The sequence below is a fragment of the Variovorax sp. J31P207 genome, from assembly GCF_030316965.1.
GTDB classification, from domain to species: Bacteria; Pseudomonadota; Gammaproteobacteria; order Burkholderiales; family Burkholderiaceae_C; genus Variovorax; species Variovorax ginsengisoli_B.
Genome location: NZ_JASZYN010000006.1, coordinates 386,791 through 441,735 on the forward strand (window position 1 = coordinate 386,791; position 54,945 = coordinate 441,735).

The window sequence follows — 54,945 nt, forward strand, 5'->3', positions numbered from 1 at the left end:
GCTCGACCGCGTGCGCTTCGTCGCCGCACTGGGCGGGGTGTTCGAGCACTCGCCCTGGGTCGCGACCCAGGCCTGGGCCGAGCGGCCGTTCGCGAGCATCGACGATCTGCATCGCGCGATGATCGGCGTGGTGCGCGCGACGTCCCGCGAGGTGCGCATCGACTTCCTGCGCATGCACCCGGAGCTGGCCGGCAAGGAGGCCCAGGCCGGCACCATGACCGGCCACTCGACCGCCGAGCAGGCCGGCCTCAATGCCCTGACCCGCAACGAGTTGCAGACGCTTCGGCGGCTCAACGCGGGATACGCCGCGAAGCACGGCTTCCCTTTCATCATCGCGGTGCTCAAGAACACGCGCTCGCAGATCTTCGAAGCGCTGCGCACGCGCACCGAGCGCGACACCGACACCGAGCTCGATGCCGCCATCGAGCAGATCTCGATCATCACGCGCCTGCGCCTGGGCAGGCTGCTGGCCCATTGAACGGAGCAACCGCGCCATGACCTCGCCCACCCTCACCCGCCGCGCCTTCCTGCCCGCAGGTCTCGCACTCGGCAGCCTTGCGGCCGGCGCTGCGACAGCACAGAACGCGCCGACCGCGCTGACGACCGCGCCGGTGTCGCAGATCGACCTGAGCCCGCGCCTCACGATGCATGCGATCGACACGCACAACGGTTCGCCGGGTGCCGGCATGAAGGTGCAGCTCTCCAAGTACGAAGGCGACGACTTGCACGTACTGCGCCGCGTCGAGACCAACAAGGGCGGCCGCACCGACGAGCCCCTGCTGCTCGATGCGACCTACCAGCCCGGACGCTACGAGCTGCTGCTGCAGTTTGAGGACTACTTCGCCGCACGCGGCACGCCGCTGCCGAAGCCGAACTTCCTTTCGCAGGTGCCGGTGCGCTTCCGGATCACGAACCCGACGGAGCGCATCCACCTCGCGATCCTGTTCACCCCCTGGGGCTACTCGTACTACCGCGGCAGCTGATCCGCCGATCGACAAGGAGACAAGCACATGGCAGGCATTTCCACGCATGTCCTGAACAGCGGCACGGGCCGCCCCGGCGCCGGCATGCGCATCGATTTCTCGGTGCGCGACGGCGACGGCTGGAAGCTGGTGAAGACCCTCACCACCAACGCCGACGGCCGCACCGATCAGCCCGTGCTCGCGCCCGACGCGGCGCGCACCGGACAGTACGAGCTGCTCTTTCACGTCGGCGACTTCTTCCGACGCCAGCCTGGCGCCGGGAACGACATGCCCTTTCTCGACACCGTGCCGGTGCGCTTTGCGATCTTCGACACGCAGCAGCACTATCACGTGCCGATGCTGTGCACGCCGTGGAGCTGCTCGACGTATCGGGGCAGCTGAAGCCGCTGTTGGCAAAGCCGCTGGCTTCACGCATCGCGAAGAGGGAGAGCGACCCGGAGTCTGCGGCCAATGCCCTCCGCCGCGGTGCGGAGCGAAGGCAGACAGGTAGCAACGATCTGATCCTCTTGCATGAGGGCTGGAACCCAGACAACGGCCAAAGCGGCCACCACGGCGTTCCTCTGGAAAATAGGCACGGCAAGTGCGCCAAACTGCTCTGGAGAGTGTGGGCTGAGATGACCCGCATACCGTGTGGCATAGCGCTGCTGGCGAACCTGGACGATCATGCGATCCAGTTCATCGGCGCGTAGGCCGGCGTGATCTTCTTCGGCGCGCGAGCGTGCCAATGCGCGCAGGATGCTCTCGCGCTCGTCGTCCGCGCAGAAGGCCAGATAGCAGCGACCCACGGAAGATCGCAACATGGCGGGCCGTGAACCCAGTACCCCGAAGTTGGCACTCAGGCCGTGGCCCTGGTACGGGCCGTCGATGCTCAGCATGGATCGGCCATCGCGCACGCACAGATCCGTAGGCCATGGAATCTGCCGCTGCAGGCGCGCACGATACGGCGCGGCCACGTCGGACAGTTTCCGATGCCATGCGATCCGGTGGGGAGATGCGGTCGCGTCTGGCCTGGCGGAGTAGCGTCCACTCCGCTCGTGCCGATGGATCCAGCCTTCCAGCTCGAGTGTCTTGAGCATGCGGCCCAGCGTTGCCTTCGACAGGCCGGTCTCGTGCAAAAGCTCCGTGAAGGTCGCAGCCGGCGACGCGATCACCGTCCGCAGCACAGCCAGGCCACGCTGCAATGCGGCGACCGTCTTGAGGCCGTTGTCGCTGTCTGGTTCGTCGAAGCGCATCGCGTGATTCTCACTCAGTGAGACAACATCTGGACTCCGACGACGGGATTTCTAGACTGCCCGCACATCCTCGAAAGCAGGCAGGCAGGAATGACAGTTTTGATCACGGGCGCAGGCCTTATCGGCCGCGAGACGGCACGGCAACTGCGCGCGCAGGGCATGAAGGTCGTCCTGGCGGATTGGCGTGGCCTCGATGCCGACACGGAGCTCGCTGTGCGGGCGGAACAAGTCGACGTCACGGACCTGGACGCGCTGAGTGCACTCGTGCATCGGCATGGCATCGAAGCGGTGGTGCACACCGCCGCGGTGTTGACGCCCGGCTTCGCACACGATCCGTTGCAAGGTATCCGCGTCAACGCCATGGGCGCAGCACACGCCCTGGAGTTGGGTCGCCGCTTCGCGATGCGCCGCGTGGTGCTGGCAGGTTCGGCCACGGTCGCCTATTCGGCCTTCGGCTCGCTGCCGGCCACACCCATTCCCGAAGATTTTTCAATCCGCGTTCTCGGCGAACGTCCGGGCAGCTTGTACGCCTGCACCAAGCTCTTCATGGAACATCTGGCCTTGGCCTATGCGAATCAGCACGGCGTGGATGCCGTCGTGCTGCGCTTCGGCGCCGTGCTTGGCCCCGAGAGGGGCCGTGCCACCAGCGTACCGGGGCGGATGCTCGAGACCCTGCTCGACGCTGCGCGATCCGGACGGCCTGCATCGTTCGACGACACACGATTGCTTTGGGGTGGACGCGAGGAGTTCGTGGATGTGCGCGATTGCGCGCGCGCCGTGATCGCGGCACTCGAAGCGCCGAAGCCTTCCCAGCGCATCTACAGCATTGCTTCGGGCGAGTGGCATTCGTTTCCCGAGGTTGTCGCCATCGTGCGCGAGAGCTTTCCCTCCTTGCCGTTCGAAGAGATCGCGCTCCCATCCACCGGCATTTCGGGTTTTCCGTTTCAGCGACCCGCGCCCACCTGCATCGACTCTGCGCGCGACGAACTGGGGTTCATTCCCCGGTACGGCCTGGCCGAAACGGTTCGCAACATCGCCATGTCGCACCGTGAACAGCACCCGCATGCCGGCTCGCGCTGATCTCCGTCCCGGTCACCTCTTCCACTTCAACCACCGAAGACCATGATGCAAGCAACCCGACGTACGTTCCTCCAGTGCGCCATCGCCTCCGGCTGCGCGTTTCCCGCACTGGCGCAGCAAACCTTGTCCAGCAGCAAGCCCGTGCGGGTCGTGGTGGGCTACCCTGCCGGTGGCGACACGGACGCAATGGCACGCTTGTTCGCCGACAAGCTCTCGACGCGATTCGGCCAGCCCTTCGTCGTGGACAACAAGCCGGGAGCGGGTGGAGCGCTCGCGAACGTGGAGGTGGCCCGCGCGGCATCCGACGGCCACACGCTGCTGTTCACCCCCAACACCTTCGTGCTGCTTCCCCTGGTCTTGAAGCTGTCCCCGAGCGCAAGCTATGACGTGAAGAGCGGATACACGCCCATTATCAAGACCGGTAGCGTGACGCTGATCGCGGTGGCCCACCCCGGCAGCGGCCTTCAGCGCCTGTCGGACGTCGTGAAGGCCGCGCGCTCCGGCAAGTTGACCACCTACGGGAGTACCGGTTCCGGCTCGCCGATGCAGATCGCCGGGGAATGGTTCAATCGTGAGGCAGGAATCAAGCTGGAACATGTTCCCTATCGCGGCGCGGCACCGCTGGTCACGGATGTGGTGGCCGGGCACGTGTCGGTCGGCTACCTGCCGTTGGGCGTGGCGCTGCCCTACATCGCGGCCGGTCAGTTGACGCCCTTGGCCGTGCTTGACGCCAAGCGCACGGCCCTGGCCCCGAACATTCCGACCTTCGCGGAATCCGGCTATCCCAGGATCGTGGTCACGGCCTGGAACGGCTTCATGGGTCCGAAGAACATGCCTACGGATCTGGTCAAGCTGTTCAACCAGCACGTCAATGAAGTGCTGCGGCTCCCCGAGGTGCAACAGAAGCTGGGCACATTGGGCACCGTGCCCGCCGGCGGACCGCCTCAGGCGCTGCAGGCCACAGTCGTCTCCGACTACGAGCAATTGGGATTGTTGGTGCGTCAGATGGGTATCACGGCGGATTGACAGACACCAACAGAAGGAGAGATTGCATGCGTGTTCTTATCGTGGGCGCCGGCATCATGGGCATCACGACGGCGTACTTTCTGCAGCGACAGGGATGCGAGGTCGTCTTGCTCGAACAGCAGGACGGGCCGGCACAGGGGGCCAGCCAGGCCAACGGGAGCTTCTTCTCCGCGGGGCTGTCCGCGCCATGGTCGGCGCCCGGCGCCATCGGCATGGCCCTTCGGGCTCAGTTCGACCCATCTGCGGCCTTCCGCTGGAAACCCGACTTCACCTGGCGCCAGGCCACGTGGATGCTGCAGTCCATGCGGGAGTGCCATCCGAAGCGCTATTCGCTCAATCGCGCCCGGCTGACGCGAATGGCGGCCTATGCGCAGGATTGCCTCCAGCACATCGAGGCCGACCTGAGCATCGACTACGACCGCAGTCGCCAGGGCTTGATGCAGCTCTATCGGGAAGCGGTGCCGCAGTCCATGGTGGACGCACACCTGGCCTATCTGGACACGATGAACATCCGGGCACGCTACCTGACCCCCGACGAGGTTCGAGAGCAGGAGCCAGCGCTGAGGCGATCGACACCCGATCTCTTCGGCGCGATACATCTCCCCGATGATCTCTCCGGCGACTGCGCGCATTTCGCGCAGAAACTCCTGGGCGCCGTCCGGGCCCGTGGAGCCACGTTCGTCTGCAACGCGAAGGTGCAAGAGGTTCGCATCGATGCGTCCGGCCCGTCCCGAGGCCGTGTCAGCGGGCTGGCTACCACGCAGGGCGACTTCGACGCAGACGCGTATGTATTCGCAGCCGGTGTCGAATCGGCGGTGCTGCTGCGCGGGCTGGCCAATCTGCCGATCTACCCGATCAAGGGCTATTCGGTGACGGCGCACATACGCAATGCCGACGCCGCGCCGCGGCACTCCATGTTCGATTTCAAGGCCAAGACAGGAATGGCCCGCATGGGCGAACGGATGCGCATTTCCGGCATTGCCGAGGTGGCAGGCTACGGCCTTCAGATTTCCCGGGCGCGCTGCGAGCAATTGATGAAAGCCTTCGAGGAGGCTTTTCCTGACGCGATCGATGCAGCGTCCGCCACGTTCTGGACCGGACTACGGCCAGCGACGCCGGACGGCGTCCCCTGTGTGTGCACCACCGACTTTCGCAATCTGTACATCAACGCCGGACATGGGGGCAGCGGCTGGTCCATGTCGTGCGGCTCCGGAAAGCTGATGGCGGACATCGTTCTGGGGCGCACCACGGACATCGATGCCCAGGACTACGCGCTGCTTCGCCGGCGCTGACTAGAGGCTGCGCCAGAAGTCGACGAGCGTCTGGCTGAACTCCACCGGGCGCTCCACCGCGCTCAGGTGGGCCGCAGCGATGGTCGCGAGGCGCGAACCCGGAATCGCCGCCACCATCGCTTCGGACATGGCGAGCGGCGTCGCCTCGTCGCGCGTGCCGGCGATCACCAGCGTCGGCACGGCGATGGCACGGTTGCTCTCACGGAAGTCGATCGCCGCCACCCCGTTGCAACTGGCGATGTAGCCGACAGCATCGGTGCGCACCAGCGTCTCGGTCAGCATGCGCGCGGCTTCGGCGCCCTCGGGCGTCGTCGTGAATTCGGGCGTCAGCCAGCGCGCCACGGCGCCCGCCGCGATCGCCGCCACGCCTTGCGCCTGCACGGTTTCCACGCGTGCGCGCCACGGCGCCTGATCGGGGTAGTGGGCGGACGAATTCGCGATCACCACACTCCTGAGCAACTTCGGATGCGTCGACGCAAGCGCCTGCGCGGTCATCCCGCCCATCGACAGGCCGACGAAATGGACAGGCACGCCGCCCGCCTCTCGTGCGATCAGGTCGGCCACGTCGTCGGCCAGCGTCTGCATCGTGAGCGGACCTGCCACCACTTCGGACTGGCCGTGATTGCGGTGGTCATAGCGCACCACCGTGTGCGCGCGGGCGAGTTGCTCGGCCACGCCGTCCCACATGTGCAGGTCGCAGCCCAGCGCGTGACTCAGCACGACGATCGGGCCATTGCCCTCGCGAACGACATTCAGACGGGTCATGACGTTTCCTTTCTTTGATGTGTCTGGGGCAGGTGCGGCAGCCAGAGGAAGGCGATCAGCACCAGCGCGGCGCCGGCCAGCGCCATCGGCACCACCATCGGCCAGGCGCCGTGGCTGAGTTCGGGATCGACGAAGCCGGCGGCGACCTGGCCGACGACGAAGGCCACCGCCATCATCGCGAATCCGGACCAGGACACCGCACGGCCCGCCAGATGCGGCAGGTCGCCGACCGCGCCGGCCTGGCCGCAGGGCTGGTGGATGCCGTGGCCGATGCAGTAGATCGCATGGCCCAGCAGCAGCGGCCAGGCCGTGCGCGGCAGCAGCCAGCAACCCAGCGCCTGCACCAGCGGCCCGGCGAGGCTCAGCAGCGAGCCCATTTGCACCGCGCGCACCGCCCCCACGCGCCGCAGCAGGCGACGGCACAGCGTGGTGCTGAAGATGTAGACCAGCGAGCCGCCGGCCGGGATCCATCCGTACCAGGCGGGAGAGAAGCCCAGGTAGCTGATGTAGACCATCGGCGACAGCAGCAGGAAGCAGAAGATTCCCCCATAGGTGGCGGCGGCCAGCGAGGCCCAGGCGCGAAAGCTCGCGCTGGCGAAGACTTCGCGCAGGCTGCCCTTGGGCGCCGACGGGCCGGCACTGTCGGCGCGCGTTTCGTCGAAGCCGCGCCAGCACAGCAGCCAGAGCAGAAATGCATACGCGGCCATGCCGCCCAGCACCCAGCGCCAGCCCGCGGACTGCACCGTCCAGGCCCCCATGAGCGGCGCCAGCAAGCCCACCACGCCGAGCCCGGTGAGGCCGCGCGCCATCACGTGCGGCCCCTCGTGCGCCGGATAGAGGTCGCGCACCGCGGCCCGCGCGCAGACCAGGATCGCCGCCATCGAGAAGCCCTGCAGCGCCCGGCAGGCGACCAGCATCGGGATCCCGCTCGACAGCGCACAGCCCAGTGCCGCCAGCGCATAGCTGGCGAGGCCGACCAGCAGCACCGGGCGGCGCCCGAAGCGGTCCGACAGCGGGCCGCAGGGCAGCTGGCCGAAGCCGAAGGCGAGCACGAAGACCGTCAGGCTGGCGCTGGCCGGGCCCAGGTCGCGCGTGATCGCCGGCAGTGCCGGCAGGTAGCTGTCGGTGGCGACCGGCTGCGCCGCCAGCAGCAGCGGCAGCAGCAGGGCGAACGAGATGCCGCGGCGGGCTGCGGCGGAAGTCATCCCGCAGCGTCGCTTGGATCGAAGGGTTCGGAGGCTGACTGAAGGACCAGCACCTGCGCCAGCGCCTGCACGCCCGCCGCCTCGGCTTGCGCCGGGTCGAGGCCAGGCTCGGCGCTCCCGGGTGGCAGCTGGGTGCGCAGCCGGTCGATGTTGGCCAGCATCCGGGCGGCGTCGACCTGCAGGCCGGGCAAGGCTCCCGCCAGCGCCCGCGCGCTCCCGTGTGCCGACATCAGGAGCTGGGGCCATTCGGCCAGCTCGGCCTGCCAGCTGCCGGGCGCACGCGCCTGCGGCATCGAGGCCAGCAGCGCCGCCACACGCTGCGGCGCGCGCTGGGCGGCCGCCAGTGCGACCACCGACGCCGGCCGCTCGCCGCGACCGGCATCGCCGGCCTCCGCCAGTTCGCCGATCTCGGATCGGCCCAGCAGGGCGATGTCGTTCGCGACCCGGCCCAGGCAGCCCACCATGAGCCCCAGTTCGCAGCCGAGCGCGATCCAGTCGTCGCGCTCGGTGCGCCAGTCGGCCCCGGGATCGCGCAGGCCGAGCGCCTCGGACAGCTGCCGGCGCACCGCGGCGCCCTGCCCCTGCATCCGATCGGCCATGCCGGCACCGTCGCCGAGCTGCACCTGCAGTGCCCGCCGCGCGGCCTCGGCCAGCCGCACACGGCGGCGCACGAGCGGCGCCGCCCACTCGACGCACACGAGGCCGAAGCTCGTGACCGGACCCGGCTGCCCCGCGGGGCGCGCGAGCATCGGCGTGGTCGCATTGCGCTGGGCCTGGGCGAGCAGCGCCTGCACCGCCTGGGCCAGATCGGCATCGACCAGCGCGACGGCCTCGCGCGACAGCAGCGCCATCGCGCTGTCGACCAGTTCCTGGGCGCCGCAACCGAAATGGACGAAGGGCACCGCGTCGGCGTTGAACAGGCCGACCGCCTCCTTGAGGCTGTGGACCAGCGGGTCCGCGATGCTGCCGGCCCGGCCGCTGTCTCGAACGATCTTGGCGACGTCGAAGAGCTCGACCTTGCAGCTGCCGGCGATCGACGCGGCGGCCGAAGACGGGATCAGCCCGAGCCGGGCCTGGGCGCGCGCCAGCGCGGCCTCGAAGCGCAGCATCGCGTCGACCACGCTGCGATCGCTGAAGACGCCGCGCATCTCGGATGTCGAAAGCACGGCCTCGAAGAGGCTCACAAGGCGACCTCCGTGCTTCGCACTGCGGTGCGAGCCCCCTTCGGAGCGGCCGGGCGGGGGCTCATGACATGCTCAGTAAGCCAGCGTCGCCACCGCCCGCAGGTCTTCCGGCGTGGCGCTGCCGAAACCGAAGAACTCCAGGTAGGCCGGAATCATCTCGAACAGCATGTCGGTGCCGACCTGAACCGCACAGCCCTTGTCGCGCACCGCGCGCAGCAGGGGCGTGTATTCGCTCTTCATGACCACTTCGCCGACGAAGGTGGACGGCGCGATGCGGGCGACGTCGAAGGGCAGCGGATCGCCCTCCTTCATGCCGAGCGGCGTGGCGTTGACCACCAGGTCGAAGCCGGCCGGGTCGTTGGAGCCGGTCGTGACCACCAGTTGCGGGTAGTGCGCGCGCAGGCGGCCGGCGAGCGCCTCCGACGAGGCTGCGCTGCTGTCGTAGAGCGCCATCTGCGCCACGCCGGCCGCGGCCAGCGAGGCGGCGATCGCCGAACCGACGCCGCCGCTGCCCGACACCAGCACCCGCGCGCCTTCCAGCGCGCGGCCCTTGCGCTGCACGCCGCGCACGAAGCCGGCGCCATCGAACTGGTCGCCCAGCAAGCTGCCGTCGGGCCGCTTCAGGATCGCGTTGCAGGCGCCGGCGATCTTCGCGGTCGGGGTCGCCTCGTCGACCAGCGACAAGGTCGTGATCTTGTGCGGCATCGTGACCAGCGCGCCCCGGATGTTGGTCAGCTTGAACAGCGAGGCCAGCACGCCGGCGTAGTCTTCGGCCTTGACGCCCATCGGCATCACGACGGCGTCGATGCCCTGTTGTTCGAACCAGGGGTTGTAGATCATCGGAGCCTTGAAGCTCTCGGTCGGGTAGCCCAGGTGGGCGATCAGGGTGGTCTTGCCGGAAATCATGGGGTTGTCGTCCTTGGGTCGGCCGGCCTCGCGCCAGCCACATGCGATTCGCTGATCCAGCGCGCGCTCTTCATCGCGCGCTGGCCGATGACCATCGGGTCGGAGTTGACGTAGTCGTCGTTGAAGACCTCGAAGGTGTAGTGGCCGCGATAGCCCTTGTCCTCGAGCAGCTGCACCAGGTCGCGCACGTCGTGCAGGCCCTCGCCCGGGAACAGGCGCTGGTGGCGGGCCAGCTCGATCATGTCGGCCTGGCGGTCGCTGTACTCGAAGAAGTAGTCCGCCAGCTGCACCAGGAAGATCTTCTCGACCGGCACCTCGGCCAGTTGCGCCAGCATCTCGGCGCCGTCGTCGCCATGCACCGACATGTGGAAGAAGTCGAGGTTGAGACCGACGTTCTCGCGGTCGCAGCGGCGCACGATGTCCCAGGCCTGGTGCCAGCGGTTCACGTGGCGGCCCCACGAAAGCGCCTCGTAGCAGATGCGGATGCCCAGCGGCGTCGCCAGCGTGGCGAGCGTGCGCAGGTCCTCGGCGGCACGCTCCGGATCGTCGATCGCCAGCGGCGAGGTGGTCGAGCAGCACAGCAGCAGATCGGTGTCGACCAGCGACATCTGGCGCAGCTGCTCGCGCGCCATCTCGAGCCGGTGCGGGCGCATCGCGTCGGGCGCGCACTCGAAGTCGCGCAGCGGCTGGAAGTCGGTGACCTTCAGCCCGCTCTGCTTCACGAGCTGCGCCGCCTTCTCGACCCCGGCCGGATGGTTGATGAGGTCGCGCGCCCACAGCTCGACGCCGGCGAAGCCGGCCGCCTTCATGCATTCGAGCTTGTGGCCGAGCTCACCGCCCATCGTGACAGTGTTGAAGCCGAAGCGGTCGAGGGCGATGGCCATGGCAGTCCCTGGTTCGGAAGATTCGGTTGTCAGGCCACGAAGCGCAACTGGGCGCGCCGGGGCACATCGACGAGTTCGGGCTCGGGCTTGAGCTCCAGCACGGTCGGGCGGCCCTCCTCGAACAAGGGCCAGTGCGGCAGGCCCTCGCCGTTGGGATTCCCGGTCTTCGCGAACTGGGCCCAGAAGCCCTGCATGAGGGCTGTCATGCGGTCGTCCTCGGCCCCCCAGTCGCGCGTGAGTTCGCGCGTGGTGCCGAAGACGTACGGGTACTCCGAGCTGTGGAAGACGCCGAGCGCCACGGCCGGATCGGCCTCGCGATAGCGCTGGCCCGGCCGGAAGGGCTGCAGGTGCGCGAAGTGATAGACATAGGTCGGCGCCCGCAGGGCCTGGGCACGCGCGGCCGCATGCACGCCTCCGGCGAAGAGGCCGTCGCCGAACAGGGCGCGGCTCGAGGCCGCCGCCTGGGCGTCGTCGTTGGCGGGGTAGAAGACTTCAGCCTCGTCGGCGCGCTCGCCGAAGCGCCGCTTCAGCTGGGCCCGGAATGCCTCGGCACTGGCCGCCGCCGGGAAGGCGGTGCCTTCGTCGCGGTTCCAGCCGGTGAGAAAGGGCACGGCCTGCTGCTCGCCGGCGTCGAAGGTCTCGGCCAGGGTGCGGGTCAGGAAGCGGCCATCGACGATCGGCATGAAGCGCGTGCCCTGCGCCAGGTAGCGCTGCAGCAGCTGGTCCGCGCTCAACGCGCGCAGCGAGGCGATGGCGTCGCCGTCCGCGAAGGCCAGCCCCTGCGCTTCGCCGGCCGCCAGGTCCTCGGTCGGGCTGATGCCGAAGCTCTGCGCGATGGCGTGCCTGAACAGGCCGCGCGCCTCGGGCGAGGCCATCAGGGCCACGACCCCGTGGCCGCCGGCGGACTGCCCGAACACCGTGACCTTGGCGGGGTCGCCGCCGAAGGCCGCGACATTGCGCTGGACCCAGCGCAGGGCCGCCGCCATATCGAGCAGGCCGTAGTTGCCCGAGCTGCCGCCCGCCTCCGCGCTCAGTTCCGGATGCGCCATGAAGCCGAAGGGCCCGAGGCGGTAGTTGATCGTGACCAGCACCACGCCTTGGCCGGCGAGATCGCCGCGCACGAAGACCGGGTTGGCCGCCGAGCCCTGCTGGAAGGCACCGCCATGGATCCAGACCATGACCGGCAGCGCCTCGTCGGCCGCTGCGGCGGGGGTCCACAGGTTCAGGCAGAGGCAGTCCTCGCTCATCGGCTGCACGCCCGAGAATTCCGCGTAGACCGAATCGGCGGCGCGGCCCGGCTGCACGCACTGCGGCGCGAAACGGTCGGCCCGGCGCACACCCTCCCAGGGCACCACGGGCGCCGGCGGGCGCCAGCGCAGGTCGCCCACCGGCGGCGCCGCGAACGGCACGCCCAGGTAGGCGCGCACGCCGGTGGCGGCGTCGCGCACGCCGGCCAGCAGGCCGCCGTCGACGCGCACCGTCTCGGCGCCGGACACGGACACGGGCGCGACGGCGGCAGGCTGCATCGGCTGTTGCGGATCGTTGCGCATCAGGCGAAGGCCCTCGCGTTCTTGCCGAGTTCGTGCATCGGCACCTTGTAGGTCTCGCGCGCCGTCAAGATCGAGATCGCGGCGATGACGCAGGACGCCGTCACCAGGGCAGCCACCGGCATCCAGCCGTTCGGTCCTTCGCCCATGATCGCGGCGCTGATGGTGGGCGCGAAGCCGCCGAGCGCGAAGCCGATCTGGGTGCCGATCGCCATGCCCGAGAGGCGCACGCGGGTGTCGAACATCTCGCCGTAGAGCGAGGGCCAGATCGCGTTCGAGGCGCTGTAGACGATCCCCGAGGTGAGCAGGCCGAAAATGAAGATCAGCGTCAGGTCGCCGCGGCTGATGGCCCACAAGGTCGGCCAGATCAGCACCGCGCAGCCCAGCGCGCCGAAGATGAAGACCGGTCGGCGGCCGATCCGGTCGGCCAGGATCGCCCACAACGGGATCGCGGCCAGCGCCACCACGTTGCTGCAGACCAGCAGCGTCAGCATGGTGGCGCGCGGGATGTGCACGGTGTTGACCGCATAGGACAGCACGAAGAGGCCGAAGATGGTGCTCACCACCGACACCAGGGCGCCGAAGATCACGCGCAGCACGGCCGGCGTGTGGTCGCGGAACAGCACGGCCGCCGGCAGCCTGACGGTCTCCTTGGCATCGGCCTCTTCCTTGAAGGCCGGTGTCTCGGGCAGCGTGCGGCGCACCCAGAAACCCACCGCCACCACGATCGCGCTCAGGAAGAACGGAACGCGCCAGCCCCACGAGAGCAGCTGGTCCTCGGGCAGGGCCGAGATCGGCAGGAACACGATGGTTGCCAGGATGAAGCCCATCTGGGTGCCGCTCAAGGTGAAGCTGGTGTAGAACGCGCGCCGGTGCGCCGGTGCGTGTTCGAGCGTCATCGAGTTGGCCCCGGCCTGCTCGCCGGCCGCCGACAGTCCCTGCAGCAGGCGCAGGATGACCAGCATGATCGGCGCTGCCATGCCGACCTGGTTGTAGGTCGGCAGCAGGCCGATCAGGAAGGTCGAGATGCCCATCAGAAGCAAGGTGAAGGTCAGCACCTTCTTGCGGCCGAACTTGTCGCCCACGTGGCCCATGAAGAAGGCGCCGATCGGACGCGTGATGTAGCCGACGCCGAAGGTCGCGAAGGCGGCCACGGTGGCCAGCTTGGGGTCGATCGACGGAAAGAAGATCTTGCCGAACACCAGCGCTGCCGCCGTGCCGTAGATGAAGAAGTCGTAGTACTCGACCGCGCTGCCGATCCAGCTCGCGAAGGCGGCCTTGCGCGGCGTCTTGAGCCCTTCGGGCTCCGGCTGCGTCGCGCGCGCGTCCGCCGCGTTGAGGGTGATGGCCATCGTGCTTGTCTCCTTGGGAAGTGCTGGGACGGTCGGGCGCTGGCTCAGGCCACGCTCGCCGAGTGGTAGCGCAGGGGGTGGCGGATCTCGTCGGCCATGGCCGCGGGGTAGATCAGCTCGCGCAGGAAATCGGCGTCGTGGCGCAGCGCATGGGCGGCGTCGCGGTGGCCGAAGAACTCGAAGTAGTGCGGCATCTGCTGCACCAGCATCTCGAAGCCGGCCTGGGCATGGAGGCCGCGCTCGCGGGCGGCGCGCACCAGCGGCGTCGGCTGGTTGCGCAGCAGGATGTCGAACAGCGCCGCATGCGGCTCCATGCGGGCGACGTCGACCGGCAGCGCGTCGTCGGGCTGGAGCCCGAGCGCCGTGGCATTGATCACCAGGTCGTAGCCGGCCGGGTCGTTGCTGTCGACCGCCACCGTGGTGGCATCGAAGAAGGCGTCGAGCTGGGCCGCGACGCCGGCCGCCTTGCCGGCCACGATGTCGTGGAAGGCGATGTGCTCGGCGCCGTTGACCGTGCCGCCCTCGGCCAGCGCGACGCCGATCGCCGCCGCGCTGACGCCGGCGCCGAGGATCAGCACGCGCTTGCCGCGGAACGGGATGTTGTAGTGGTCGAGTGCACCGAGCAGGCCCTCGCCGTCGAACAGGTCGCCTTCGAGCTCGCCGTTGGCGATGCGCCGCACCACGTTGACCGAGCCGGCCACGCGGCCGAACAGGCCGCAGCCGTCGAGCAGGTCCACCAGCAGCGGCTTGTGCGGCGGCGCGATCGCCATGCCGCGCACGTTCTTGGCCAGGAAAGCGGCTTTGACGAACACCGCCAGGTCGCGCTTGGCCACCTGCACCGGCACCATCACGGCATCGATGCCGCAGCGCTCGAAGACCGCGTTGAACATCCGCGGCAGGCGGACGTTCGTGACCGGGTCACCGGGGAGCAGGTAGACGGAGGTGCTGCCGACGATGGAGGGGAACATGGGTGGTGTCTCGCTTCAAATCGTTCGAATATCGCGCGATTTCGAAGAAGCGGCGCTAATGTAGGCCGCCGTCCGCCCGGCGCGATCGTTCGCCCATCACGCAAAAATCGATCATCGAACACAAATGTTCGATAATCGCACGCATTCAGGGTTTCCCCGAGAACGATGACCACCGACGACGCCACCCCGCCCGAGCTCGACAAACGCGACTGGATCGCCGGCCTGGAACGCGGCGTGGCCGTCATCGAAGCCTTCGACGATGCGCACCCGCGCATGACGGCCAGCGAGGCCGGCCAGCGCACCGGCATGACGCGGACCGCGGCCCGGCGATACCTGCTGACCTTGCAGCACATGGGCTACGTGGCCGGCGACGGCAAGCTGTTCTGGCTGACGCCGCGGGTGCTGCGGCTGGGCCAGTCCTACCTCGAATCGGCGCGGCTGCCGCGCATCGTCCAGCCCTTCCTGCAGCGCGTGGCGGCAGGCACCCACGAGATCGCCTACCTGAGCGTGATGGACGGCGACGAGGTGGTCTACATCGCGCGCAACGGGCCGAACCGCAGCATGAGCACCGGCTACGTGCTCGGCGCGCGGGTCCCGGCCCAGGTCACGGCCTCGGGCATGCTGATGCTGGCCCTGCGCAGCGACGCCGAGCGCAGCCACTGGCTCGACACCCACGAGCTCGCGGTCTTCACGCCGCACACCATCGCCAGCAAGGAGCGCATGAAGCTGGAGCTGGCGCGCATCCGGGCCCAGGGCTGGGCGCTGTCGGAGCAGCAGCTGGACCTCAACTCGCGCGGCATCGCGGTGCCCCTGCGCGACCGCCACGGCGACCTGGTGGGGGCGCTCAACATCACGATGCCGATGGGCCACGAAGGCAGCGAGGACGCGGTGGCGCGCGTGCTGCCGGTGCTGCGCGAGACGGCGCAGGCGATGCGCGGGCTGCTCTGAGCCTTTGTCGTCAATGCCCTGCCGCCCCGCCCCAGGCGGTGGCGATGGCCGCCGCCCCCGACAGCATCAGGCCGGCAGACCAGAGCGTGTCCAGGTCGAGCCAGGCGCTGCGCAGCGCCTTCAGGCCCAGGTAGCGGTAGACCAGCCAGGCGACGCAGAGCCCCGAGCCGATCATCGCGGCCGAGTGGACCAGCGACACCGCGACCGCCGTGGCGGCGCTGGCGCGCATCAGGGCCAGCGTGGACGGCGGATCGAGCGCCGGGTCCGCCGGGACGCCGCACAGCCCCACCAGGATCGGCAGCAGCATCAGCCCGGCGCCGTGCGCGCTGGCCATCAGGAAGGACCACAGGGTCAGCTGGGTCGGCCGAAGGCGCCGGCTCCACCGGTGGCGGCCCGGCCGGACCAGGCGCCAGGCGCCGAAGACCAGCACCAGCAGGCCGACGCCGATGCGGATCTCGCGGCCCCAAGGCAGCAGGTTCGCCAGCAGCGCGAAGGGCAGCAGCACCAGCGCCATGGCCAGCAGGTGGCCCGCCCCCAGCGGCAGCCAGGTGGCAAAGACGGCCGCGCCGCGCTGGCGCTCGAGGCCGTTGGCCACGGCCAGGGGCCAGCCCATCGCGGGATTCAGTCCATGGTAGAGGCCGATCGCCACCACGCCGGCCCAGAGCGAGGCTGCAGCGAGGGGGCTCACGGCGACTCGGACGCCTCGCTTCAGGCCGACGAATAGCAGAAGGAATCGGTCGAGCAGTCGCCCCCCTGCAGCCGGATCTGGTGGGCACCGTAGTCGTTGCCGAAATCGACCAGGAAGGCCGGGTCCAGCGTGAGGCCCCCGTCGGCACCGACGTGGCACAGCGCCTGCCGGCCCGGCACGCCGTCGGGATAGAACTGGGCGTCCCAGCGGCTGTAGAGCGAGTTGGTGAAATAGACGCGCTTGCCGTCGCGGCTGATCTCGGTCATTTGCGGTCCGCCGCCAAAAACCGTTCCGTTCGGGTGCGGCGTGCGCCGCGCGATGCCGCCGACGTGCACGCTGCCGGCCAGGCGCGGGTTCATCGGGTCGGACACCTCGTACTGGCGCAGCTCGCCGGTGCCCCAGCAGGCCACATAGAGGAAGCGGTCGTCCAGCGACAGGTCGATGTCGCTGACCAGCGGCGGCACGGCGCCGAAGCCCTTCAGCAGCGGCGGCAGCAGCGACGCATCGGCCGGCTCGGGCGGGATCACCGCCGTCTTCTTCGCATGGAACTTGCCGCCCTCGCGCCACCAGGTCCAGATCGAGGCTTCGAGGTTGGTGGTGTCGACCACCACCCCGACGAAGCCGTATTCGCGCGTCGGCTCGTGCGCGGGACGGACTTCCAGCGCCATCTGGTGATTGGCGCCCAGGTCGATGCTCTGGACGTGGCGGCGCCCGCGCAGGTCCCAGAAGTGGAGCTGGTGCCCGTAGCGGTTGGCCAGCAGGTCTTCGGCCACGATCCCGCCCTCGAACTGCGGCGGCAGGCCCCACTCGCTCGACACCATGTAGTCGCGCGGCAGGTTCCACCAGAAGTCGTAATGCAGCTTCTGCGGCCCGCGCTCGATCTCCCACTTGCCGAGGACCTCGAAGCTCTCGCAGTCCATCAGGAACACGCCCGGCGGCCCCTCGGTCCCGTCGGCGCCGGCGCCGCCGAGGGTGCTGATGTACAGCCCCTCGGGACCGCAATGCACCGTGTGGGGCCGCGAGTAGCCGGTCTTGCGCAGCACCTCTTCCGGCTCGATCACGCGGACGATGGTCGGGCGCACGGGATCGGGCTGCGTGTCGACCACGTAGATGCGCGACGATCGGATGCCCGGGATGACCAGGTAGCGCCGCTTCAGGAACGCATGGCCGGACATCGGCGACAGCACCGAGCTGCAGGCGTTCCAGCCGAAGTGATGGAATTCGTCGCCCCGGTTCGGCATGTCCAGCCGGTGCAGCACGCGGCCATAGGTGGCGGAAGCGGGGTCTACATCCACCACCGCCAGCGCATCCGGCCGGGAGGCATCGGGCGACAGCAGCGCGGTGTAGGCGATGCGCTCGGCTTCGGCCTCCATCGCCAGCCGCGGCGAGGCGTGGAAAGTGGGATCGGTTCGCAGCGATTCGAGCATGGCGCGCTCCTGCAGGCGATGGCGCGCCAGTATGCGCCTGTCGCCGGCTCTCAAAAACCCCCTGGGCCGGTCCGGGACTTTCCGTGCGCGGCCGATCTCAGGCCGCGGCCCTGGCCAGCTTCGCATCGGCCAGCGTCTGGGCCCGCATGCGCTCGTAGTCGGGCTTCGGGACCGGCACCGCATTGGCGTTGCCGAGGTCGTTCAGGTGGACCCGGTAGGTTTCGCGGGCACTCAGCACCGCCAGTGCCGAGACGATGGTGATGCCGAAGGTCAGCGCGCCGATGGTCAGCGGGATGTTGGCCGCGCCGGGCGGCGCGACGGCGACGAACAGCGCCGGCAGCAGGGCCGTGATGGTGGTGCCGATGTTCTGCGAGATGGCCATCGCCGAGCAGCGGGTGCGGGTCGGGAACAGCTCCGGGTAGAAGCTCGGGAACACGGCGTTGTAGCCCTGGTACACGATGCCCCACATCAGCAGCGACATGACGATCGCCAGCGGCACGTTGTGGATGCTGATCGCGTAGAGGTAGCCGAAGGACAGCAGGCCGGCGCCGAGCGCACCGATCACGATCGGCGGCTTGCGTCCCACCTTGTCGGACAGGTTGCCGACGAACGGGATCACGATCACGGCCAGGATGTTGCCGAGCACCGGGATCCACAGGTAGACGTCCTTCTGGAAGCCGATGCCGTAGGCCGGCTGCACCGCGTAGGCGGCACCGAACACCGTGGCCACCACCGGGATGACATTCATCAGGGCCGCGCAGACCACGCGGAGCATGTCGCGCCAGCTGTTGGTGAAGGCTTCGATGATCGGCGCCTTGGGTGCCGCCTGCGCCTTGTCGACCTCGGCGAAGGCCGGCGTCTCGTCGACTTCGCGGCGGATGATGTAGCCGGCCACGATCACGATGAAGCTCAGCAGGAACGGAATGCGCCAGCCCCACGACAGGAAAGCGTCCTCGGGCATGAAGTGCGCGAGCGGAAGGAACACGGCGGCCGCCAGGATCTGCCCGGCCTGGACGCCCTGCAGGCTGAAGCTGGCGAAGAAGCCGCGGCGCCCGAACGGCGCATGCTCGAGGATCATCGAGCTGGCGCCGGCGATCTCGCCGGCCACCGCGAAGCCCTGGATTAGCCGCAGCACCACCAGCAGCGCCGGTGCCAGCAGGCCGACCTGGGCGTAGGTCGGCAGCAGACCGACCGCGATGGTCGAGAAGCCCATCAGAAACATGCACACCAGCAGCACGTGCTTGCGCCCGCGCGTGTCGCCCCAGTGGCCGAGCACGAAGGCGCCGATCGGCCGTGCCACGTAGCCCACGCCGTAGGTCGCGAGCGAGGCGATGATCGCGATCCGCGGATTGCCGGTCGGAAAGAAGATCTGCGGGAAGATCAGCGACGCCGCCGTGGCGTAGATGAAGAAGTCGTAGTACTCGAGCGCCGAGCCGATCCAGCCGCTGGCGGCGGCCTTCCTCGACTGGTGCCGGCCTTGCGGCTCGTGGTCGTTGGGGTTGCTCATCTGTCTCTCCTTGTGGGTTCGGGGGGTCGGCTGGCGCGACGCGGGCCGAGGAGGCGACTTTGGACCGCCTCAGGGTTCTCCACAACGCCGAAGGCGCACGTCGCGAGCGATGATCGACCGCGCCCGTGCACCACGCGCACGAAAACCGGGTTTCCCCCAGCCATGCCCTCCTCTGCCGAACCGCCACCCATCGACCGCAAGCTCCTCATCGAAGGCCTCGGCAAGGGACTTCGCGTGATCGAGGCCTTTTCGGAGGACCGGCCCCGCCTGACCGCCACCGAGGCCGGCGAGCGCGCCCTGCTGACCCGCACCGCGGCCCGCCGCTACCTGCTGAGCCTGGTGCACTACGGCTATGCGGCGACCGACGGCAAGTACTACTGGCTGCTGCCGCGGGTGCTGCGGCTGGGCCAGGCCTTCATGGAGGTCGCGCGGGTGCCGCGCATCGCCCAGCCCTTCATCCAGCGGGCGTCGATGCAGTGCGGCGAGTCGCTCAATGTCGTCACGCTGGACGGGCACGAGGTGGTCTACCTGTCGCGCAGCAATTCGCCGCGCGTGGTGTCGATCGGCTTCCACCCGGGGGCCCGGGTGCCGGCCCACGTGGTGGCGCCGGGGCTGGCGCTGCTGTCGACCCTGGACGATGCCGGCCTCGATGCCTGGCTCGCCGACCACGACTTCGCCAGCTTCACAGGCTTCACGGTGGTCGACCCGGCTCGTTTCCGCGAGAACGTGGGGGTGGCGCGCCGGCTCGGCTACGCACATGCCGACCAGTACCTCGACTTCGGCCTCAGCGGCCTCGCCCTGCCCCTCAAGGACCGCAAGGGCCACTGCCAGTACGCGCTCAGCGTCACGGTGCAGCGGCAGGCCTACCCCGACACGCAGCTGGTCGACAAGTTGCTGCCGGTGCTGCGCGAAGTGGTCGAGGCGCTGCGGCCGATCATCTGAGAAGCTGTTTGCAAACGCGTATCGGCGCCCGGCGCTGGCGGACTGGTTCGAACCGGCGCCAGCCTGTAATCTCCTGTTCCTCACTCTCGAAGGATCCCCATGTTCGTGGTCTGCGGCGAAGCCCTGATGGATGTCTACACGGGCGAAGCCACCCCCACCGGCCTGGCGCTGGATGCCCGCATCGGCGGCTCGCCGCTCAACGTGGCGCAGGGCCTGGCCCGGCTCGGGCGGCCGGTGGCCTTCCTGGCCGGGCTGTCGACCGACGCCTTCGGCGAGCGGCTGCTGGCCTCGCTTGCGGCCGAAGGGGTCGACACCTCGCTGATCGTGCGCAGCGATGCGCCCAGCACGCTCAGCGTGGTCAGCGTCGACGCCCGCGGCGTGCCGCGCTATGCCTTCCACGGCACCGGCGCGGCCGACCGGCAGCTCACCCACGACACGCTTCCGGCGCTGCCGCCGAGCGTGCGCGTGCTGCAGTTCGGCTCCTATGCACTGGCGGTCGAGCCGGTCGGCAGTGCGTTGCTGGCACTCGCCGCCCGCGAGCGCGGGCAGCGGCTGGTCGCCTACGACCCGAACGTGCGTCTCAATGTCGAACCCGACGTGGCGCGATGGCGCGCGCTGGTCGACCGGATGGTCTCGATCGCGCACATGGTCAAGGTCAGCGACGAGGACCTGGGCCTGCTCTATCCGGCCGAGACGCCCGAGCAGGTCGCGGCGCGCTGGCTGGCGCAGGGCGCGGTGCTGGTCGCGGTGACCCGCGGCGGCCAGGGCGCCAGCGCCTGGACCCGAAGCGCGCGGGCCGACGTGCCGACGCCGCAGGTGAAGGTGATCGACACCGTGGGCGCCGGCGACACCTTCCAGGCCGGCCTGCTGACCTGGCTCGACGAACACGGCGCGCTGACGCCCGGGGCGCTGGCGGCGCTCGACGGCCAGGCGCTGGGCGCCCTGCTCGGCTTCGCGGCCAAGGCCGCGGCCATCACCTGCTCGCGCCGGGGCGCAGACATGCCGCGGCGGGCCGAGCTGGGCTGAGAACCTGCGGCTTCAGCGCGGGTCGAAGCCCGCGATGAAATCCTCGATCCGCACGATCGGGATCGCCGTGCCACCGGCCAGCACCAGCAGGTCACGGTCGCCGGTCACCAGGGTCGCCTCGCCGGCGGCGGCCAGATGCAGAAACGGCAGATCGAAGGCGTCGCGGCATTCGGGAACCTCGGGCGGCGGGTCGGGCACCACCACGATCTCGGCGAACGGCAGGTAGTCGGCCAGCAACTCCTCGCGCTCCGCCGGCGAGAGTCGGAATTTCGGATAGGCCAGCACGCGAAGCAACTCGGCGGCTGTGATCTTGCTGACCAACGGCACGCAGGCGCCCCGTCGCCAGAGCCCGCGCAGCCTTGCCGTCGCCGGGCCGCCGAACAGCAAGGCCGATGCGACCACGTTGGTGTCGAACACCACCCGGATGGCGGCCACGCGACTCAGGACCTGGGCTTGCGTCGGGAAACAGGGTTCCGGTAGGCGGGCCCGGCCTCGGCCGCCACAGGCACCTGTTGCGTGCTGCGGGCCCAGTCCACCGCATCGGCCACATCCGAGGCACTCAGCCCCAACGCCGCCAGCTTGGCCCGCACGGCATCACCGCGCTGGATGCGCACCGGCGTCAGAACGATCTGGCCGTCGCGCAGCGCCACGTCGAAGTACTCCGGGACATCGCCGAGCTGATCCGTCACGCTGCGCGGCAAGGTGAGCTGGTTCTTGGAGGTCATCTTGGCGAGCATGGCATCCCCTGGAAGTAAGGAATCCTTACTTTAGCGGTGGTGCACCAAGTCGTCAACCTGAGCCGCCGAGCCGCTGCGCCCGCCACGCGCATCCGCTCGCGACCGCCGCCACCGCCGTCGCCACGCTGAACATGGCGACATAGCCGAAGCGCTGCGCGATGGCGCCGCCCACAAGTACCCCGAGCACGCCGCCGAAGCCATAGCCGATCACCGTGAACAGCGCCTGCCCGCGGCCACGCAGCCGGCCCGGAAAGTGGCGCGACACCATCGCGATGCAGGTGGTGTGGTGGGCCGCGAAGGACAGCGCGTGCAACGCCTGCGCCACCACCAGGGCCCAGACCCATTGCCCGCACCCGGCCGTGATGCCCATGCGCAGCACCGCCGCGAAACCGCACAGCAGCAGCCAGCGCGGCATCGACAGCAGCCCGAGCAGCCGCCCCTGCAGGAAGAACCAGACGATCTCGGCCACCACCGAAAGCGCCCAAAGGAGCCCGATCGTGCCCTTGCCGTAGCCGAGCGAATCGAGGTAGAGCGACAGGAAACCGTAGACCGCGAAATGCGCCATCACGTGGAAGAACAGCGAGACGAAGAACCAGCGCACCGCCGGATTGCGCAGCACCGGACCGACCGGCTCGCGGGCCTGCGCGTGCTGCGACACCGGTTCGCGCACGTCGGGCAGCCGCAGCGTCGCGATCAGCACGATCGCCAGCGTGCCGCCGGCCCAGGCCGGGAAGTGCCGCATGCCGAAGCGCTCGAACCATTCGCCGGCGAAGAACACGGTGACCAGGAAGCCCGCCGAGCCCCAGAGCCGGATGCGGCCATAGCGGCCCCAGTCGCCGGCCACCAGGTGCGCCATCGCGGCCTCGGTGAGCGACATCATCGAGCTGGTGTGGGTGAACATCAGGAGCAGCACCAGCATCAGCCACCACGGGCCGCCGTTCCACCACAGGCCGAACGAGGAGACCAGCGCCACCGCGGCGCTGAAGCGCAGCAGCTTCACGCGCTCGCCCGTGTGGTCGCTCAGCGCGCCCCATGCGTAGGGCGCGAAGACCCGGGTCACCGACTGCACCGAGGTCAGCAGGCTGATCACGAAGATCGGCAGCCCGAGGTCCTTGAGCCACAGCGGCAGGTACGGATTGAAGAAGCCGATGTGGGCGAAATAGCTCGCCGACAGGGCCGCGAAGGCCAGCAGGTGGCCGCGCCCCCCGGCGGCGGGCGGCGCGGACGCCACTAGAGGAACGAAGCCTGGGGCGAGGGATGCTCCGGCAGGTCCGGCGCATGCACGTCGCCGCACTGGGCCCGATTGCGCAGCGCATGCTCCATCACGACCAGCGCCAGCATCGCCTCCGCGATCGGCGTCGCCCGGATGCCGACGCAGGGGTCGTGCCGGCCCTTGGTCACGACCTCGACCGGCTGGTTGTTGACATCGATGGATTGGCGCGGACTGATGATCGAACTGGTCGGCTTGATCGCGATGCTCACCTCGAGATCCTGGCCCGTGCTGATGCCGCCGAGCACCCCGCCGGCGTTGTTGGTCACGAAGCCCTGCGGCGTGATCGAGTCGCCGTGGGTGGTGCCGCGCTGCGTGACGCTGGCGAAGCCGGCGCCGATCTCGACGCCCTTGACCGCGTTGATGCCCATCATCGCCCAGGCGATGTCGGCATCCAGCTTGTCGAAAAGCGGCTCCCCGAGGCCCACCGGCACGTTCGACGCCGTGACCCGGATGCGGGCACCGCAGGAGTCGCCGGCCTTGCGCAGCGCATCCATGTAGGCCTCGAGCTGCGAGACGTCGGCCATGGGCGCGAAGAAGGGGTTGTTCGGCACGTGGTCCCAGGCCTCGAAGGGGATCACGATGTCGCCGATCTGCGCCATGCAGCCGCGGAAGCGGGTTCCGTACTTCTCGAACAGCCACTTCTTGGCGACCGCGCCGGCCGCCACCATCGGTGCCGTCAGGCGGGCCGACGAGCGGCCGCCGCCGCGCGGGTCGCGGATGCCGTATTTCTTCCAGTAGCTGAAGTCGGCGTGGCCGGGGCGGAACTGCTGCGCGATCTGGCCGTAGTCCTTGCTGCGCTGGTCGGTGTTCTGGATCAGCAGCGCGATCGGCGTGCCGGTGGTCTTGCCTTCGTACACGCCGCTCAGGATCTGCACCGCGTCGGGCTCGTTGCGCTGCGTCACGTGGCGGCTGGTGCCGGGGCGGCGCCGGTCGAGGTCGCCCTGGATGTCGGCTTCGGTGAGCGCCATGCCGGGCGGGCAGCCGTCGATGACGCAGCCGATCGCCGGGCCGTGGGATTCACCGAAGTTGGTGACCGCGAATAAGGTGCCGAAGGTATTGCCGCTCATGGCGGGGATTATCCCAACAAAGGCGCGATGTTCCGGCCGGGCCGAACCATGGCTTCAGCGCTTGCGGCCGGGTCCAGGCCACCGGCCCAGAACTTCTCGTAGTGGGACAACCACACGGCGGCCTCCTGCATCGGGGCCGCCGACAGCGCACAGCGCACGATGCGGCCCTCTTTCGTGCGCGACACCAGGCCGGCCTCCTCGAGCACGCGCAAGTGCTTCATGAAGCCGGTCAGCGACATGCCATGCGGCTGGGCCAGTTCGCTGACCGTGAGGCCGCCGCCGCGCCCCAGCCGTTCGAGCACGTCGCGCCGAGTGGCGTCCGACAGGGCGGAAAAGACGGCATCGAGGGTGCCCGCATCAGAGTGAACCATATGGTTTAGTTTCCAAGCCGGGCGCCCGCTTGTCAAGGCACACGGCAGGAATGGTTTATGCGTGCTGCGGCGCAGCATCCCCACCCTCCGAAGGAGCACGCCCATGCTGGACCGTACCGACACGAAGTTCTCCCATGTCAAACCCGGCGACACCGACTACGTTTCAGGCGGATTGCGCGATTTCTTCCTGTATCGCGACCTCGGGGTGGCGGAGGCCACCAACGGCCGTGTGATCGCGCACCTCGTCAAGGCCAACATGGCACCGGAAACGGGCACCGGCTGGCACCGGCACGAAGCGGATTTCCAGATCGTCTACATGCTCAAGGGCTGGGCCCGCTTCATGTACGAGGACAAGGAGACGCTGGTCGCCGCCGGCGACGTGGTCCACCAGCGCCCGGGCATCCGCCACTACCTGTTCGACTATTCGCCCGACATGGAATACCTCGAGATCGTGTCGCCGGCCGACTTCAAGAGCGTCGACGTCGAGCCCGCCTCGGAGGTCCCGCCGCCGACGCCCTGGAAGTAGCTTTTCAGTCTTTCTTGAAGCTTCAGCAATTCGGCCTGAAAATCGGCCGATGCCCAAAGACACCCTGCCCGCCCTCAGCCGAGAATTCATCGCCCACTTCGGGGAAATGGGCAGCAAATGGGGCATCAACCGCACGGTCGGCCAGATCTACGCGCTGATCTTCATCTCCGAGCGGGCACTGAATGCCGACGAGATCGCCGAGTCGCTCGAGTTCTCGCGCTCCAACGTGAGCATGGGCCTGAAGGAACTGCAGGCCTGGCGGCTGGTGCGGCTGCGCCACCATGCGGGCGATCGGCGCGAGTACTTCGAGGCGCCATCCGATGTCTGGGAGATCTTCCGCGTGCTGGCCGAGGAGCGCCGCCGGCGCGAGATCGAGCCGACCCTCTCGATGCTGCGCATGGCGCTGCTCGAAGAGCCCAAGACCGAGGCCGAGCGCCATGCCCAGCAGCGCATGCGCGAGATGCACGACCTGATCGACCGGCTCATGAAGTGGTTCGACGACGTGCAGCGGCTGGCGCCGGAGACCGCCATGCAGCTCATGGGCATGGGCGCGACGGTGACCAAGGTGCTGGGGCTCAAGGACCGACTGACGGGCGGGTCCAAGGCCCCGAAGCCCAAGGAATAGCCGCCGGCTAAGGCTTGTCCAGTTTGTCGTGCCTTACGGCCTCGTCGTCCATCAGCTCGTACCACATCGCATTCAGCACCGCGAAGGTCGCGGCGAGCGGCAGTCCCAGGATCCAGGCGAAGTACCACATGGTCGGATTCTCTTTCTGTGACTAGTAGGCGTGGCCGCGGTCTTCGCTGATCGCGGCGGCGTCGACCTTGCCGCGCAGCACGCTGTACACCCAGCTGGTGTAGGCGACGATGATCGGAATGAAGATGGCCGTGACCACCAGCATGACGAACAGCGTCAGGTGGCTGGACGACGAATCGAACACCGTCAGGCTGGCGCGCGGATCGATGGTCGAGGGCAGGATGAACGGAAACATCGAGACGCCGACGCTCAGGATGATGCCGGCGATCGACAGGGCGCTGGCCACGAAGGTCATCAGCTCGGCCCGCATGCGCAGGCCCAGCAGCGCCACCAGCGCGCCGGCGAGGCCCAGCCCCGGCACGACGTAGAGCCACGGATGCGCCTCGTAGTTGGCGAACCAGGCGCTCGAATGCACCTCGACGGTCTTGAGCAAGGGGTTCGACGGTCCGTCGGCCGGCAGCGCGCTGGTCACGCGGAAGCCGTCGACGAACTTCCACAACGCGAAGCCGGCCAGCGCATACAGCACCATCGTCGCGACCGCCGCCACGCTGCCGTAGGCCCGCGCGCGCTGAGCCACCGGGCCTTGCGTCTTCAGCTGCAGCCAGGCGGCGCCGTGCATCGCGAGCATCGCCACCGACACCAGGCCGCACAGCAGCGCGAACGGGTTGAGCAGGCCGAAGAAGGTGCCGTCGTAGAAGATGTGCATGTCGGGGTTGAAGCGGAACGGCACGCCGCGCAGCACGTTGCCCATCGCCACGCCGAAGATCAGCGCCGGCACGAAGCCGCCGATGAACAGCGCCCAGTCCCAGCGCGCGCGCCAGGCCGGCTCGTCGCGCTTGCCGCGGAACTTGAAGGCCACCGGCCGCAGGATCAAGGCCACCAGGATCGCGAACATCGCGATGTAAAAGCCCGAGAACGACACCGCGTAGAGCTGCGGCCAGGCCGCGAAGATGGCGCCGCCGCCGAGGATCAGCCAGACCTGGTTGCCCTCCCAGACCGGGCCGACGCTGTTGATGATCACGCGGCGCTCGAGGTCGTTGCGGCCCGCGAACGGCAGCAGCATGCCGGCGCCGAGATCGAAGCCGTCCATGACCGCGAAGCCGACCAGCAGGACGCCGAGCAGCAGCCACCAGATGAGGCGCAGCACTTCGTAGGAAATGAGGGTGTGAAGAATCATGGTCAAGCTCCCAGCGAGGTGCGCGGACGGCCCGCGATGTCGGGACCGGCGCCGGTGCGCCAGGCGCCGGCCGGTGTCGGCGGAGGTTCGGCCGGCCCCTTGCGGATCGCCTTCAGCATCAGCTTCATCTCGATCACGAACAGGATCGTGTAGATCGCCACGAAACCGACGATGGTGCCGAGCACCGTCGCGGCGCCGAGGTTCGAGACCGCGACCGCGGTCGGCAGCACGCCTTCGATCACCCACGGCTGGCGGCCGACCTCGGCCACGATCCAGCCCATCTCGGCGGCCACCCAGGGCAGCGGAATCGAGAACACGGCGACCTTGAGCAGCCAGGGATGGGCATCCAGTCGGCGCCGGGTCGACAGCACGAAGAAGGTGGCGGTCAGCACGATGAAGAACATGCCCAGCCCGACCATGATCCGGAACGACCAGTAGAGCGAGAACACCGGCGGCACCAGGTCCCACGAGGCCTTGGTGATCTGCTCGGGCGTGGCCTGGCGCGGATCGTCGACATAGCGCTTGAGCAGCAGCGCGTAGCCCATGAAGTTTCCGTGGGCCTCGAAGTCGGCGCGCGCCTGCGGCGGCACCTCGGCATCGCTCCTGGCCTGGCGGATCGTCTGCAGCGCGTCGTAGGCCTTGATGCCGTCGCGGATATGGTCCTCGGCGCGCGCGACCAGGTCCTCGATGCCCGGCACCTCCTTGGTCAGCGAGCGGGTGCCGATCAGGCCCAGCAGCATCGGGATGTGGACCGCGAAGTGGGTCTCGCGGGTGCGCTGGTCCGGGAAGCCGAAGGCGGTGAAAGCGGCCGGTGCGGGCTCGGTCTTCCACATCGCCTCGATCGAGGCGACCTTCATCTTCTGGTGCTCGGTCGACAGGTAGCCGCTCTCGTCGCCGAGCACCACCACCGACAGAGAGGCCGCGAGGCCGAAGGAGGCGGCCACGGTCATCGAGCGCTTGGCGAGTTCGAGATGGCGGCCCTTCAGCACGTACCAGGCCGAGACGCCGAGCACGAAGATCGCGGCCACGGTGTAGCCCGCCGACACCGTGTGCACGAACTTGGCCTGCGCCACCGGGTTGGTCAGCACGGCGGCAAAGTCGGTCACCTCCATGCGCATGGTCTGCGGATTGAAGGCCGCGCCCACCGGGTTCTGCATCCAGCCGTTGGCGATCAGGATCCAGAGCGCCGACAGGTTGGAGCCGATCGCGACCAGCCAGGTGACGATCAGGTGCGCCACCTTCGACAGCTTGTCCCAGCCGAAGAAGAACAGGCCGACGAAGCTGGCCTCGAGGAAGAAGGCCATCAGCCCCTCGATCGCCAGGGGTGCGCCGAAGACGTCGCCCACGTAGTGGCTGTAGTAGCTCCAGTTCATGCCGAACTGGAACTCCATGACGATGCCGGTGGCCACGCCCATCGCGAAATTGATGCCGAACAGCACACCCCAGAACTTCGTCATGTCGCGCCAGATGGTCCGCCCGGTCATGACGTAGACGGTCTCCATGATCGCGAGGACCACGGCCAGGCCGATGGTCAGCGGCACGAACAGGAAGTGATACAGCGCCGTCAGGGCGAACTGCAATCGGGAGAGGGCAACGATGTCGAGGTCCATGGGGTTCCTTTCGTATTCTTCGTTCTCAGTCCGGGCGCAGCGCCTTCAGTGCGGCGTCGAAGGCTGCGGTGCCGCGCCGCAGGTCGGCGGTGATCCGGCCGTCCTGCATCGAGATCAACCGGTGGGCCAGCGCCGCCTCGCGCCGCAAATGGGTCGCGACCAGCAGCGTGTGGCCTGCCGCCTGGACATCGAGGCGTTGCAACACATCGTGGGCGGTCGCAGTGTCCAATGCCTCGGTGGGTTCGTCCAGCAGCCAGAGCGGCACGTCGCGCAGCATCAACCGCGCCAGCGCGAGCCGCCGCGACTGGCCGCCCGAGAGTCCGAGTCCGCCCTCGCCCAGCGGCGTGTCGAGTCCGGCGGCCATCGCGCGCACTTCCTGCGACAGGCCGGCGGCCTGTAAAACGGCCCACAGCCGGGCATCGCCGGCGCCCGGATCGGCCAGCCGGAGGTTGTCGCGCAGGCTGTCCTGGAACAGCTCCGTGCGCTGCGTCAGCAGGCAGTGCGGCGCGCAGCGCAGCGCGCCGGAGGCGGCTGCGAACTCGCCGGCGACCAGGGCCAGCAAGGTGGACTTGCCGGCGCCGCTGGGCCCGACCAGCGCGACCCGCTCGCCGGTGGCCAGCGTCAGGGAGATGTCGTGCAGCGCCGGCGCCCGGCTGCCGGGGTGGGCCGCGACGACCCGCGCGAGGCAGAGCGCCAGGCCGGCGTCGGATGGTGCGGCCGGCCATGCGGTCGCGGCCACCGCGGCGGGCAGGCCCGGCGCGAGGCGGGGCCCCAGGCGCCGCGCCGCCAGCCACGCGCGGCCAGCCTCGAGCGCGCCGCGGCGCAAGGCGGCGAAGGGTTCGAGCGCGGTGAGCGCCACCAGCAGCGCCAGTGCCGCCGCGGGCGCGCCGATCGCGCGATCGCCCACCAGCGCGGCAGCCGCCAGCAGCACCGCCACCAAGGTCAGCGTGCCGGCCATGCCGTAGGCCATGCCGGCGCGCACCTCGAGCCGGTTGAGCGCATGGTCCGCGTTCGCCAGATGGCGATCGGCCGCGGCCAGCGCCTCGCACTGCGCCTCGCTCCTGCCGGCCATGACCAGCTCGGTCTGGCCCGACACCAGGTCGGCGGCCCGGGCCCGCAGCGCTTCCATCGCATGCGCGCGCCGCAGCGCCGCCGGCCGGCCCCGCACCGCCACCGCCAGCGCGATGCCCCAGCCCGCCACGACCAGCCACAGCGCCAGCGCAACGCCGATCCAGGCGTTCATGAAGCCCAGCACGACGCCGGCGAACAGCGCCGCACCGAGCGCCGCGACGGCCGGCACCAGCAGCCGGAGGTAGAAGGATTCGAGGGCGTCGATGTCGGCCGTCAGGCGGAACAGCAGGCGCGCCGGCCGGGCCAGCAGCCGGCGTGCCGCATCGGGGCGGGCCCAGCCGCGGAACAGGCGCTCGCGCAGCGCGGCCAGCACGCCGAAGGTGGCGTCGTGCGTGACCAGCCGCTCGGCGTAGCGCGAACCGGTGCGGCCCAGCGCCAGCAGGCGGATGCCGGCCGAAGGCATGAAGACATCAAAGCGCAGGGCCGTGGCGGCCTGCAGCCCGGCCAGCGCGGTGGCGCTGATGAACCAGCCGGAGAGGCCCAGCAGCCCCATGCCCATCAGCACCGTCAGCAGCGCCAGCGCGGCGCCGAGGGCCAGGCGGCGCGGCTGCGCCTGCCAGAAGGCCGCGAGCACCGGCCGCAGGTCGCGCCAGTGCTTCATGCGGCCTCCTTGGCCGGCAGGTGGTCGAGCCGGATCACGCGGCCCATGCGGGCGGCCAGTACCGGGTCGTGGGTGGCGGCGATCAGCGTCTTGCCGCGCGCCAGCTGCATCAGGGCATCGACCACCCGTTCCGCGGTCTCGCTGTCGAGGTGCGCGGTCGGCTCGTCGACCAGCAGCAGATCGGCCCCTGGCTGCGCTGCCACGCGCGCCAGCGCCAGCCGCACCGCCTCGCCGCCCGACAGGCCGCCGCCGCCCTCCCCCAGCGCGACGCCGGGGCGGGCCTGGGCGACGCCGTCGAGCGCGGCGAAGCGCATCGCGGCCTCCACCTGCGCCGTCTGCACGCCGGCCCGTCCGAGCGCCACGTTGGCCTGCACCGAGCCGGCGAAGACATGCGGCTTCTGGCCCATCCACGCCATGCGCGCGCGCAACGCGGCCGCCGTCTCGTCGGACAGCGGCACGCCGCCGATCAGGATCTCGCCGCGCTGCGCCGGGAGCAGGCCGGCGATCAGGCTCAGCAGCGCTGTCTTGCCCGAGCCGCTGGGCCCCATCAGGGCAACGTGCTCGCCTGCCGCCACGCGCAGGTCGTAGTGGTCGAAGAAAGCCGCCTCGCCGGCATGCGAGAAGCACAGGCCCTGCACGCGGATCGCAGGCGCGCCGGGCGTGCCAACCGGCGGACACGGCCGTTCGCCTGTCGAAGCGGCGCCGGGCAGCGCGATCCCACCCTCGCAGAGGCGAGCCAGCGATGCCAGCGCGGCTTCGCCGGCCGCGCGGTCATGCCAGACCGCCGACAGCTCCCGCAGCGGCTCGAAGAAGGCCGGCGCCAGCAGCAGGATGAACAGCCCTTCGCCCAGGCTCAGCGTGCGGCCCCAGGTGCCGAAGCCGAGGGTGCCCAGCAGATGGAAGCCGACGTACGCCGCCACCATCGCGACACCGAGCGCCGAGAACAGCTCCAGCACCGCCGACGACAGGAAGGCGATGCGCAGCACCGCCATCGTGCGGGTCCGCAGCGATTGGGCCGACTCGCCCAGGCGCCGTGCGGTGGCGTCGACCGCATCGAGCGCACGCAAGGTCGCGAGGCCGCGCAGGCGATCGAGCAGGAAGCCGTTCATGCCGCCCAGTTCGACCATCTGCGCGTCGCTCGCGGCCCGTGCGCGCCAGCCCACGATGGCCATGAAGATCGGGATCAGCGGCGCCGCCACCAGCAGCACGGCGGCCGCCACCCAGGACAGGCAGGCCACCACCGCGACGATGACCAGCGGCACCACCGTCGCCCGCCAGCGCGCCGGTCCGTAGCGCACCAGGTAGGGCACGACCGCCTCGGCCTGCTCGGCGATCACGCTGGCGGCGAGGCCCGCGGCCGGGCGCGCACTGTCCATCGGCGAACGCGCGGCCAGCGCGGCCGCGACCCGGGCCCGCAGCGCGGACAAGTGCAGCCGCGCCTGCGCATACACGCGCCGGGCGCCCCAGGCCTCCGCCGCCGCCCGCAGCAGCCCGAGCAGCAGGATCCCGGCCGCCGGCCAGAACACCGCGGCCGGGCCCTCGCCCGCCCCGAGCCGCTGCACCGCCCAGGCCAGCAGCGCCGCCTGCGGCACCCAGAGCAGCGCGGCGGCGCCCTGGACCAGGCTGGCGAACGAAGGGGTGGCGGTGTTCACGTATTAAAGTTCTGTAATTTCAGTATTTACTGAAAACTCACGAATCATACGGGATGTGCGCCCTCGCTGCAGGGCCGCGGGTTGTTAAGCTAACAGAAGCCCGTGACGCGCGGGGCACTCTCGGTGCCCGCGCCGGCGCACGTGGGCAGCGCTCAGGCCGAGACGAGCAGGCCGCAGGCCAGCAGGGCCGCGAACAGGCCGAGCACCGCGCGCCAGGTGGCGGGCCGCGATTCGACCCAGCGATAGAGCAGCGTCGCGGCTGCGATCGACAGCGCGAAAGTCACCAGCAGGCCCATCAGGTCGATCCACGGTGTGTCCGGCAACAGATGGCTCATCGCCGCGCTGACCAGCAGCAGCACCGGGAAGTGGATCAGGAACAGCGAATACGAAATGCGGCCGAGCCGCACCAGCGGCGCGCCGATGCGAGGCCAGGCGGCGGGTGCCAGTCCGTCGCGATGCTGCACCACGGCCACGGCCAGTGCGGTGACCAACGCGATCGCGATGCGGCTGCGCCAGTCGAGCGCCAGCGCCGCGGCGCCGACCAGCGCGAGCAGCAGCACCGCGTAGCGCCAGGTGCTGTCGCGGGTCGCGCGGCCGATCCAGAAGACCAGCATGCCCAGCCCGTACGAGCCGAAGAAATAGATCGCCGTGACATCGAGTTCCTGCCGGCGGTTGAACACCGCCAGCGAAGCCACCACCAGCGCCAGCACGAGGCCGGCCACCAGCCAGCGCGACCGCTCGCGGCCCAGCGCCCAGCGCCGCTGCAGCAGCTCCGACAGGCCGATCGCCGCCAGCGCCAGCACGAACAGCTGGAAGTCGATGGCCACGTACCAGACCCCGGTCGAAAGAGCGTCGAATCCCAGCAGGTCCTGCAGCAGCAGGCCATGCGCCAGCAGCTGGGCCAGGCCGGGCGCGGCCGGCACCGCGTCGCCGTCGAGCCAGGGCCGCACCAGCGCGGCGACCAGCACGCTGAAGCTGAGCGCCGCCAGGTAAGGCATGACCAGACGCCCGTAGCGCTGGCCGACACGCGCCAGCGGGCGGTCGACCCGCAGCACGCCATCAGGCGCCAGGCTGCCGGCCGCCAGGAAGCCGGCCAGCACCAGGAAGACCTGCACCGCCAGCCGGCCGTCCTCGGCCAGCCAGTCGAACAGCGCCGGCGCGAGGACCGAAGCGCCTTCCTGCAGCGGCCCGTAGCGCGCCAGGTGATGGCCGACGATCAGCGCGCAGGCCACGCCCTTGACCGCGTCCAGCAGCGGCATCCGGCCCAGGGCCGCCCCTCGCAGTGTCACGGTCCTAGAGCGCGAGACGGCGGCGGGCGTCGAAGTATTCGCGCTTGAGCTTTTCGACGAAGGCCGCGGCGCTCGCGACCTCGGTCACCGCGCCGATGCCCTGGCCCGAGCCCCAGATGTCCTTCCAGGCCTTGGCCTTGCTGCCTTCGCCGCCGCCGAAGTTCATGGTCTTGAGGTCGCCTTCGGGCAGGTTGGCCGGGTCCATGCCGGCGGCCACGATGCTCGGCGCCAGGTAGTTGCCGTGCACGCCGGTGAACAGGTTCGAGTAGACGATGTCGTCGGAGCTGCCGTCGACGATCGCCTGCTTGTACTCGTCGCTCGCGCGGGCTTCCTCGGTGGCGATGAAGGCGGTGCCGATGTAGGCGAAGTCGGCGCCCATGGCCTGCGCCGCGAGCACCGCGTCGCCGGTGGCGATCGAGCCCGACAGCGCGACCGGGCCGTCGAACCACTGGCGGATTTCCTGGATCAGGGCAAACGGGCTCTTCACGCCCGCATGGCCGCCGGCGCCGGCCGCCACCGCGATCAGGCCGTCGGCGCCCTTCTCGATCGCCTTCTTCGCGAAGCTGTTGTTGATGATGTCGTGCAGGGTCACGCCGCCGTAGCTGTGGACCGCATCGTTGACGTCGGTGCGCGCACCGAGCGAGGTGATGACGATCGGCACCTTGTACTTCACGACCATTGCCATGTCGTGCTCGAGCCGGTCATTGCTCTTGTGCACGATCTGGTTGATGGCGAAAGGCGCCGCCGGCTTGTCGGGATTGGCCTTGTTGTAGGCGGCCAGTTCCTCGGTGATCTCGATCAGCCATTCCTCGAGCTGCGCGGCCGGGCGCGCATTGAGCGCCGGCATCGAGCCCACCACCCCGGCCTTGCACTGGGCGATCACCAGCTTGGGGTTGCTGATGATGAACAGCGGCGAGCCAATGATGGGCAGTGGAAGGTTGGCGAGCACGGGCGGCAACTTGGACATGGAGTCTCCGGAATTCGATGAATGAGATCTGTTGTTAGAAGGATTCGAACGCGAGGGCGGTGACGCTGTCGGCGCCCTCCACGATGCTGTCGCGCAGGCCCGGCGCCTTGTTCAGGATGTGCTCGGCATAGAAGCGCGCGGTGGCGATCTTGGCCTTCATGAAGGCGACATCGGTGCCGGCCTTGGCGAGGTCTTCGGCCACCAGCAGCGAGCGCGCCAGCTGCCAGCCGGCCACCACGTTGCCCGCCAGCATCAGGTAGGGCACGCTGCCCGCGAACACCGCGTTCGGCGACGCCTTGGTCTGGCCAGCGACGAAGCCGGCCACGTCCACGAAGGCTTCGCGCGCGGCCTTGAGCCTCTTTGCCACCGCTCGCGCATCGGCGCTGTCGCGCTTGGCGAGTTCGCCTTCGGTCTTCTCGATCTGGGCGGCGATGGCCTTGGCCGTCTGGCCGCCGTCGCGCGCGGTCTTGCGGCCCACCAGGTCGTTGGCCTGGATCGCGGTCGTGCCTTCGTAGATGGTCAGGATCTTGGCGTCGCGCAGGTATTGCGCCGCGCCGGTCTCCTCGATGAAGCCCATGCCGCCATGCACCTGGACGCCCAGCGAGGCCACCTCCAGGCTCATTTCGGTGCTGTAGCCCTTGACCAGCGGCACCATGAATTCGTAGAAGGCCTGGTTCTGCTTGCGCGTCTCGGCGTCGGGGTGGTGATGGGTCGCGTCGTAGGCGGCCGCGGCCACGGCGGCCATCGCGCGGCAGCCTTCGGTGTAGGCGCGCATCGTCATCAGCATGCGCTTCACGTCGGGGTGATGGATGATCGGCGCGCTGGCGTTGATGGAGCCGTCGACCGGACGGCTTTGCACGCGGTCCTTGGCGTAGGCCACGGCGTGCTGGTAGGCGCGCTCGGCGATCGCGATGCCCTGCATGCCCACCGCGTAGCGGGCCGAGTTCATCATGATGAACATGTACTCGAGGCCGCGGTTCTCCTGGCCCACGAGGTAGCCGATCGCGCCGCCGTGGTCGCCATACTGGAGGACGGCCGTCGGCGAGGCCTTGATGCCCAGCTTGTGCTCGATGCTGACGCAATGGACGTCGTTGCGTTCACCCAGAGAGCCGTCCTTGTTCACCATGAACTTCGGCACCACGAACAGGCTGATGCCCTTCACGCCTTCGGGCGCGCCCGTGACGCGGGCCAGCACCAGATGGACGATGTTCTCGGCCATGTCGTGCTCACCGTAGGTGATGAAGATCTTGGTGCCGAACACCTTGTAGGTGCCGTCCGCCTGCGGCTCGGCGCGGCTGCGCACCATCGCGAGGTCGCTGCCGGCCTGGGGCTCGGTCAGGTTCATGGTGCCGGTCCACTGGCCGCTGACCAGCTTCTCGAGGTAGGTCGCCTTGAGTTCGTCGGAGCCGGCCGTCAGCAAGGCTTCCGTGGCACCGTCCGTCAGCAGCGGGCACAGCGCAAAGCTCATGTTGGCCGAGTTGAGCATCTCGACGCAGGCCGCGCCGATGGCCTTGGGCAGGCCCTGGCCGCCGAAGTCCGCCGGATGCTGCAGCCCTTGCCAGCCGCCCGCCACGTACTGGGCAAAGGCTTCCTTGAAGCCCGGCGTGGTCGTGACCTTGCCGTCCTTGAACGACGAAGGATTGCGGTCGCCGTCCACGTTCAGCGGCGCGATCACGTCCTGGTTGAAGCGGGCGCATTCCTCGAGCACCGCCTGGGCGGTTTCGAGGCCGGCGTCTTCGAGGCCCGGCATCTGAGCCACCTGCGCGATGTTCGCGAGATGCTCGATGTCGAACAGCATGTCCTTGAGGGGGGCGATATAGCTCATGTGCGTCTCCTGCGGCCTCTAGTGCCGGATACCAACCGATGTGAAAAAGGGCACCGCGAACGATGCCCTTCGGCTCACATGTCTCGAAGTGTCAGAGGGCCTTGACCAGTTCCGGCACGGCCGTGAACAGGTCGGCCACCAGGCCGTAGTCGGCCACCGAGAAGATCGGGGCTTCTTCGTCCTTGTTGATCGCCACGATCACCTTGGAGTCCTTCATGCCCGCCAGATGCTGGATCGCGCCCGAGATGCCGCAGGCGATGTAGAGCTGCGGGGCGACGATCTTGCCGGTCTGGCCGACCTGCCAGTCGTTCGGGGCGTAACCCGCGTCCACCGCAGCGCGGCTGGCGCCCAAGCCCGCGTTGAGCTTGTCCGCCAAAGGCGCCATCACTTCCTGGAACTTCTCGGCGCTGCCCAGGGCCCGGCCGCCCGAGACGATGATCTTGGCGGCGGTCAGTTCGGGGCGCTCGCTCTTGGTGACTTCGCGGCCGACGAAGCTCGATTTGCCGCTGTCGGCGACGCCGTCGACGGTTTCGATCGCTGCGCTGCCGCCCGTGGCGGCTGCCGCATCGAAGCCCGTGGTGCGCACCGTGACGACCTTGATCGCATCGCTGCTCTGCACGATCGCAATCGCATTGCCCGCGTAGATCGGACGCTCGAAGGTGTCGGGGCTGTCGACCTTGGTGATGTCGCTGATCTGGGCGACATCCAGCAGGGCTGCCACGCGCGGCGCCACGTTCTTGCCGTTGGCGGTCGAGGGGAACAGGATGTGGCTGTAGTTCTTCGCGATCGAGAGGACCTGGGCGGCGACGTTCTCGGCCAGGTTCTCGGCCAGGGACGGGCTGTCGGCGACGATCACCTTGGCCACGCCGGCCACCTGGCTCGCGGCCTTGCCGGCTTCGGCGGCGTTGGCACCGGCCACCAGCACGTGGACGTCGCCACTGGCGCAGGCGATGCCGGCGGTGACGGTGTTGAGGGTCGCCGGCTTCAGCGTGGCGTGGTCGTGTTCGGCAATAACAAGTACGGTCATGATCAGATCACCTTGGCTTCGTTCTTCAGCTTGTCGACGAGGGTCGCCACGTCGGGCACCTTGATGCCGGCACCCCGCTTCGGCGGCTCGCTGACCTTCAGGGTCTTCAGGCGCGGCTTCACGTCCACGCCAAGGTCTTCCGGCTTGAACGTGTCCAGTTGCTTCTTCTTCGCCTTCATGATGTTGGGCAGGGTCACGTAGCGCGGCTCGTTCAGGCGCAGGTCGCTGGTGATGACGGCCGGGAGCGAGAGAGACAGGGTTTCGAGGCCGCCATCGACTTCGCGGGTGACGCTCACCTTGTCGCCGGCGACTTCAACCTTCGAGGCGAAGGTGGCTTGCGGCAGATCGGCCAAGGCCGCCAGCATCTGGCCGGTCTGGTTGTTGTCGTCGTCGATCGCCTGCTTGCCCAGGATGATGAGGCCGGGCTGCTCCTTGTCGACCAGCGCCTTCAGCAGCTTGGCGACGGCCAGCGGCTGCAGTTCTTCGGTGGTCTCGACCAGGATGCCGCGGTCGGCGCCGATGGCCATCGCGGTGCGCAGGGTCTCCTGGCACTTCGCGTCGCCGCACGAGACCGCGATGATCTCGGTGGCGGCGCCCTTTTCCTTCAGGCGCACGGCTTCTTCGACGGCGATCTCGTCGAAGGGGTTCATGCTCATCTTCACGTTGGCAATATCGACACCGGTGCCGTCGCTCTTCACGCGCACCTTGACGTTGTAGTCGACGACCCGCTTGACGGGAACAAGAATCTTCATTGGTTTGACTCCATTGAATTGCGAAACCGGGGCTTGCAGGCAGCAGGCGATTTTAGGCGCCGGCCTCCGCGAGAACTGTTCATTTCAATCAGGGGGCGACGCCGGGGCCGCAGAAATAGAACGGTCGTGCTTTTTTGTGATTATAGGCGACCCGCATCGGCAAGAGAAGTAGCGGCTGGTAACGACTCGACATGCAGCACGCTCTGCGGGTAGGGAATGGCGATGCCTGCCGTGCGCAGGCCTTCGAGAATGGCGACGTTGATGGCCGACCGCACGTTGTCCCGGCCCTTGTCCGGATCGGCGACCCAGAAGTTGAGCGTGAACTCGAGCCCATGGGGCGCGAAGGTCAAGAGGAAGGCGACCGGCGCCGGATCGCTCAGGACGCGCGGCTGCGCCGCCGCCGCGGCGCACAGGATGTCCTGCACCCGCGCCACGTCGCTGTCGTAGCCAACCACGATCGTGGTCGTGATGTTGAACTTGCGGTCGGCCAGCGACAGGTTCTCGACCCGGCTCGTGATCAGCGATTCGTTCGGCACGATCGACTCGCGGCCATTGCCCGCCCGCACCAGCGTGTAGCGGGTCTTGATGTCGGTGATGCGACCCTCGAAGCCATCGACGCGGACGTTGTCGCCGATGCGGATCGAGCGCTCGAGCAGGATCACGAAGCCGCTCACGTAGTTGGCCGCCAGCTTCTGCAAGCCGAAGCCCAAGCCGACCCCGAGCGCGCCGCCCAGCACCGACAGCGCGGTCAGGTCCACCCCCACCGCCGACAGCGCGAACAGCAGGCCGATCAGCAGCAGAAAGGCACGGATCGCGTTCGATGCCACCTTGCGCATCGACAGGTCGGCCACCGCCTCGCGCAGGATCCGTTTCTCGATGGTCTGCGAGATCCACAGGGCGATCACCATCACCAGGCCGGCCGACAGCGTGCCGTCCATGATGGTGCGCAGGCTCACGCGCGTGCGGCCGAACGCCAGGGTGATCTCGTCGAGTTCGGCCAGCACCGGCTGCAGCAGGCCGACGATCCAGAGCACGGCGCCGATCCAGGCCAGCCACGAGATGGTGCGCTCGACCAGCCGCGCCATCGCGGAGGCCGGAAACACGGCGCTCAGCACGCGGGCGAAAAAGCGGATCGCGACCAGCGACACGAACACCGACACCGCGATGCGCAGCACCAGCACCGGCTGGTAGACCCCGGTGGCGCGCCGCGCCAGGTCGGTGAAGACCAGCGCCAGCAGCGGGAACAGCAGGCCGTCGATGGTGCGCTGGCCGAACCAGATCGAATCCTTGGGCTGGTCGCGGCCGAACCAGCGGCTGAGGCCCCAGGCGACCAGCACGCAGCCGACCAGGATGGCGACCTCGATCCAGACGCTGCGGGCCTCGATCTGCGAAAGTTTCTGGGTGAACTCGGTGAAATTCATCTAGAGATCGGCGAGCACGCGCACGTGCTCCTCGACGCTGCGCGCCAGGGCGTCGAGGTTGTAGCCGCCCTCCAGCATCGAGACGATGCGGCCCTTTGAATGGCGCCGCGCGACGTCGACCACGCGGCTGGTGATCCAGCCGAAGTCGTGCTCGTTGAGCCGCAGCTGCCCCAACTCGTCGTCGCGGTGGGCATCGAAGCCGGCGCTGACGAAGATCATCTGCGGCTTGAACTCCTCCAGCCGCGGCATCCAGCAGGCCTCGATCAGCTCGCGCACGTCCATGCCCTTGGTGTACGCCGGCACCGGCAGGTTGAGCATGTTCGGCGCCGGGTGCTCGGTGCCGCTGTACGGATAGAACGGATGCTGGAAGATCCCGACCATCAGCACCCGCGGGTCGTTGCTCAGGATGTCCTCGGTGCCGTTGCCGTGGTGGACGTCGAAATCGACCACCGCGACCCGCTCCAGCCCGTGGGCCTCGATCGCATGGCGCACCGCGACCGCGATGTTGTTGAAGAAGCAGAAGCCCATCGCCTTGTCGCGGCAGGCGTGGTGGCCGGGCGGACGCACGGCGCAGAAGGCGTTGTCGACCTGGCCGCCGATCACCGCGTCGGTGGCGGCGATGGCGGCGCCGGCGGCGCGTCGGGCAGCCAGCACCGTGAAGCGCGTGAGCGTGGTGTCGGGGTCGATCTGCGCATGGTCCGGCCCCCCGGCCGGCGCGTCCTCGATCAGGCGCTGGCTCAATGCCTCGAGGTGCTCCATGTGGGCCACGCTGTGCGCGCGCGTGATCTGGGGCAAGGTGGCCAGCGGCACCTCGATGCGCTCCAGGGCGTCGCCGACGCCGGTGACGAGCAAGCGGTCTTCGATCGCGTCGAGCCGCGCAGGGCATTCGGGATGGCCCGGCCCCATGTCGTGCTTCCAGCAATCGCGGTGTGTGAAATAGCCGGTCTTACCCATGATCGATTCACGCCGTATCCCCACGCGGCATGGGCCCGCCGGGGCTTTACGGTATTGTTTGCATATGGATACAAAAATGGACGTCGCCGCGAAGCTCGCCAGTTTGCTCGGTCAGCTTAACACGGTCATCGTGGGCAAAGAGGCGCAGGTGCGCGACTGCGTGGCCTGCCTGCTGGCGGGTGGCCACCTGCTGATCGAGGACGTGCCGGGGGTCGGCAAGACCACCCTCGCGCACGCCCTGTCGCATACCTTCGGGCTGCACTTCTCGCGCGTCCAGTTCACGGCCGACCTGATGCCGGGCGACCTCTCGGGGGTCGCCATCTACGACCGCGGCCAGCAGGCCTTCGTGTTCCATCCCGGGCCGGTCTTCGCCCAGGTGCTGCTGGCCGACGAGATCAACCGCGCCAGCCCCAAGACCCAGAGCGCGCTGCTCGAGGCCATGGAAGAAAAGCAGGTCACGGTCGAGGGCGAGACCCGGCCGCTGCCGACGCCCTTCTTCGTCATCGCGACCCAGAACCCGCATGACCAGCTGGGCACCTTCGCCTTGCCCGAGTCGCAGCTCGACCGCTTCCTGATGCGGATCTCGCTCGGCTACCCCGACCGCGCCGCCGAGCGCGAATTGCTCGCGGGCGCCGACCGGCGCGAGATGCTGGCCGGCCTGCCCGCCCTGCTGACCGCCGGGGAGCTCACGGCGCTGCAGCAGCGGGTGCTGCAGGTCCATGCCTCCGAGCCGCTGCTGAACTACCTGCAGGACCTGATGGCCGCGACCCGCTCGGGCCGCTGGTTCCTGCAGGGCCTGTCGCCGCGCGCCGGCATCGCGGTGCTGCGGGCCGCCAAGGCGCAGGCGCTGCTGGCCAACCGCGACTACGTGGCGCCGGACGACGTCCAGGCAGTGCTGCCGCAGACCATCGGGCACCGGCTCACCCCCGTCGGCGACGCCGGCCGCGGCGCGATCGAGCAGGTGCGCGCCATGATCGCCGCCGTGCCGCTGCCGTGACGACGCCGGCGCCGGGCCGCTCCCGAGGCGAATTCCGGAGCGCTGCCGCGCGGAGGTCGCTCGTCGCGCCGTTGCGCCGGCGCATCGACCGCTGGTTCCTGAGCCGGCGCCCGCCGTCCGATGCGCTCGAACTGACCCAGCGCAACGTCTACATCGTGCCGACCCCGGCCGGCTGGATGCTGGCGGCCACGCTGCTCCTGCTACTGGTCGCATCGATCAACTACCAGCTCAATCTCGGCTACCTGCTGACCTTCCTGCTGGCCGGCAGCGTGGCGGTCGGCATGCATGTATGCCACGGCACGCTGCGCGGCCTGGCGCTGCACCTGCTCACGCCCGAGCCGCGCTACGCCGGTGCCGCCGCGGTGTTCCGCGTGGTGCTCGACAACACGCGGCGGCGCACGCGCTACGGCATCGGCCTGGCGGTGCACCGCAGCGGCCAGTGGGCCTGGTGCGACGTGCCGGCCGAAGGCAGCGCCACGGTCGAGGTGGCCTTCAGGCCCGAGCGGCGCGGCCTGCACCCGGTGCCCACGCTGACCGCCGAGACCCGCTTTCCGCTCGGCACCTTCCGGGTCTGGACCGTGTGGCGGCCGGCCTCGCAGGTGCTGGTCTACCCGGCGCCCGAGACCCATCCGCCGCCGCTGCCGGCCGGCGAGCCGCTGGCCGGCCCGGCCGCCTCGACCGCGCTGCGCGCCCATGCCGCGGGCGAGTACGACGGCGTGCGCGCCTACCGCCGCGGCGATCCGCTGAAGCTGGTGGTGTGGAAGCGCGCGGCGCAGGCCCAGGCCCGGGGCTCGGAAGACCTCGTGAGCCGCGACACCCAGCAGGCCCAGCGGCAGGAGCTCTGGCTCGACGCCCAGGCCACCGGCCTGCCCGGCCTCGAAGCACGGGTCTCCCGGCTCTGCGCCTGGGTGCTGATGGCCGACCGGCTGGGCGTGGACTACGGCCTGCGGGTCGCCGGCCGCGTGCTGCCGCCATCGCAGGGCGAGGCCCACAAGCGGCAATGCCTGGAGGCGCTGGCCCTATGCTGAGCACCCGGCTCCAGGCCCTGCCGCGCGACGCCCGCGACACCCTCTTCCTGCTGGCCGTGATCGGCCTGATCCTGCTGCCGCAGCTGCCCAACCTGCCGTGGTGGTGCAGCACGCTGGCCGCCATCGTTCTGCTCTGGCGCGGCACGCTGGCGGCGCAGGGCCGGCCGCTGCCCGCCCGGGGCTGGCGCATCGCCCTGCTCGCGCTGACGCTGGTCGCGACCTACATCACCTACCGCACGCTGCTCGGCCGCGATGCCGGCGTGACGCTGGTGGTGATCCTGCTGGCGCTCAAGACGCTCGAGCTGCGCGCCCGCCGCGACGCCTTCGTGATCTTCTTCCTGGGCTTCTTCACGATGCTCACGAATTTCTTCTATTCGCAGTCGCTCGCCACCGCCTTCGCGATGCTGCTGGCGCTGCTGGGGCTGCTGACGGCGCTGGTCAATGCCCACATGCCGGTGGGCAAGCCGCCGCTGATGCAGGCCGCGCGCACGGCCGGCGGCATGGCGCTGCTGGGGGCGCCGATCATGCTGGTGCTGTTCATGCTCTTTCCGCGCATGGCGCCGCTGTGGGGCACGCCGAACGACGCCATGACCGGGCGCACCGGGCTCTCCAACACGATGCGCGTGGGCAGCGTGGCCGAACTCGCGCTCGACGAAGGCATCGCCGCGCGCATCAGGTTCGACGACGACCGGGTGCCGCCGCGCACGACGCTCTACTTCCGCGGCCCTGTGCTGTCGAAGTTCGACGGCCGCGAATGGAGCGCCCCGCCGCCCTTCTCGCGCAGCGCCGCGCCGCGGAACCTGCGCGTGCGCGGAACCCCGGTCGGCTACGAGGTCACGCTCGAACCCTCGAACCGGCCCTGGGTACTCACCCTGGACGCGGCGCCGAGACGGCCCGAGCTGGCGGGCTACGAGCTGTTCGCGACCCCCGAACTGCAGTGGGTCGCCACCCGCCCGATCGGCGACCTGGTGCGCTACCGCGCCGAGAGCTACGCCGAGTTCGAGAGCGGCCCGACGCGGCGCAGCGCGGTGCTGCAGGACGAGGTGGCGCTGCCGCCGGGCTCGAATCCGCGCACCGTCGCGCTGGCGGCGCAGATGCGCGCCGATCCGGCGCTGGCCGGTGCCTCGACCCCGGCCCTGGTGCAGAACGTGCTGCAGCGGCTGCGCACCGGCGGCTATGCCTACACGCTGGAGCCGGGCCTGTTCGGCGACGACAGCGCCGACGAGTTCTGGTTCGACCGCAAGGCCGGCTTCTGCGAGCACATCGCCTCGTCCTTCGTGGTGCTGATGCGTGCGCTGGACATCCCGGCGCGCATCGTCACCGGCTACCAGGGCGGCGAGATCAACGGCGTCGACAACTTCTGGGTGGTGCGCAACAGCGACGCCCATGCCTGGGCCGAGGTCTGGCAGCAGGGCGTCGGCTGGGTCCGGGTCGACCCGACCGGCGCGATCTCGCCCGACCGGGTCGGCCAGTTCCGCCGCTTGGCTCCGCAGCCCGGCCTGATCGCCGGCGCCATCGGCGCCATGAACCCGACCCTGTCGCAGAACCTGCGCGCCGCCTGGGAGGCGGTCAACAACGGCTGGAACCAGTGGGTGCTGAACTACACGCAGAGCCGCCAGCTGGACCTGCTCAAGACCCTCGGCTTCACGGCGCCCAGCCTGCAGGACCTGGCGCTGGTGCTGCTCGCGCTGCTGGTCGCCGCCAGCCTCGCGGGCGCCGGCTGGACGCTCTGGGAGCGCAGCCAGCACGACCCCTGGCTGCGGCTGCTGGGCCGGGCCCGCGAACGGCTCCGGCAGGCCGGTGTCGAGGTGCCCGAAAGCGCCTCGCCGCGCCAGATGGCGCAGCGGCTGTCGGAGCGCTTCGGCAGCGGCGCGGAACCGGCACGCCAATGGCTGCTGCGCCTCGAGGCGCAACGCTATGCGAAGGCGCCCGGCGATGCCCTGTCGGCCCTGCGCAGCGAATTCAGGCGGCTCGCATGGCCGCGCTGAAACCACATGTGTCGTTTCGGGGCGGCCTGCGCCGCAACGGCACAATCGAAGCGATGCGACGCCTTCTTTCCCATGCCCTGCCGGCCTTCCTGCTGGCGGCCACCTTTCTCGCGGCGGTGCCGGTCGCGGCCCAGGCCGCCAAGGACAAGCGCCACGCGGCCGTGCGCGGCGGCATCTCCTACGCCACCCGCGCCGACGCCATGCAGTTCGCCGACGAGGTGGCGGCGCGGCGCGGTCTCGATCCGGCCTGGGTGCGCGCGACCATCGGCAACGCACGCCAGCTTCCCAACGTGCCGCGGCTGATGCTGCCGGCACCGAGCGGCACGCCGAAGAACTGGCAGGTCTACCGCAGCCGTTTCATCGACCCGGTGCGCATCGCGGCCGGCGTTCGCTTCTGGCGCGACAACGCCGCCACGCTCGCGCGCGCCGAGGCGACCTACGGCGTGCCGCCCGAGATCATCGTCGGCATCGTCGGCGTCGAGACCATCTACGGCCGCAACATGGGCAGCTTCCGCGTGATCGACGCGCTGGCCACACTGGCTTTCGACTTCCCCGAGGCCCACCCGCGCGCGGCCGAACGGCAGGCCTTCTTCCGCGGCGAACTCGAAAGCTTCCTCAGCACCGAGAGCCGCACCGCCGAAAACCCGCTGGTGCCGCTGGGCAGCTATGCGGGCGCCATGGGCATGCCGCAGTTCATGCCGAGCAGCATCGCGAAGTACGCGGTCGACTTCGACGGCGACGGCCGCATCGACCTGGTCCACAACCCGGCCGACGTGATCGGCTCGGTGGCGAGCTATTTCAAGGGCTTCGGCTGGCAGCCGGGCGTGGCGCCGGTCTTTCCGGTGAGCTTCGACCCGACCCGGCTCCAGAAGCAGGTGCTGCTGGCGCCGGACATCGTGCCGACCTTCAGCGCCGATGCCTTCGTCGCCGGCGGTGCGCTGCTCCAGGGCGAGGCGCTGCGCCATCCCGGCCTGCTGGCGCTGATCGAACTGCAGAACGGCTACGAGCCGCCCAGCTATGTCGCGGGCACCAAGAACTTCTACGTGATCACGCGCTACAACTGGAGCAGCTACTACGCGATGTCGGTGATCGAACTCGGCCGCGAAGTGCGAACCGCGATGGAGCAGTAGCGATGGATGCAGCCGCGCTGCGTGCGTCGTGGTCCGATGCCTGGCGCGCGCTCGATGCGTCTCCCGACGACGCCGTGCTGGCCGAGCTGCTGGCCCGCTACGGCGAGGCGCATCGCGCGTATCACACGCTGCAGCACCTGGGCGAGTGCCTCGCCCACCTGGCGCGCGAGCGCGGCGGCGCCGAGCGGCCGGCCGAGGTCGCGCTGGCGCTCTGGTTCCATGACGCCATCTACGACGTGCATCGGCACGACAACGAGGCGCGCAGCGCCGACTGGGCGCGGCAGGCCGCCCTCGGCGCCGGCCTGGCGCCCGATGTCGCCGAACGCCTGCATGCGCTCGTGATGGCCACCCGCCACGACACCCAGCCTGTCGGCACCGATGCCCGCCTGCTGGTCGACATCGACCTGGCGATCCTCGGTGCGTCACCGGCGCGCTTCGCCGAATACGAGCGCCAGATCAGGGGCGAATACGGGCACGTGCCGCCGGCGGTCTTCGAGCCTCGGCGGCGCCAGATCCTGGGCGGCTTCCTCGCGCGCGATCCGATCTACCTCACGGCGCCGATGCGCGCCCGACTGGAAGCAGCAGCCCGAGCCAACCTGGGCCGGGCGGTCGCCGGGTAGGCGTCAATACACGCCAAGGGACAGGCCGGCGGCCAGCGCCGCCCCGACTTCGCGGCATTGCGCGAGATCGGCGGCACCGATCTGCTTCGGCCGCAAAATCGCCTCGGGCGTCTGCGCATGGGTGCAGACGATCAGCGTCGGCGCAACCTGTCGCAGCCGCCAACCGGTGGCGATGCGTTCGAGCTGGCGCACCGCATTCTGGCCATCGCTGCCCGCGCACACCAGGGCGGCGTAGGGCCGGCCGTTCAGGCGGTCGAGTGCGGCGTAGTAGCAGCGATCGAAGAAATCCTTCATCAGCCCGGCCATCGCTGCCAGGTTCTCGGGCGTCGCGAACACATAGCCGTCGGCAGCCAGCACGTCGTCCGGCTGGGCCTCCGGCGCGCGCAGCAGGCGCACCTGCACGCCGGCTTCGTCGGCCGCTCCCTCGGCGGCGGCCTGCGCCATCTGGGCGGTGCCGCCGGTCATCGAGTGGTACACGATCAGCAGGGTCTTGGGGTTCATGGCGAATCAGGACGGCCGCGTCTTCGGGTAGCGCCGGGTCGCCTCCGCCACCATCGCATCCTTCGGCAGCAGTTGGGTGCCGCCGACCCAGAGCTCCGATGGCTTGCCCTTGCGGTCGTGGACGCGGCGGACCGGCTGTCCGGGGCTGTTGTAGGCCGACGTCTTGCGGATCATGCCGCTGTCCTTGCCGGTGACCGAGATCTCGGTGGTGGTCGCGTCGAAGGGCGTGGCCAGGGCCGGTGCCACTTGGCAGACCACCTGGCCCATGGCGACCAGGTCGCTCGCGCCCCAGATGGACCACCAGCGGCCGTTCCAGCTTTCCAGCCGCCTGGCAGGCGCGCCGTGCCGTCCGAAGGCCGAGAGAATGCTCACGATGCCATCGACCCACGCATAGGCCATGCCATCCTGCGCATTGGTTAGCACGGTGACGGTGTAGCCCGAAGCCGGAAAACGCGCGGTTCGCGAAATGAACCCTTGCAGGCTGCCCGTGTGGCCGAACCACTCTTTCGGGCCGCGCTCGTTCATCATCGTGCCGTAGCCGTAGTAAGCCTCCATGCTGTTGCAGTCGTCGCGCCAGCGGCGCTGCATCATCTCGCGCCGGCTGGCCGGCGAGAGGATGCTCTCCTCGCTGTCCGGCGCCAGCTGCGCGAAGAAGCGCGCCACGTCCGAGGCGGTCGAAACGAAGCCGCCCGCCGGGGCGATCGCGTGGCAGACGTTGTCGCCCGGCACGATCAGGCGCTGCCCGAAGGGAAACTCGCCGCTGTGGCCCATGGCCAGGGGCGCCGACCTGGGCAACTGGGGCATGTCGGGCACCGTCTCCTTCAAGCCTGCGGCCTCGATCACGTGGCGCGTGATCCAGGCCGGGTATTCGGTACCGCTGATCTCCTCGATCATCAGGCCGAGCAGGCCGTAGCCATGGTTCGAGTACTTCAGCTGCAGGCCCGGCGCGAGCGGCTGCTTCCTGGAGAGCTCGTCGCGCAGTTCGGCGCGCGAAAGAAATGGCCGCCGGTCCAGGAACTGGCCGCCGTCCGCACCGTCGCGCACGACGCCGGCACCATGGGACAGCAGCTCGCCGATGCGGGCCTTCGCGAGCTCCTTGTGCAGGCCACCCACGTGGCGGCCGATGGGATCGTCGAGGCCGAGCTTGCCCTGCTCGCGCAGCAGCATCACGCCGCTGGCCGTGAAGCTCTTCGAATGCGACGCGATCCGAAAGCGGTGCCTGGGCGTGAGCGGCTTACCGGTGCGCATGTCCGCGACGCCCAGCGCGATTTCGGCGACCACCTTCTGGCCCCGGGCGATCGCGACCGAGCACCCGGGTTGCCGGTAGCGTTCGAGCTGGAAGCCGAGCCACCGGGGCACATAGTCCAGCGCGGCCTTCAGTCCGGCCGATTCCGCGCTCTTCCTGGCCGACACCATCTATCGCATGGCCTCGACATGCCGTGCGAAGCGCTCGAGGATGGCTTGCCAGCCCTGGCGCTGCTGCTCGACCGGATACTGGTCCTCGCCGTCGAAGGTGACGCGCACCCTGACGCCATCGGGACCCTCGGTGAATTCGACCCGCCCGGTCCGGTCGCCGAAGGCATAGGCGATCAGGGCCTGGGGCACGATCTCGGTGTAGGTGCCGGCGAAATCGAATCCCATGCTGCCGTTCTTGGCCTCCATGCGCGACGAGAAGGCACCGCCCACCCGCAGGTCCACTGTCGCCGCCGTGGTGTGCCAGTCGTCGGACGCGGCGTTCCACTGAATGATGTCCTCGGGGGTGGTGTAGGCGCGCCAGACATCATGGATCGGCGCGGCAACCGTGGTTTCGACGGTGATTTTCATGGTGGCTCGAAAGGATCGGAGGGTTTCGACTCGAAGATATTAGCCGCAGGTGCGAGAACCACGGGGCGCGCGCGGCGATGCCCGGCCCCGCGCGCCGCCCTGCTGCTTGCCTCAGCGTACCTTGCCCTCCTTCCACGCCGTCAGCAGCTTCGAGTAGTCGATGGTCTCGCCCTTCGGCTTCTCGTTCGCCAGCTTCTTCCACGGCGCATGCTCGTCGCTGAGCATCTTGGCCGGATCGCCCTTCGGCGCCAGCTTGGGCGCGCACTTGGCCATGCCCGCGCGCTCCAGGCGGCCCATGACGTTGTCCATCTCCTCGGCCAGCGTGTCCATCGCCTTCTGCGGTGTCTTCTCGCCGGTCACGGCCTCGGCCACGTTCTTCCACCACAGCTGCGCGAGCTTCGGGTAGTCGGGCACGTTGGTGCCGGTCGGCGTCCAGGCCACGCGCGCCGGGCTCCGATAGAACTCGATCAGGCCGCCGTACTTGTTGGCGTTCTGCGTGAAGTACTCATGCTGGATGTCGCTCTCGCGGATGAAGGTCAGGCCGACCACGCTCTTCTTCGCCGAGACCGTCTTGGACGTCACGAACTGCGCATAGAGCCAGGCAGCCGCGGTCTTGTTGGGGTCGTGGCTCTTGAAGAAGGTCCACGAGCCGACGTCCTGGTAGCCGTTCTGCATGCCCTGCTTCCAGTAGGGCCCGTTCGGCCCGGGGGCCATGCGCCACTTGGGCGAGCCGTCGGCGTTGACCACCGGCAGCCCGGCCTTGGTCATGTCGGCCGTGAAGGCCGTGTACCAGAAGATCTGCTGCGCGATCTGCCCCTGCGCCGGCACCGGCCCGGCCTCGCCGAAGGTCATGCCAGTCGCTTCCTTGGGCGCGTACTTCTTCATCCAGTCGATGTACTTGGTCAGCGCATAGACCGCCGCCGGCGAATTGGTGGCGCCGCCGCGCGCCACCGTGGCGCCGACCGGCGTGCACTTGTCGGCTGCGACCTTGATGCCCCATTCGTCGACCGGCATGCCGTTCGGGATGCCCTTGTCGGCCGTGCCGGCCATCGACAGCCAGGCATCGGTGAAGCGCCAGCCCAGCGACGGGTCCTTCTTGCCGTAGTCCATGTGGCCGTAGATCGGCTTGCCGTCGATGTTCTTGACGTCGACCGTGAAGAACTCCGCGATGTCCTCGTAGGCGCTCCAGTTGAGGGGCACGCCGAGATCGTAGCCGTACTTGGCCTTGAACTTGTCCTTGAGGTCCTGGCGCGCAAATAGGTCGGCGCGGAACCAGTAGAGGTTGGCGAATTGCTGGTCGGGCAGCTGGTAGAGCTGGCCGTCGGGCGCGGTCGTGAAGCTGGTGCCGATGAAGTCCTTGACGTCCAGGCCGGGGTTGGTCCATTCCTTGCCGGCGCCGGCCATGTAGTCGGTCAGCGACATGATCTTGCCGTAGCGGTAGTGCGTGCCGATCAGGTCGGAGTCGGAAATCCAGCCGTCATAGATCGACTTGCCCGACTGCATGGAGGTCTGCAGCTTCTCGACCACGTCGCCTTCCTGGATGATGTCGTGCTTGACCTTGATGCCGGTGATCTCCTCGAAGGCCTTGGCGAGCGTCTTCGATTCGTACTCGTGGGTGGTGATGGTCTCGGACACCACCGCGATTTCCTTGACGCCCTTGTCCTGCAGCTTCTTGGCGGTGTCGATGAACCACTTCATCTCTGCCGCCTGCTGCTCCTTGTTGAGGCTCGACGGCTGGAATTCGCTGTCGATCCATTTCTTCGCCTCCGCCTCCCCGGCCCAGGCGCTCTGCAGGGCGAAAGCCGCCGCCGCCGCTGCCAACGCTGTGTAGCGAATCTTCATGCTTGTCTCCTCGATGGCGCTTCCCGCTTCTTGCAGATCCGGCTCCGGGAAAGCGAAAGAGCCGGTCCGTGGAAAAGGTGGGTTCAGCCCTTGCGCATCACCAGCGCGAGCACGCCCATTGAAATGACGAAGCTGATCCAGATCGACGGCTCGGCCTCCAGGCTCATCCACTCCTGGAGCCTGCCGGCAATGCCGATGAAGATCAGATTGATGTAGGCCGCGATCAGGAGGCCGATGAAGAGCCGGTCGCCGCGCGTGGTCTCCAGCGGCAGCCAGCCGCGGCGCAAGGTGGTGGGCGACTTGAGCTCCCACACGGTCATGCCGACCAGCATCAACGCGATGCAGCTGAAGAAGATCGCCACCGGCGTGGTCCAGACCATCCATTCGAACATGGTGTGCTCCTCGACTCTCAGACGCGGCCCATCGCGAAGCCCTTGGCGATGTAATGCCGCACGAACCAGATCACGATCGCGCCCGGCACGATGGTCAGCACGCCGGCCGCCGCCAGCGTGGCCCAGTCCATGCCCGAGGCGCTCACGGTGCGCGTCATGGTCGCGACGATGGGTTTCGCGTTCACGCTGGTCAGGGTGCGCGCCAGCAGCAGTTCGACCCAGCTGAACATGAAGCAGAAGAAGGCCGCGACGCCGACGCCGGCCTTGATCAGCGGCAGGAAGATGGTGAGGAAGAAGCGCGGGAACGAGTAGCCGTCGATGTAGGCCGTCTCGTCGATCTCGCGCGGGATGCCGCTCATGAAGCCCTCGAGGATCCAGACCGCCAGCGGCACGTTGAACAACAGGTGCGCCAGCGCCACGCCCAGGTGGGTGTCCATCAGGCCGACCGTCGAGTAGAGCTGGAAGAACGGCAGCAGGAACACGGCCGGCGGCGTCATGCGGTTGGTCAGCAGCCAGAAGAAGACATGCTTGTCACCAAGGAAGGAATAGCGCGAGAACGCATAGGCGGCCGGCAGCGCCACCGTGAGCGAGATGACGGTGTTGATGCCGACGTAGATCAGGCTGTTGATGTAGCCCGAGTACCACGACTCGTCGGTGAAGATGCGCCGGTAGTTCTCCCAGGTGAGCTGCTGCGGAAAGAACGAGAAGCTCGACAGGATTTCCTCGTTGGTCTTGAAGCTCATGTTGACCATCCAGTAGATGGGCAACAGCGCGAAGACGAGGTACAGCACCATGAACAGGGTGCGCTTCTGGAAGCGGTCTTCGTTCATTTTTCCTCCTCGACGTCCAGCGTGCCGACGCGCAGCATCCAGTTGTAGAGCACGAAGCACAGCAGCAGGATGATCAGGAAATAGATCAGCGAGAACGCCGCCGCCGGGCCCAGGTCGAACTGGCCGACGGCCTTCTGCGTGAGGTACTGGCTCAGGAAGGTGGTGGCATTGCCGGGCCCGCCGCCGGTGAGGACGAAGGGCTCGGTGTAGATCATGAAGCTGTCCATGAAGCGCAGCAGCACGGCGATCACCAGCACGCCGCGCATCTTCGGCAGCTGGATGAAGCGGAACACCGCGAACTTGCTGGCGCCGTCGATCCGCGCCGCCTGGTAGTAGGCATCGGGGATCGAGCGCAGGCCCGCGAAGCACAGCAGCGCGACCAGCGGCGTCCAGTGCCAGACGTCCATCAGCAGCACGGTGAGCCAGGCATCCCTGGCATTGCCGGTGTAGCTGTAGTCGATGCCCATCTTCTGCAGCGTGTAGCCGAACAGGCCGATGTCGGCCCGACCGAAGATCTGCCAGATGGTGCCGACCACGTTCCACGGGATCAGCAGCGAGAGCGCGACGATCACGAGCACGGCGGAGGCCTTCCAGCCGGTGGCCGGCATCGACAGCGCGAGCAGGATGCCCAGCGGTATCTCGACCACCAGCACCGCGATCGAGAACCCGAGCTGCCGCCAGAGCGCCGCGTGCAGCTCGTCGTCACGCATCACGGCGGCGAACCACTCGGTGCCGACGAACACGCGCCGCTCGGGCGAGATGATGTCCTGCACCGAGTAGTTGACGACCGTCATCAGCGGCACGATGGCGGAGAAGGCGACGCACAGCAGCACCGGCAGCACCAGCCACCAGGCCTTCTGGTTGAGGGGCTTGTTGGATCCGTTCATGCCACCAGCTCCTCGTCTCGATAGAAGCAGCTCTTGGCGCCGAGCACCTTCAACCACACTGTGGCGCCGGTCGCGGGCACCACGGCCTCGGAGGCGAGCCTGGCCTTCAGGGCACTGCCGTTGACCTGCGCGGTCAGCATCAGGTGGGTGCCCACGTCCTGCAGCTGCGTCAGCGTCGCGGGCACGGCGCCCGGCGCGCTGGGCTCGGCCAGCGCGACGTACTCGGGCCGGATGCCCAGCTTGAGCGCGCCTTCCGGCAATTCGCGCGTCGCGGCCAGCCGCGTGCCCGCGATGTCGAGCATGCCGCCCGTGCTGATCACCGGCAGGAAGTTCATGCCGGGCGAGCCGATGAAATGGCCGACGAAGGTGTGGGCCGGGCGCTCGAACAGGGCCTCGGCGCTGCCGATCTGCACCGCCTTGCCGCGCGTCATCACCACCACTTCCTCGGCGAAGGTGAGCGCCTCGACCTGGTCGTGCGTGACGTAGATCAGCGTCAGCTTGAGCTCGCGGTGGATCTGCTTGAGCTTGCGCCGGAGCTGCCACTTGAGGTGCGGATCGATCACGGTCAGAGGTTCGTCGAAGAGCACCGCCGAGACGTCGCTGCGCACCAGCCCGCGGCCGAGCGAGATCTTCTGCTTGGCATCGGCGGCGAGGCCGGCCGCGCGCTGGTTGAGCTGGCCGCTCATGTCGAGCATCTCGGCGATCTCGCCGACCCGCTTGCGGATCTGCTCGGCCGGCACGTTGCGGTTGCGCAGCGGGAAGGCCAGGTTCTGCGCCACGGTCATGGTGTCGTAGATCACCGGGAACTGGAACACCTGGGCGATGTTGCGCTGCTGCGGGGTCTCGAGCGTCACGTCGCGGCCGTTGAACTTGACGCTGCCCTTCGACGGCGCCAGCAGGCCCGAGATGATGTTGAGCATCGTGGTCTTGCCGCAGCCCGAAGGCCCGAGCAGGGCATAGGCGCCGCCGTCGCGGAAGCTCATCCGCAGCGGCAGCAGCGCGTAATCGCTGTCCTGCGTGGGATTCGCGCGGTAGGCATGGGCGAGGTCGAGATCGATGCGTGCCATGTCAGCCTTTCGGGCGGCGCCAGTCGGGCGCCACGACGAGCCGCTCGCCGTCGTCGAACACATAGGCTTGCGGCGCGTGGAAGTACAGCGTGACGGCGGCACCGAGATCGAAGCGGTGCACTCCGGTCAGCTGCGCGACCAGTTCGCCCACCAGGGTCTCGACGTGGACGAAGGTGTCGGAGCCCGAGATCTCGGCCAGCTCGACCTTGCCCGGCAGCGCGATGCCGCCCTCGCCCGCCTGCACGTCGAGCGCGCTGGCGCGCACGCCGACCGTGACCGCGCCGTCGACACCGGCCGGCAGCGCGAGCGGCAGCAGCGGGCCGCCCTCGATCTGGACGCCTTCGGCGACCACGCGGCCGGCCATCAGGTTCATCGGCGGATCACTGAAGGCGCGCGCCACCCGCAGCGATTGCGGCGCGTGGAAGACCTCGGCGGTCGGGCCGTACTGCAGCAGCTCGCCGGCATCCATCACGGCCGTGTAGCCGCCGAGCAGCAGCGCCTCGCCGGGCTCGGTGGTGGCGTAGATGACGGTGGAATCGCCGCTCGCGAAGAGCTGCGTGAGTTCTTCGCGCAGGCCCTCGCGCAGCTTGTAGTCGAGGTTGACCAGGGGCTCGTCGAGCAGCATCAGCGGCGCGTTCTTGGCCAGTGCGCGGGCCAGCGCCACGCGCTGCTGCTGGCCGCCCGACAGCTCGGCCGGATAGCGGTCGAGGAACATGCCGATGTGCAGCTTGTCGGCCAGTTCGCGCACCCGCGCCTCGACGTTCTTCTCGCCGCGCAGCTTGAGCGGCGAGCCGATGTTGTCGGCCACCCTGAGCGACGGGTAGTTGATGAATTGCTGGTAGACCATCGCCACGTTGCGCTGGCGCACCGGCACGCCGGTCACGTCCTGCCCGTCGACCAGGACCTTGCCTTCGGTCGGCGCGTCGAGCCCGGCCATCAGGCGCATCAGGCTGGTCTTGCCGGCCTGCGTCGCGCCCAGCAGCACCGTCACCGCGCCGCTGTGGGGCGCGATGCTCTGCGGGTAGAGCCAGGTCTGCGGACCCGACTTCTTGGTGACGCGTTCGAGGCTCAGCTGCATGGGGCTCCTTCCTTCGAGCGGGCGTGATGCTGCATCCAGGCGCCCACCTGGTCGCGCTGCTGCGGCGTGAAGCGCAGGCCGAGCTTCGAACGGCGCCAGAGCACGTCGTCGCCGCTGCAGGCCCACTCCTGGTCTTGCAGGTAGTGCAGCTCGCGTTCGTGCAGGCCGGGGGCCACGGCCGGCCCGAGCTCGGCCATCGACGCGGCGTCGCCCAGCACTTCGGAGATCCGGGCGCCGTAGGCCCGTGCCAGGCGGTGCGCCAGCGCGGGCTCGAGCCAGGGGTGCCGCACCTGCACGGCGGCCACGAAGCGTTCGAAGTCGTCGTCGGGGCGCGTGCTGCGGGTGGTGGCGCCGATCCAGTCGGCGAGGTCGCCGCCCGCCATGAAGGCGCCGTCGGTCCAGGCTGCGCGCGTCTCGCCCAACATCCGCCCGACCTCGTCGGCGGCGTCCTCGGCCAGCTTGCGGAAGGTGGTGATCTTTCCGCCCCAGACCGAGAGCAGCGGCGCCGCCGCGGTGTTCGACTCGAGCATGTAGTCGCGCGTCACGGCCGCGGGGTCGCCCGAGGCGTCGTCGAGCAGCGGCCGCACGCCGGAATAGGTCCAGACCACGTCCGACGGCTTCACGGGCTGCGCGAAATAGCGGCTGGCCTGCTCGCACAGGTAATC

Annotated in this window: 55 protein-coding genes (2 of these 55 cut by a window edge); 16 read left to right on the forward strand and 39 right to left on the reverse strand. The window is 69.1% G+C overall.

Annotated features, from left to right (window positions below; genetic code table 11):
* The 3 genes in view from uraD to uraH (QTI68_RS22460) are tightly spaced (at most 27 nt apart) and all read left to right on the forward strand, a layout consistent with a single transcriptional unit that may run on beyond the window.
* Positions 1-478, forward strand: partial view of a 2-oxo-4-hydroxy-4-carboxy-5-ureidoimidazoline decarboxylase gene (gene uraD, locus QTI68_RS22450; protein ID WP_286524631.1) — the 3' portion only. It extends 47 nt beyond the left edge of the window; the window shows 478 of its 525 coding nt (coding positions 48-525); its start codon lies beyond the left edge, outside the window; its stop codon occupies positions 476-478.
* Between the two features lie 16 nt (positions 479-494).
* A complete protein-coding gene (uraH, locus tag QTI68_RS22455) occupies positions 495-983 on the forward strand; it encodes a hydroxyisourate hydrolase (protein ID WP_286524633.1) in 489 nt (162 codons plus the stop codon).
* A gap of 27 nt (positions 984-1,010) precedes the next feature.
* Positions 1,011-1,364: a hydroxyisourate hydrolase gene (uraH, locus tag QTI68_RS22460; protein WP_286524634.1), complete on the forward strand. Its 354-nt coding sequence runs from the start codon at positions 1,011-1,013 to the stop codon at positions 1,362-1,364.
* A 26-nt stretch (positions 1,365-1,390) separates the two neighbouring features.
* On the opposite strand, the gene QTI68_RS22465 is transcribed toward uraH (QTI68_RS22460), so the two are convergent.
* Positions 1,391-2,215 carry an IclR family transcriptional regulator domain-containing protein gene (locus QTI68_RS22465; protein ID WP_286524635.1) on the reverse strand — a complete coding sequence of 275 codons (825 nt, stop codon included), beginning with the start codon at positions 2,213-2,215 and terminating at the stop codon, positions 1,391-1,393.
* 66 nt (positions 2,216-2,281) lie between these two features.
* Here QTI68_RS22465 and QTI68_RS22470 point away from each other — a divergent pair, with 66 nt between their 5' ends.
* The 3 genes from QTI68_RS22470 to QTI68_RS22480 are packed head-to-tail and all read left to right on the forward strand — an operon-like array spanning position 2,282 to position 5,613.
* The gene (locus QTI68_RS22470; RefSeq protein WP_286524874.1) at positions 2,282-3,295 is read left to right on the forward strand and encodes an NAD-dependent epimerase/dehydratase family protein; all 1,014 of its coding nucleotides are present in this window, start codon (positions 2,282-2,284) and stop codon (positions 3,293-3,295) included.
* Between the two features lie 45 nt (positions 3,296-3,340).
* Positions 3,341-4,321, forward strand: a complete 981-nt coding sequence (locus QTI68_RS22475) for a Bug family tripartite tricarboxylate transporter substrate binding protein (protein WP_503011729.1) — start codon at positions 3,341-3,343, stop codon at positions 4,319-4,321.
* 26 nt (positions 4,322-4,347) lie between these two features.
* Positions 4,348-5,613: a D-amino acid dehydrogenase gene (locus QTI68_RS22480; protein WP_286524639.1), complete on the forward strand. Its 1,266-nt coding sequence runs from the start codon at positions 4,348-4,350 to the stop codon at positions 5,611-5,613.
* Here the strand turns inward: QTI68_RS22480 and QTI68_RS22485 are convergent, their stop codons facing one another.
* The 8 genes from QTI68_RS22485 to QTI68_RS22520 all read right to left on the reverse strand — a co-directional run bounded on the left by QTI68_RS22485 (position 5,614) and on the right by QTI68_RS22520 (position 14,424).
* On the reverse strand, positions 5,614-6,378 hold the full coding sequence (locus tag QTI68_RS22485; RefSeq protein ID WP_286524641.1) for an alpha/beta fold hydrolase: 765 nt from the start codon (positions 6,376-6,378) through the stop codon (positions 5,614-5,616).
* The gene (locus QTI68_RS22490) at positions 6,375-7,583 is read right to left on the reverse strand and encodes a multidrug effflux MFS transporter (RefSeq protein ID WP_286524642.1); all 1,209 of its coding nucleotides are present in this window, start codon (positions 7,581-7,583) and stop codon (positions 6,375-6,377) included. The genes QTI68_RS22485 and QTI68_RS22490 overlap by 4 nt, the downstream gene beginning before the upstream one ends.
* On the reverse strand, positions 7,580-8,767 hold the full coding sequence (locus tag QTI68_RS22495) for a lyase family protein (RefSeq protein WP_286524644.1): 1,188 nt from the start codon (positions 8,765-8,767) through the stop codon (positions 7,580-7,582). Before QTI68_RS22495 ends, QTI68_RS22490 begins: the two co-directional genes overlap by 4 nt.
* Before the next feature lie 72 nt (positions 8,768-8,839).
* Positions 8,840-9,673 (reverse strand): shikimate dehydrogenase family protein, encoded by an 834-nt coding sequence (locus tag QTI68_RS22500; protein WP_286524645.1) that lies wholly within the window; start codon positions 9,671-9,673, stop codon positions 8,840-8,842.
* Positions 9,670-10,557, reverse strand: coding sequence for a sugar phosphate isomerase/epimerase family protein (locus tag QTI68_RS22505; protein ID WP_286524647.1), 888 nt, complete (start codon positions 10,555-10,557; stop codon positions 9,670-9,672). Before QTI68_RS22505 ends, QTI68_RS22500 begins: the two co-directional genes overlap by 4 nt.
* 29 nt (positions 10,558-10,586) lie before the next feature.
* The gene (locus QTI68_RS22510; RefSeq protein ID WP_286524649.1) at positions 10,587-12,083 is read right to left on the reverse strand and encodes a carboxylesterase/lipase family protein; all 1,497 of its coding nucleotides are present in this window, start codon (positions 12,081-12,083) and stop codon (positions 10,587-10,589) included.
* 23 nt (positions 12,084-12,106) lie between these two features.
* Positions 12,107-13,456 carry an MFS transporter gene (locus tag QTI68_RS22515; protein ID WP_286524651.1) on the reverse strand — a complete coding sequence of 450 codons (1,350 nt, stop codon included), beginning with the start codon at positions 13,454-13,456 and terminating at the stop codon, positions 12,107-12,109.
* 44 nt (positions 13,457-13,500) lie between these two features.
* Positions 13,501-14,424: a shikimate dehydrogenase family protein gene (locus QTI68_RS22520; protein WP_286524654.1), complete on the reverse strand. Its 924-nt coding sequence runs from the start codon at positions 14,422-14,424 to the stop codon at positions 13,501-13,503.
* A gap of 165 nt (positions 14,425-14,589) precedes the next feature.
* Here QTI68_RS22520 and QTI68_RS22525 point away from each other — a divergent pair, with 165 nt between their 5' ends.
* Positions 14,590-15,372, forward strand: coding sequence for an IclR family transcriptional regulator domain-containing protein (locus QTI68_RS22525; protein ID WP_286524655.1), 783 nt, complete (start codon positions 14,590-14,592; stop codon positions 15,370-15,372).
* Positions 15,373-15,382: 10 nt separating this feature from the next.
* Here the strand turns inward: QTI68_RS22525 and QTI68_RS22530 are convergent, their stop codons facing one another.
* The 3 genes from QTI68_RS22530 to QTI68_RS22540 form a co-directional block, all read right to left on the reverse strand.
* Entirely contained in the window at positions 15,383-16,060 is a 678-nt protein-coding gene (locus QTI68_RS22530) for a hypothetical protein (RefSeq protein WP_286524657.1), read from the reverse strand.
* A gap of 20 nt (positions 16,061-16,080) precedes the next feature.
* Positions 16,081-17,487, reverse strand: a complete 1,407-nt coding sequence (locus QTI68_RS22535) for a selenium-binding protein SBP56-related protein (protein ID WP_286524660.1) — start codon at positions 17,485-17,487, stop codon at positions 16,081-16,083.
* A 97-nt stretch (positions 17,488-17,584) separates the two neighbouring features.
* A complete protein-coding gene (locus QTI68_RS22540) occupies positions 17,585-18,994 on the reverse strand; it encodes an MFS transporter (protein ID WP_286524662.1) in 1,410 nt (469 codons plus the stop codon).
* A gap of 162 nt (positions 18,995-19,156) precedes the next feature.
* Between QTI68_RS22540 and QTI68_RS22545 the strand changes: the two genes are divergently transcribed.
* Together QTI68_RS22545 and QTI68_RS22550 are read left to right on the forward strand one after the other, a co-directional pair.
* Positions 19,157-19,936 (forward strand): IclR family transcriptional regulator domain-containing protein, encoded by a 780-nt coding sequence (locus QTI68_RS22545; RefSeq protein WP_286524665.1) that lies wholly within the window; start codon positions 19,157-19,159, stop codon positions 19,934-19,936.
* Between the two features lie 99 nt (positions 19,937-20,035).
* Entirely contained in the window at positions 20,036-20,962 is a 927-nt protein-coding gene (locus QTI68_RS22550; RefSeq protein ID WP_286524666.1) for a carbohydrate kinase family protein, read from the forward strand.
* 12 nt (positions 20,963-20,974) lie between these two features.
* Here the strand turns inward: QTI68_RS22550 and QTI68_RS22555 are convergent, their stop codons facing one another.
* From QTI68_RS22555 to QTI68_RS22575, 5 genes are read right to left on the reverse strand one after another with little or no spacing between them, the layout of a single operon-like run.
* The gene (locus tag QTI68_RS22555) at positions 20,975-21,397 is read right to left on the reverse strand and encodes a putative toxin-antitoxin system toxin component, PIN family (RefSeq protein ID WP_286524668.1); all 423 of its coding nucleotides are present in this window, start codon (positions 21,395-21,397) and stop codon (positions 20,975-20,977) included.
* Positions 21,398-21,402: 5 nt separating this feature from the next.
* The gene (locus QTI68_RS22560) at positions 21,403-21,699 is read right to left on the reverse strand and encodes an AbrB/MazE/SpoVT family DNA-binding domain-containing protein (protein WP_286524671.1); all 297 of its coding nucleotides are present in this window, start codon (positions 21,697-21,699) and stop codon (positions 21,403-21,405) included.
* 52 nt (positions 21,700-21,751) lie between these two features.
* Positions 21,752-22,930, reverse strand: a complete 1,179-nt coding sequence (locus QTI68_RS22565) for an MFS transporter (protein WP_286524673.1) — start codon at positions 22,928-22,930, stop codon at positions 21,752-21,754.
* Positions 22,930-24,039, reverse strand: coding sequence for a chorismate synthase (aroC, locus tag QTI68_RS22570; protein WP_286524674.1), 1,110 nt, complete (start codon positions 24,037-24,039; stop codon positions 22,930-22,932). The genes QTI68_RS22565 and aroC overlap by 1 nt, the downstream gene beginning before the upstream one ends.
* Before the next feature lie 8 nt (positions 24,040-24,047).
* Complete coding sequence (locus QTI68_RS22575) at positions 24,048-24,410, reverse strand: ArsR/SmtB family transcription factor (protein WP_286524676.1); 363 nt, start codon at positions 24,408-24,410, stop codon at positions 24,048-24,050.
* Positions 24,411-24,513: 103 nt separating this feature from the next.
* Between QTI68_RS22575 and QTI68_RS22580 the strand changes: the two genes are divergently transcribed.
* Positions 24,514-24,936, forward strand: a complete 423-nt coding sequence (locus QTI68_RS22580; protein WP_286524678.1) for a cupin domain-containing protein — start codon at positions 24,514-24,516, stop codon at positions 24,934-24,936.
* A gap of 49 nt (positions 24,937-24,985) precedes the next feature.
* Positions 24,986-25,561 carry a GbsR/MarR family transcriptional regulator gene (locus QTI68_RS22585; protein WP_286524679.1) on the forward strand — a complete coding sequence of 192 codons (576 nt, stop codon included), beginning with the start codon at positions 24,986-24,988 and terminating at the stop codon, positions 25,559-25,561.
* Positions 25,562-25,568: 7 nt separating this feature from the next.
* Here QTI68_RS22585 and cydX read toward each other — a convergent pair whose 3' ends face one another.
* From cydX to QTI68_RS22645, 12 genes are all read right to left on the reverse strand, one after another.
* The gene (cydX, locus tag QTI68_RS22590) at positions 25,569-25,691 is read right to left on the reverse strand and encodes a cytochrome bd-I oxidase subunit CydX (protein WP_286524681.1); all 123 of its coding nucleotides are present in this window, start codon (positions 25,689-25,691) and stop codon (positions 25,569-25,571) included.
* 21 nt (positions 25,692-25,712) lie between these two features.
* Complete coding sequence (gene cydB / locus QTI68_RS22595) at positions 25,713-26,867, reverse strand: cytochrome d ubiquinol oxidase subunit II (protein WP_286524683.1); 1,155 nt, start codon at positions 26,865-26,867, stop codon at positions 25,713-25,715.
* Positions 26,868-26,869: 2 nt separating this feature from the next.
* Entirely contained in the window at positions 26,870-28,477 is a 1,608-nt protein-coding gene (locus QTI68_RS22600; RefSeq protein ID WP_286524684.1) for a cytochrome ubiquinol oxidase subunit I, read from the reverse strand.
* Between the two features lie 25 nt (positions 28,478-28,502).
* A complete protein-coding gene (locus QTI68_RS22605) occupies positions 28,503-30,209 on the reverse strand; it encodes an amino acid ABC transporter ATP-binding/permease protein (protein ID WP_286524685.1) in 1,707 nt (568 codons plus the stop codon).
* Complete coding sequence (gene cydD, locus QTI68_RS22610; RefSeq protein WP_286524687.1) at positions 30,206-31,861, reverse strand: thiol reductant ABC exporter subunit CydD; 1,656 nt, start codon at positions 31,859-31,861, stop codon at positions 30,206-30,208. Before cydD ends, QTI68_RS22605 begins: the two co-directional genes overlap by 4 nt.
* A 152-nt stretch (positions 31,862-32,013) precedes the next feature.
* Positions 32,014-33,120 carry an acyltransferase family protein gene (locus QTI68_RS22615; RefSeq protein WP_503011730.1) on the reverse strand — a complete coding sequence of 369 codons (1,107 nt, stop codon included), beginning with the start codon at positions 33,118-33,120 and terminating at the stop codon, positions 32,014-32,016.
* A 34-nt stretch (positions 33,121-33,154) separates the two neighbouring features.
* Positions 33,155-34,117 carry an NAD(P)H-dependent flavin oxidoreductase gene (locus tag QTI68_RS22620; RefSeq protein WP_286524691.1) on the reverse strand — a complete coding sequence of 321 codons (963 nt, stop codon included), beginning with the start codon at positions 34,115-34,117 and terminating at the stop codon, positions 33,155-33,157.
* A gap of 34 nt (positions 34,118-34,151) precedes the next feature.
* On the reverse strand, positions 34,152-35,942 hold the full coding sequence (locus QTI68_RS22625; RefSeq protein ID WP_286524692.1) for an acyl-CoA dehydrogenase: 1,791 nt from the start codon (positions 35,940-35,942) through the stop codon (positions 34,152-34,154).
* Positions 35,943-36,033: 91 nt separating this feature from the next.
* Positions 36,034-36,969: an electron transfer flavoprotein subunit alpha/FixB family protein gene (locus tag QTI68_RS22630; protein WP_286524695.1), complete on the reverse strand. Its 936-nt coding sequence runs from the start codon at positions 36,967-36,969 to the stop codon at positions 36,034-36,036.
* Positions 36,970-36,971: 2 nt separating this feature from the next.
* Positions 36,972-37,721, reverse strand: coding sequence for an electron transfer flavoprotein subunit beta/FixA family protein (locus QTI68_RS22635; RefSeq protein WP_286523927.1), 750 nt, complete (start codon positions 37,719-37,721; stop codon positions 36,972-36,974).
* 140 nt (positions 37,722-37,861) lie between these two features.
* A complete protein-coding gene (locus tag QTI68_RS22640) occupies positions 37,862-39,142 on the reverse strand; it encodes a mechanosensitive ion channel family protein (protein WP_286524696.1) in 1,281 nt (426 codons plus the stop codon).
* The gene (locus QTI68_RS22645) at positions 39,143-40,096 is read right to left on the reverse strand and encodes a histone deacetylase family protein (RefSeq protein WP_286524697.1); all 954 of its coding nucleotides are present in this window, start codon (positions 40,094-40,096) and stop codon (positions 39,143-39,145) included.
* A 76-nt stretch (positions 40,097-40,172) separates the two neighbouring features.
* Between QTI68_RS22645 and QTI68_RS22650 the strand changes: the two genes are divergently transcribed.
* The 5 genes from QTI68_RS22650 to QTI68_RS22670 all read left to right on the forward strand — a co-directional run bounded on the left by QTI68_RS22650 (position 40,173) and on the right by QTI68_RS22670 (position 45,859).
* The gene (locus QTI68_RS22650) at positions 40,173-41,093 is read left to right on the forward strand and encodes an AAA family ATPase (RefSeq protein WP_286524698.1); all 921 of its coding nucleotides are present in this window, start codon (positions 40,173-40,175) and stop codon (positions 41,091-41,093) included.
* A 71-nt stretch (positions 41,094-41,164) separates the two neighbouring features.
* Entirely contained in the window at positions 41,165-42,121 is a 957-nt protein-coding gene (locus tag QTI68_RS22655; RefSeq protein WP_286524875.1) for a DUF58 domain-containing protein, read from the forward strand.
* Positions 42,115-44,109, forward strand: a complete 1,995-nt coding sequence (locus QTI68_RS22660) for a transglutaminase TgpA family protein (protein ID WP_286524701.1) — start codon at positions 42,115-42,117, stop codon at positions 44,107-44,109. The genes QTI68_RS22655 and QTI68_RS22660 overlap by 7 nt, the downstream gene beginning before the upstream one ends.
* 53 nt (positions 44,110-44,162) lie before the next feature.
* Positions 44,163-45,239 (forward strand): lytic murein transglycosylase B, encoded by a 1,077-nt coding sequence (gene mltB / locus QTI68_RS22665; RefSeq protein WP_286524708.1) that lies wholly within the window; start codon positions 44,163-44,165, stop codon positions 45,237-45,239.
* A gap of 2 nt (positions 45,240-45,241) precedes the next feature.
* Complete coding sequence (locus QTI68_RS22670) at positions 45,242-45,859, forward strand: HD domain-containing protein (protein WP_286524711.1); 618 nt, start codon at positions 45,242-45,244, stop codon at positions 45,857-45,859.
* A gap of 3 nt (positions 45,860-45,862) precedes the next feature.
* Here QTI68_RS22670 and QTI68_RS22675 read toward each other — a convergent pair whose 3' ends face one another.
* The 10 genes from QTI68_RS22675 to glpD all read right to left on the reverse strand — a co-directional run.
* Complete coding sequence (locus QTI68_RS22675; RefSeq protein WP_286524714.1) at positions 45,863-46,360, reverse strand: flavodoxin family protein; 498 nt, start codon at positions 46,358-46,360, stop codon at positions 45,863-45,865.
* Positions 46,361-46,366: 6 nt separating this feature from the next.
* Positions 46,367-47,776: a serine hydrolase domain-containing protein gene (locus tag QTI68_RS22680; RefSeq protein WP_286524716.1), complete on the reverse strand. Its 1,410-nt coding sequence runs from the start codon at positions 47,774-47,776 to the stop codon at positions 46,367-46,369.
* Positions 47,777-48,184 (reverse strand): SRPBCC family protein, encoded by a 408-nt coding sequence (locus tag QTI68_RS22685; RefSeq protein ID WP_286524717.1) that lies wholly within the window; start codon positions 48,182-48,184, stop codon positions 47,777-47,779.
* 111 nt (positions 48,185-48,295) lie between these two features.
* On the reverse strand, positions 48,296-50,026 hold the full coding sequence (locus QTI68_RS22690; protein WP_286524719.1) for an ABC transporter substrate-binding protein: 1,731 nt from the start codon (positions 50,024-50,026) through the stop codon (positions 48,296-48,298).
* Between the two features lie 83 nt (positions 50,027-50,109).
* On the reverse strand, positions 50,110-50,418 hold the full coding sequence (locus tag QTI68_RS22695; protein ID WP_286524723.1) for a DUF2160 domain-containing protein: 309 nt from the start codon (positions 50,416-50,418) through the stop codon (positions 50,110-50,112).
* A gap of 17 nt (positions 50,419-50,435) precedes the next feature.
* Positions 50,436-51,248, reverse strand: coding sequence for a carbohydrate ABC transporter permease (locus tag QTI68_RS22700; protein ID WP_286524725.1), 813 nt, complete (start codon positions 51,246-51,248; stop codon positions 50,436-50,438).
* The gene (locus tag QTI68_RS22705; RefSeq protein ID WP_286524727.1) at positions 51,245-52,135 is read right to left on the reverse strand and encodes a carbohydrate ABC transporter permease; all 891 of its coding nucleotides are present in this window, start codon (positions 52,133-52,135) and stop codon (positions 51,245-51,247) included. The genes QTI68_RS22700 and QTI68_RS22705 overlap by 4 nt, the downstream gene beginning before the upstream one ends.
* A complete protein-coding gene (locus QTI68_RS22710) occupies positions 52,132-53,202 on the reverse strand; it encodes an ABC transporter ATP-binding protein (RefSeq protein WP_286524729.1) in 1,071 nt (356 codons plus the stop codon). The genes QTI68_RS22705 and QTI68_RS22710 overlap by 4 nt, the downstream gene beginning before the upstream one ends.
* 1 nt (position 53,203) lies before the next feature.
* On the reverse strand, positions 53,204-54,280 hold the full coding sequence (locus tag QTI68_RS22715; RefSeq protein WP_286524731.1) for an ABC transporter ATP-binding protein: 1,077 nt from the start codon (positions 54,278-54,280) through the stop codon (positions 53,204-53,206).
* Positions 54,271-54,945, reverse strand: the end of a protein-coding gene (gene glpD, locus QTI68_RS22720; RefSeq protein WP_286524732.1) for a glycerol-3-phosphate dehydrogenase. The gene runs 990 nt beyond the window's last position; 675 of the gene's 1,665 nt are visible here — the last part of the coding sequence; the start codon falls outside the window, past its right edge; it ends in the stop codon at positions 54,271-54,273. The genes QTI68_RS22715 and glpD overlap by 10 nt, the downstream gene beginning before the upstream one ends.

What these genes read in the sequence shown, in the direction of transcription:
- uraH (WP_286524633.1), top strand. Translation starts at nt 495, where the DNA reads ATGACCTCGCCCACCCTCACCCGCCGCGCCTTCCTGCCCGCAGGTCTC.
- uraH (WP_286524634.1), top strand. Translation starts at nt 1,011, where the DNA reads ATGGCAGGCATTTCCACGCATGTCCTGAACAGCGGCACGGGCCGCCCC.
- QTI68_RS22465 (WP_286524635.1), bottom strand. Translation starts at nt 2,215, where the DNA reads ATGCGCTTCGACGAACCAGACAGCGACAACGGCCTCAAGACGGTCGCC.
- QTI68_RS22475 (WP_503011729.1), top strand. Translation starts at nt 3,341, where the DNA reads ATGCAAGCAACCCGACGTACGTTCCTCCAGTGCGCCATCGCCTCCGGC.
- QTI68_RS22480 (WP_286524639.1), top strand. Translation starts at nt 4,348, where the DNA reads ATGCGTGTTCTTATCGTGGGCGCCGGCATCATGGGCATCACGACGGCG.
- QTI68_RS22485 (WP_286524641.1), bottom strand. Translation starts at nt 6,378, where the DNA reads ATGACCCGTCTGAATGTCGTTCGCGAGGGCAATGGCCCGATCGTCGTG.
- QTI68_RS22490 (WP_286524642.1), bottom strand. Translation starts at nt 7,583, where the DNA reads ATGACTTCCGCCGCAGCCCGCCGCGGCATCTCGTTCGCCCTGCTGCTG.
- QTI68_RS22500 (WP_286524645.1), bottom strand. Translation starts at nt 9,673, where the DNA reads ATGATTTCCGGCAAGACCACCCTGATCGCCCACCTGGGCTACCCGACC.
- QTI68_RS22505 (WP_286524647.1), bottom strand. Translation starts at nt 10,557, where the DNA reads ATGGCCATCGCCCTCGACCGCTTCGGCTTCAACACTGTCACGATGGGC.
- QTI68_RS22510 (WP_286524649.1), bottom strand. Translation starts at nt 12,083, where the DNA reads ATGCAGCCTGCCGCCGTCGCGCCCGTGTCCGTGTCCGGCGCCGAGACG.
- QTI68_RS22515 (WP_286524651.1), bottom strand. Translation starts at nt 13,456, where the DNA reads ATGGCCATCACCCTCAACGCGGCGGACGCGCGCGCGACGCAGCCGGAG.
- QTI68_RS22520 (WP_286524654.1), bottom strand. Translation starts at nt 14,424, where the DNA reads ATGTTCCCCTCCATCGTCGGCAGCACCTCCGTCTACCTGCTCCCCGGT.
- QTI68_RS22525 (WP_286524655.1), top strand. Translation starts at nt 14,590, where the DNA reads ATGACCACCGACGACGCCACCCCGCCCGAGCTCGACAAACGCGACTGG.
- QTI68_RS22535 (WP_286524660.1), bottom strand. Translation starts at nt 17,487, where the DNA reads ATGCTCGAATCGCTGCGAACCGATCCCACTTTCCACGCCTCGCCGCGG.
- QTI68_RS22540 (WP_286524662.1), bottom strand. Translation starts at nt 18,994, where the DNA reads ATGAGCAACCCCAACGACCACGAGCCGCAAGGCCGGCACCAGTCGAGG.
- QTI68_RS22545 (WP_286524665.1), top strand. Translation starts at nt 19,157, where the DNA reads ATGCCCTCCTCTGCCGAACCGCCACCCATCGACCGCAAGCTCCTCATC.
- QTI68_RS22550 (WP_286524666.1), top strand. Translation starts at nt 20,036, where the DNA reads ATGTTCGTGGTCTGCGGCGAAGCCCTGATGGATGTCTACACGGGCGAA.
- QTI68_RS22560 (WP_286524671.1), bottom strand. Translation starts at nt 21,699, where the DNA reads ATGCTCGCCAAGATGACCTCCAAGAACCAGCTCACCTTGCCGCGCAGC.
- aroC (WP_286524674.1), bottom strand. Translation starts at nt 24,039, where the DNA reads ATGAGCGGCAATACCTTCGGCACCTTATTCGCGGTCACCAACTTCGGT.
- QTI68_RS22575 (WP_286524676.1), bottom strand. Translation starts at nt 24,410, where the DNA reads ATGGTTCACTCTGATGCGGGCACCCTCGATGCCGTCTTTTCCGCCCTG.
- QTI68_RS22580 (WP_286524678.1), top strand. Translation starts at nt 24,514, where the DNA reads ATGCTGGACCGTACCGACACGAAGTTCTCCCATGTCAAACCCGGCGAC.
- QTI68_RS22585 (WP_286524679.1), top strand. Translation starts at nt 24,986, where the DNA reads ATGCCCAAAGACACCCTGCCCGCCCTCAGCCGAGAATTCATCGCCCAC.
- cydX (WP_286524681.1), bottom strand. Translation starts at nt 25,691, where the DNA reads ATGTGGTACTTCGCCTGGATCCTGGGACTGCCGCTCGCCGCGACCTTC.
- cydB (WP_286524683.1), bottom strand. Translation starts at nt 26,867, where the DNA reads ATGATTCTTCACACCCTCATTTCCTACGAAGTGCTGCGCCTCATCTGG.
- QTI68_RS22600 (WP_286524684.1), bottom strand. Translation starts at nt 28,477, where the DNA reads ATGGACCTCGACATCGTTGCCCTCTCCCGATTGCAGTTCGCCCTGACG.
- QTI68_RS22605 (WP_286524685.1), bottom strand. Translation starts at nt 30,209, where the DNA reads ATGAAGCACTGGCGCGACCTGCGGCCGGTGCTCGCGGCCTTCTGGCAG.
- QTI68_RS22615 (WP_503011730.1), bottom strand. Translation starts at nt 33,120, where the DNA reads ATGCCGCTGCTGGACGCGGTCAAGGGCGTGGCCTGCGCGCTGATCGTC.
- QTI68_RS22620 (WP_286524691.1), bottom strand. Translation starts at nt 34,117, where the DNA reads ATGTCCAAGTTGCCGCCCGTGCTCGCCAACCTTCCACTGCCCATCATT.
- QTI68_RS22625 (WP_286524692.1), bottom strand. Translation starts at nt 35,942, where the DNA reads ATGAGCTATATCGCCCCCCTCAAGGACATGCTGTTCGACATCGAGCAT.
- QTI68_RS22630 (WP_286524695.1), bottom strand. Translation starts at nt 36,969, where the DNA reads ATGACCGTACTTGTTATTGCCGAACACGACCACGCCACGCTGAAGCCG.
- QTI68_RS22635 (WP_286523927.1), bottom strand. Translation starts at nt 37,721, where the DNA reads ATGAAGATTCTTGTTCCCGTCAAGCGGGTCGTCGACTACAACGTCAAG.
- QTI68_RS22640 (WP_286524696.1), bottom strand. Translation starts at nt 39,142, where the DNA reads ATGAATTTCACCGAGTTCACCCAGAAACTTTCGCAGATCGAGGCCCGC.
- QTI68_RS22645 (WP_286524697.1), bottom strand. Translation starts at nt 40,096, where the DNA reads ATGGGTAAGACCGGCTATTTCACACACCGCGATTGCTGGAAGCACGAC.
- QTI68_RS22650 (WP_286524698.1), top strand. Translation starts at nt 40,173, where the DNA reads ATGGACGTCGCCGCGAAGCTCGCCAGTTTGCTCGGTCAGCTTAACACG.
- QTI68_RS22660 (WP_286524701.1), top strand. Translation starts at nt 42,115, where the DNA reads ATGCTGAGCACCCGGCTCCAGGCCCTGCCGCGCGACGCCCGCGACACC.
- mltB (WP_286524708.1), top strand. Translation starts at nt 44,163, where the DNA reads ATGCGACGCCTTCTTTCCCATGCCCTGCCGGCCTTCCTGCTGGCGGCC.
- QTI68_RS22670 (WP_286524711.1), top strand. Translation starts at nt 45,242, where the DNA reads ATGGATGCAGCCGCGCTGCGTGCGTCGTGGTCCGATGCCTGGCGCGCG.
- QTI68_RS22675 (WP_286524714.1), bottom strand. Translation starts at nt 46,360, where the DNA reads ATGAACCCCAAGACCCTGCTGATCGTGTACCACTCGATGACCGGCGGC.
- QTI68_RS22680 (WP_286524716.1), bottom strand. Translation starts at nt 47,776, where the DNA reads ATGGTGTCGGCCAGGAAGAGCGCGGAATCGGCCGGACTGAAGGCCGCG.
- QTI68_RS22685 (WP_286524717.1), bottom strand. Translation starts at nt 48,184, where the DNA reads ATGAAAATCACCGTCGAAACCACGGTTGCCGCGCCGATCCATGATGTC.
- QTI68_RS22690 (WP_286524719.1), bottom strand. Translation starts at nt 50,026, where the DNA reads ATGAAGATTCGCTACACAGCGTTGGCAGCGGCGGCGGCGGCTTTCGCC.
- QTI68_RS22695 (WP_286524723.1), bottom strand. Translation starts at nt 50,418, where the DNA reads ATGTTCGAATGGATGGTCTGGACCACGCCGGTGGCGATCTTCTTCAGC.
- QTI68_RS22700 (WP_286524725.1), bottom strand. Translation starts at nt 51,248, where the DNA reads ATGAACGAAGACCGCTTCCAGAAGCGCACCCTGTTCATGGTGCTGTAC.
- QTI68_RS22705 (WP_286524727.1), bottom strand. Translation starts at nt 52,135, where the DNA reads ATGAACGGATCCAACAAGCCCCTCAACCAGAAGGCCTGGTGGCTGGTG.
- QTI68_RS22710 (WP_286524729.1), bottom strand. Translation starts at nt 53,202, where the DNA reads ATGGCACGCATCGATCTCGACCTCGCCCATGCCTACCGCGCGAATCCC.
- QTI68_RS22715 (WP_286524731.1), bottom strand. Translation starts at nt 54,280, where the DNA reads ATGCAGCTGAGCCTCGAACGCGTCACCAAGAAGTCGGGTCCGCAGACC.